The 57,671-nt window shown below is 64.1% G+C and carries 49 protein-coding genes (2 of these 49 running past the window's edge); 21 read left to right on the top strand and 28 right to left on the bottom strand.

Translation table 11 applies throughout. The features are described from left to right. From LVJ94_06535 to LVJ94_06510, 6 genes are all read right to left on the bottom strand, one after another. A protein-coding gene (locus tag LVJ94_06535) for an SDR family NAD(P)-dependent oxidoreductase (GenBank protein ID WXB06891.1) crosses the window boundary here: on the bottom strand, window positions 1–1,416 show its 5' end (the start). 15,159 nt of this gene lie to the left of the window's left edge; 1,416 of the gene's 16,575 nt are visible here — the first part of the coding sequence; its start codon is at window positions 1,414–1,416; the stop codon falls past the left edge of the window. Between the two features lie 111 nt (window positions 1,417–1,527). Then, a complete protein-coding gene (locus LVJ94_06530; protein ID WXB06890.1) occupies window positions 1,528–2,085 on the bottom strand; it encodes a hypothetical protein in 558 nt (185 codons plus the stop codon). A 98-nt stretch (window positions 2,086–2,183) separates the two neighbouring features. Beyond that, window positions 2,184–2,552 carry a hypothetical protein gene (locus LVJ94_06525; GenBank protein WXB06889.1) on the bottom strand — a complete coding sequence of 123 codons (369 nt, stop codon included), beginning with the start codon at window positions 2,550–2,552 and terminating at the stop codon, window positions 2,184–2,186. 668 nt (window positions 2,553–3,220) lie between these two features. Continuing rightward, the gene (locus LVJ94_06520) at window positions 3,221–4,429 is read right to left on the bottom strand and encodes an acyl-CoA dehydrogenase family protein (protein WXB06888.1); all 1,209 of its coding nucleotides are present in this window, start codon (window positions 4,427–4,429) and stop codon (window positions 3,221–3,223) included. 227 nt (window positions 4,430–4,656) lie between these two features. Then, window positions 4,657–5,403, bottom strand: coding sequence for a 4'-phosphopantetheinyl transferase superfamily protein (locus LVJ94_06515; GenBank protein ID WXB06887.1), 747 nt, complete (start codon window positions 5,401–5,403; stop codon window positions 4,657–4,659). Window positions 5,404–5,587: 184 nt separating this feature from the next. Continuing rightward, on the bottom strand, window positions 5,588–6,079 hold the full coding sequence (locus LVJ94_06510) for a hypothetical protein (GenBank protein WXB06886.1): 492 nt from the start codon (window positions 6,077–6,079) through the stop codon (window positions 5,588–5,590). A gap of 213 nt (window positions 6,080–6,292) precedes the next feature. Between LVJ94_06510 and LVJ94_06505 the strand changes: the two genes are divergently transcribed. Next, entirely contained in the window at window positions 6,293–6,724 is a 432-nt protein-coding gene (locus tag LVJ94_06505) for an AraC family transcriptional regulator (protein ID WXB06885.1), read from the top strand. Between the two features lie 180 nt (window positions 6,725–6,904). Here the strand turns inward: LVJ94_06505 and LVJ94_06500 are convergent, their stop codons facing one another. Continuing rightward, a complete protein-coding gene (locus LVJ94_06500; protein ID WXB06884.1) occupies window positions 6,905–7,858 on the bottom strand; it encodes a GlxA family transcriptional regulator in 954 nt (317 codons plus the stop codon). 92 nt (window positions 7,859–7,950) lie between these two features. On the opposite strand from LVJ94_06500, the gene LVJ94_06495 reads away from it, so the two are divergent. Beyond that, a complete protein-coding gene (locus tag LVJ94_06495) occupies window positions 7,951–8,757 on the top strand; it encodes an SDR family oxidoreductase (GenBank protein ID WXB06883.1) in 807 nt (268 codons plus the stop codon). Here LVJ94_06495 and LVJ94_06490 read toward each other — a convergent pair. From LVJ94_06490 to LVJ94_06480, 3 genes are read right to left on the bottom strand one after another with little or no spacing between them, the layout of a single operon-like run. Further along, a complete protein-coding gene (locus tag LVJ94_06490) occupies window positions 8,741–9,688 on the bottom strand; it encodes an MBL fold metallo-hydrolase (GenBank protein WXB06882.1) in 948 nt (315 codons plus the stop codon). The genes LVJ94_06495 and LVJ94_06490 overlap by 17 nt on opposite strands. 52 nt (window positions 9,689–9,740) lie before the next feature. After that, a complete protein-coding gene (locus LVJ94_06485; protein WXB06881.1) occupies window positions 9,741–10,412 on the bottom strand; it encodes a TetR/AcrR family transcriptional regulator in 672 nt (223 codons plus the stop codon). A gap of 4 nt (window positions 10,413–10,416) precedes the next feature. Continuing rightward, the gene (locus LVJ94_06480) at window positions 10,417–11,298 is read right to left on the bottom strand and encodes a VOC family protein (GenBank protein ID WXB06880.1); all 882 of its coding nucleotides are present in this window, start codon (window positions 11,296–11,298) and stop codon (window positions 10,417–10,419) included. A gap of 363 nt (window positions 11,299–11,661) precedes the next feature. Between LVJ94_06480 and LVJ94_06475 the strand changes: the two genes are divergently transcribed. Continuing rightward, window positions 11,662–12,603, top strand: coding sequence for a hypothetical protein (locus tag LVJ94_06475; GenBank protein ID WXB06879.1), 942 nt, complete (start codon window positions 11,662–11,664; stop codon window positions 12,601–12,603). A gap of 52 nt (window positions 12,604–12,655) precedes the next feature. Here LVJ94_06475 and LVJ94_06470 read toward each other — a convergent pair whose 3' ends face one another. Together LVJ94_06470 and LVJ94_06465 are read right to left on the bottom strand one after the other, a co-directional pair. Continuing rightward, entirely contained in the window at window positions 12,656–13,594 is a 939-nt protein-coding gene (locus LVJ94_06470; GenBank protein WXB06878.1) for an ester cyclase, read from the bottom strand. Window positions 13,595–13,846: 252 nt separating this feature from the next. After that, on the bottom strand, window positions 13,847–14,125 hold the full coding sequence (locus tag LVJ94_06465) for a hypothetical protein (protein WXB06877.1): 279 nt from the start codon (window positions 14,123–14,125) through the stop codon (window positions 13,847–13,849). A 416-nt stretch (window positions 14,126–14,541) separates the two neighbouring features. Here LVJ94_06465 and LVJ94_06460 point away from each other — a divergent pair, with 416 nt between their 5' ends. Further along, window positions 14,542–14,928, top strand: a complete 387-nt coding sequence (locus tag LVJ94_06460; GenBank protein ID WXB06876.1) for a hypothetical protein — start codon at window positions 14,542–14,544, stop codon at window positions 14,926–14,928. A gap of 12 nt (window positions 14,929–14,940) precedes the next feature. On the opposite strand, the gene LVJ94_06455 is transcribed toward LVJ94_06460, so the two are convergent. Continuing rightward, a complete protein-coding gene (locus LVJ94_06455) occupies window positions 14,941–15,456 on the bottom strand; it encodes a hypothetical protein (protein ID WXB06875.1) in 516 nt (171 codons plus the stop codon). Window positions 15,457–15,555: 99 nt separating this feature from the next. On the opposite strand from LVJ94_06455, the gene LVJ94_06450 reads away from it, so the two are divergent. Then, on the top strand, window positions 15,556–16,248 hold the full coding sequence (locus LVJ94_06450; protein ID WXB06874.1) for a TetR/AcrR family transcriptional regulator: 693 nt from the start codon (window positions 15,556–15,558) through the stop codon (window positions 16,246–16,248). Here LVJ94_06450 and LVJ94_06445 read toward each other — a convergent pair. Together LVJ94_06445 and LVJ94_06440 are read right to left on the bottom strand one after the other, a co-directional pair. Then, window positions 16,196–16,711, bottom strand: a complete 516-nt coding sequence (locus LVJ94_06445; protein ID WXB06873.1) for a formylmethanofuran dehydrogenase subunit E family protein — start codon at window positions 16,709–16,711, stop codon at window positions 16,196–16,198. The genes LVJ94_06450 and LVJ94_06445 overlap by 53 nt on opposite strands. Before the next feature lie 13 nt (window positions 16,712–16,724). Continuing rightward, on the bottom strand, window positions 16,725–17,759 hold the full coding sequence (locus LVJ94_06440) for a sigma-54 dependent transcriptional regulator (protein WXB06872.1): 1,035 nt from the start codon (window positions 17,757–17,759) through the stop codon (window positions 16,725–16,727). 136 nt (window positions 17,760–17,895) lie between these two features. Here LVJ94_06440 and dauA point away from each other — a divergent pair, with 136 nt between their 5' ends. Then, a complete protein-coding gene (dauA, locus tag LVJ94_06435; protein ID WXB06871.1) occupies window positions 17,896–19,653 on the top strand; it encodes a C4-dicarboxylic acid transporter DauA in 1,758 nt (585 codons plus the stop codon). Here the strand turns inward: dauA and LVJ94_06430 are convergent. After that, a complete protein-coding gene (locus tag LVJ94_06430; GenBank protein WXB06870.1) occupies window positions 19,650–21,128 on the bottom strand; it encodes a hypothetical protein in 1,479 nt (492 codons plus the stop codon). The two genes, dauA and LVJ94_06430, sit on opposite strands and share 4 nt — an antisense overlap. A gap of 122 nt (window positions 21,129–21,250) precedes the next feature. Then, on the bottom strand, window positions 21,251–21,727 hold the full coding sequence (locus LVJ94_06425) for a helix-turn-helix transcriptional regulator (protein WXB06869.1): 477 nt from the start codon (window positions 21,725–21,727) through the stop codon (window positions 21,251–21,253). A gap of 66 nt (window positions 21,728–21,793) precedes the next feature. Here LVJ94_06425 and LVJ94_06420 point away from each other — a divergent pair, with 66 nt between their 5' ends. Continuing rightward, window positions 21,794–24,037 carry a molybdopterin-dependent oxidoreductase gene (locus LVJ94_06420; GenBank protein ID WXB06868.1) on the top strand — a complete coding sequence of 748 codons (2,244 nt, stop codon included), beginning with the start codon at window positions 21,794–21,796 and terminating at the stop codon, window positions 24,035–24,037. A gap of 190 nt (window positions 24,038–24,227) precedes the next feature. Here the strand turns inward: LVJ94_06420 and LVJ94_06415 are convergent, their stop codons facing one another. The 3 genes from LVJ94_06415 to LVJ94_06405 form a co-directional block, all read right to left on the bottom strand. Continuing rightward, the gene (locus LVJ94_06415; protein ID WXB06867.1) at window positions 24,228–24,764 is read right to left on the bottom strand and encodes a hypothetical protein; all 537 of its coding nucleotides are present in this window, start codon (window positions 24,762–24,764) and stop codon (window positions 24,228–24,230) included. Between the two features lie 71 nt (window positions 24,765–24,835). Next, complete coding sequence (locus tag LVJ94_06410; protein ID WXB06866.1) at window positions 24,836–25,525, bottom strand: hypothetical protein; 690 nt, start codon at window positions 25,523–25,525, stop codon at window positions 24,836–24,838. Beyond that, window positions 25,522–26,043 carry an RNA polymerase sigma factor gene (locus LVJ94_06405; GenBank protein WXB06865.1) on the bottom strand — a complete coding sequence of 174 codons (522 nt, stop codon included), beginning with the start codon at window positions 26,041–26,043 and terminating at the stop codon, window positions 25,522–25,524. Before LVJ94_06405 ends, LVJ94_06410 begins: the two co-directional genes overlap by 4 nt. A gap of 207 nt (window positions 26,044–26,250) precedes the next feature. Here LVJ94_06405 and LVJ94_06400 point away from each other — a divergent pair, with 207 nt between their 5' ends. Next, window positions 26,251–27,369 (top strand): PLP-dependent transferase, encoded by a 1,119-nt coding sequence (locus LVJ94_06400; protein ID WXB06864.1) that lies wholly within the window; start codon window positions 26,251–26,253, stop codon window positions 27,367–27,369. A gap of 6 nt (window positions 27,370–27,375) precedes the next feature. Here LVJ94_06400 and LVJ94_06395 read toward each other — a convergent pair whose 3' ends face one another. Further along, window positions 27,376–27,990 (bottom strand): hypothetical protein, encoded by a 615-nt coding sequence (locus tag LVJ94_06395; protein ID WXB06863.1) that lies wholly within the window; start codon window positions 27,988–27,990, stop codon window positions 27,376–27,378. A gap of 334 nt (window positions 27,991–28,324) precedes the next feature. Here LVJ94_06395 and LVJ94_06390 point away from each other — a divergent pair, with 334 nt between their 5' ends. Together LVJ94_06390 and LVJ94_06385 are read left to right on the top strand one after the other, a co-directional pair. Beyond that, on the top strand, window positions 28,325–29,185 hold the full coding sequence (locus LVJ94_06390; protein ID WXB06862.1) for a S1 family peptidase: 861 nt from the start codon (window positions 28,325–28,327) through the stop codon (window positions 29,183–29,185). Window positions 29,186–29,363: 178 nt separating this feature from the next. Next, the gene (locus LVJ94_06385) at window positions 29,364–30,497 is read left to right on the top strand and encodes a hypothetical protein (protein WXB06861.1); all 1,134 of its coding nucleotides are present in this window, start codon (window positions 29,364–29,366) and stop codon (window positions 30,495–30,497) included. A 4-nt stretch (window positions 30,498–30,501) separates the two neighbouring features. Here the strand turns inward: LVJ94_06385 and LVJ94_06380 are convergent, their stop codons facing one another. After that, window positions 30,502–31,329 carry a methyltransferase domain-containing protein gene (locus LVJ94_06380; GenBank protein ID WXB06860.1) on the bottom strand — a complete coding sequence of 276 codons (828 nt, stop codon included), beginning with the start codon at window positions 31,327–31,329 and terminating at the stop codon, window positions 30,502–30,504. A 142-nt stretch (window positions 31,330–31,471) separates the two neighbouring features. Here LVJ94_06380 and LVJ94_06375 point away from each other — a divergent pair, with 142 nt between their 5' ends. After that, window positions 31,472–33,019: a BMP family ABC transporter substrate-binding protein gene (locus LVJ94_06375; protein ID WXB06859.1), complete on the top strand. Its 1,548-nt coding sequence runs from the start codon at window positions 31,472–31,474 to the stop codon at window positions 33,017–33,019. A gap of 5 nt (window positions 33,020–33,024) precedes the next feature. On the opposite strand, the gene LVJ94_06370 is transcribed toward LVJ94_06375, so the two are convergent. Both LVJ94_06370 and LVJ94_06365 read right to left on the bottom strand, forming a co-directional pair. Continuing rightward, window positions 33,025–34,848, bottom strand: coding sequence for a serine/threonine protein kinase (locus LVJ94_06370; GenBank protein WXB06858.1), 1,824 nt, complete (start codon window positions 34,846–34,848; stop codon window positions 33,025–33,027). 228 nt (window positions 34,849–35,076) lie between these two features. Further along, the gene (locus tag LVJ94_06365) at window positions 35,077–35,421 is read right to left on the bottom strand and encodes a hypothetical protein (GenBank protein WXB06857.1); all 345 of its coding nucleotides are present in this window, start codon (window positions 35,419–35,421) and stop codon (window positions 35,077–35,079) included. Window positions 35,422–35,722: 301 nt separating this feature from the next. On the opposite strand from LVJ94_06365, the gene LVJ94_06360 reads away from it, so the two are divergent. Continuing rightward, window positions 35,723–36,070: a hypothetical protein gene (locus LVJ94_06360; protein WXB06856.1), complete on the top strand. Its 348-nt coding sequence runs from the start codon at window positions 35,723–35,725 to the stop codon at window positions 36,068–36,070. A gap of 24 nt (window positions 36,071–36,094) precedes the next feature. On the opposite strand, the gene LVJ94_06355 is transcribed toward LVJ94_06360, so the two are convergent. Beyond that, window positions 36,095–36,427, bottom strand: a complete 333-nt coding sequence (locus tag LVJ94_06355; protein ID WXB06855.1) for a dienelactone hydrolase family protein — start codon at window positions 36,425–36,427, stop codon at window positions 36,095–36,097. Window positions 36,428–36,486: 59 nt separating this feature from the next. On the opposite strand from LVJ94_06355, the gene LVJ94_06350 reads away from it, so the two are divergent. Then, window positions 36,487–37,176, top strand: a complete 690-nt coding sequence (locus tag LVJ94_06350; protein ID WXB06854.1) for a hypothetical protein — start codon at window positions 36,487–36,489, stop codon at window positions 37,174–37,176. 17 nt (window positions 37,177–37,193) lie between these two features. On the opposite strand, the gene LVJ94_06345 is transcribed toward LVJ94_06350, so the two are convergent. Then, a complete protein-coding gene (locus tag LVJ94_06345; protein WXB06853.1) occupies window positions 37,194–37,664 on the bottom strand; it encodes a hypothetical protein in 471 nt (156 codons plus the stop codon). A 307-nt stretch (window positions 37,665–37,971) separates the two neighbouring features. Here LVJ94_06345 and LVJ94_06340 point away from each other — a divergent pair, with 307 nt between their 5' ends. Continuing rightward, on the top strand, window positions 37,972–38,847 hold the full coding sequence (locus LVJ94_06340; protein WXB06852.1) for an NAD(P)-binding domain-containing protein: 876 nt from the start codon (window positions 37,972–37,974) through the stop codon (window positions 38,845–38,847). Between the two features lie 15 nt (window positions 38,848–38,862). Here LVJ94_06340 and LVJ94_06335 read toward each other — a convergent pair whose 3' ends face one another. Further along, window positions 38,863–39,519 (bottom strand): tetratricopeptide repeat protein, encoded by a 657-nt coding sequence (locus LVJ94_06335; protein WXB06851.1) that lies wholly within the window; start codon window positions 39,517–39,519, stop codon window positions 38,863–38,865. 640 nt (window positions 39,520–40,159) lie between these two features. Between LVJ94_06335 and LVJ94_06330 the strand changes: the two genes are divergently transcribed. The 3 genes from LVJ94_06330 (at window position 40,160) to LVJ94_06320 (ending at window position 42,657) form a co-directional block, all read left to right on the top strand. Further along, on the top strand, window positions 40,160–40,834 hold the full coding sequence (locus tag LVJ94_06330; protein ID WXB06850.1) for a crotonase/enoyl-CoA hydratase family protein: 675 nt from the start codon (window positions 40,160–40,162) through the stop codon (window positions 40,832–40,834). A gap of 38 nt (window positions 40,835–40,872) precedes the next feature. Beyond that, a complete protein-coding gene (locus LVJ94_06325) occupies window positions 40,873–41,616 on the top strand; it encodes a TetR/AcrR family transcriptional regulator (protein ID WXB06849.1) in 744 nt (247 codons plus the stop codon). Window positions 41,617–41,955: 339 nt separating this feature from the next. After that, window positions 41,956–42,657, top strand: a complete 702-nt coding sequence (locus LVJ94_06320) for a hypothetical protein (GenBank protein ID WXB06848.1) — start codon at window positions 41,956–41,958, stop codon at window positions 42,655–42,657. Here the strand turns inward: LVJ94_06320 and LVJ94_06315 are convergent. Next, complete coding sequence (locus LVJ94_06315; protein ID WXB06847.1) at window positions 42,615–44,039, bottom strand: aminotransferase class V-fold PLP-dependent enzyme; 1,425 nt, start codon at window positions 44,037–44,039, stop codon at window positions 42,615–42,617. The genes LVJ94_06320 and LVJ94_06315 overlap by 43 nt on opposite strands. Window positions 44,040–44,415: 376 nt before the next feature. On the opposite strand from LVJ94_06315, the gene LVJ94_06310 reads away from it, so the two are divergent. From LVJ94_06310 to LVJ94_06295, 4 genes are all read left to right on the top strand, one after another. After that, complete coding sequence (locus LVJ94_06310; protein WXB06846.1) at window positions 44,416–46,650, top strand: glycoside hydrolase family 3 C-terminal domain-containing protein; 2,235 nt, start codon at window positions 44,416–44,418, stop codon at window positions 46,648–46,650. A gap of 207 nt (window positions 46,651–46,857) precedes the next feature. Beyond that, the gene (locus LVJ94_06305) at window positions 46,858–48,762 is read left to right on the top strand and encodes a pyrroloquinoline quinone-dependent dehydrogenase (GenBank protein ID WXB06845.1); all 1,905 of its coding nucleotides are present in this window, start codon (window positions 46,858–46,860) and stop codon (window positions 48,760–48,762) included. An 874-nt stretch (window positions 48,763–49,636) separates the two neighbouring features. Then, complete coding sequence (locus LVJ94_06300; GenBank protein ID WXB06844.1) at window positions 49,637–57,565, top strand: SDR family NAD(P)-dependent oxidoreductase; 7,929 nt, start codon at window positions 49,637–49,639, stop codon at window positions 57,563–57,565. Beyond that, window positions 57,558–57,671 carry the 5' end (the start) of an SDR family NAD(P)-dependent oxidoreductase gene (locus tag LVJ94_06295; GenBank protein ID WXB06843.1) on the top strand. 18,687 nt of this gene lie beyond the right edge of the window, so 114 of the gene's 18,801 nt are visible here — the first part of the coding sequence; it begins with the start codon at window positions 57,558–57,560; the stop codon falls past the right edge of the window. The genes LVJ94_06300 and LVJ94_06295 overlap by 8 nt, the downstream gene beginning before the upstream one ends.

Genomic DNA, 57,671 nt, shown 5'->3' with positions numbered 1-57,671 from the left:
GAGGGCCAGGGCCGTCTTCATCACCCCGAGGACGCCCGCCGCGGGCTCCAGGTGGCCAAAGTTCGACTTCGCCGACCCAATGCGCAGCGCCTGCTCGCGGCCCCCGGCGAAAACCGCGCCCAGGGCCTCGGCCTCGATCGGATCGCCCAGCAGGGTGCCCGTTCCGTGCGCCTCGACGTACCCCACCTCCTTGGGCTCCACGTTGGCGTCGCGCCATGCGTCGCGCACCACGTCGATCTGCGCGCGCGGATTGGGCGCCGTCAGGCCGTTCGAGGCCCCGTCGTTGTTGACCGCGCTGCCGCGAACCACGGCATAAATGCGATCTCCGGCGACCAGCGCATCGGACAATCGCTTCAACACGACCGCGCCGCAGCCTTCGCCGCGCACGTAGCCATTGGCGCCGGCGTCGAAGGCGCGGCACTGACCGTCCGGATTCATCGCGCCGAACTTGGTCATCGCCACCGTCGTGTGCGGGTGGAGCATCAAGCTGACGCCACCGGCGATGGCCATATCCGACTCACCTCGCCGGAGGCTCTGCACCGCCAAATGCAATGCGACCAGCGACGAGCTGCACGCCGTCGCAATCGACATCGTGGGTCCCTGCAATCCCAGCGTGTAGGCCACCCGTGCCGGAATGATCGAATTGTCCCAGCCCACGGCGGAGTGCGTCTTGATCGCGGCCGGATCGCTTCCCGCCAGCAGATGGTACTCCTGCCACATGGCGCCGAAAAACACGCCGGTTCGCGAGCCCGAGAGGCTCGGAAGCGGAATGCCCGCGTCCTCCAGGGCCGCGCAACACACCTCCAAGGAGAGGCGCTGCTGCGGATCCATTTGATTCGCCTCCGCAGGCGAAATGCGAAAATACTCGGCGTCGAAGCGAGCCACGTCGTCGAGGAAGCCGCCCCAACGCGTGCTCATCTTCCCCGGCGTGCGCGCGTCCGCGTCCAGCCATTCGCGAATGTTCCAGCGGTCCTGAGGCACTTCGCGGATCGCGTCCACGCCCGCGCAAAGCACCTCCCACAGACGCTCCGGCGTATCGGCCCCTCCCGGCAGGCGGCACCCCATGCCCACGATGGCCACGGGCTCACGGTTCTCCGAAAATGCGCGCAATGCCCGCTCCGGAGCGTCCTCCGTGAGAACGGCGCCGCCCGACCCCTCACTCAAATACCGAGATAGCGCCCGGATCGTGGCGTGCTGCCATACGACCCAGCTGGGCACCGGCCTCCCCAACCATCGCGACAACGATTCGACCAAGGACAGCGTGCGCGCCGAATCGAGGCCCAGGTCCCGCAAGGGCTGGTCCGCGCGGATCGATTCCGCGGGGACGGCGAGTAGCTTCGCGAGCTCGGCCCGGACGAACTTGTCGATGTCGATGAGGCGGTGAGATGAACTGGCGGAAGCGTTGTCGTGGCTCATGGATACACGTCGCCCTCGTCGGAAACGACGTCCCGATTGGTTCTTCGTTGGAGTGGATGGGATCGACCTATGGGCTAGACAGGCCGTCTCCGGTTACGTCATCGATCCGATTCACCGGCCGCTGCGTGCGGTGTCGAGCTTCCCGCGCGCATCGTCCCAAGAGGGCAATTCGTTGTTCGTCGGGCTGGACCAATGTGTCGTCTCCCAACCGTGCGTATGCGTGGTGGCCAGCGGCATCACCGCGCGATGGTCTTTGCCGATCACCCACGCCATCATCGACGCTTCGTCTTTCCAGATGGAGAGACTGCGGCCCGATCCGCAGTGCTTCGAGGTGCCGAACTTCGCCGCGAGCAATCCCGGATAGGTGAAGGAAATCTGAATCGACTCGATGGTCTTCTGCTGAATCACCGGACGGCCTTCGTCGGTGGGCCACCCGACGGTGGTCGCGACGACGAAGCCCGCGGGAAGCGGCTCCCTGAGCTTTCCCGTGTTGGCGTCGATCTGCACGCCGCTCCAGGGTAGGTCGTCGGCGATGTCCGACTCGTCGCACTTGGCGAGTTCGGCAATGGTCTTCTTCGGGGGCGTATTGTCATTGCTATCCGACGACGAGCAGCCAACGGCAATGGCCATCACTGCGCCCGACGCCAACACATAACCCAGACGTGTCATTTTACACTCCATCTCCAACCATCATTCGTGAATACCAAGCGAGCCGAGATCGACTGGAAAAATCAACCCCGGCTCTAGAAGCGAAATACGTAGCGAAGCTATTTGCTATCGGACACCGACACGAAATAGAGCTCGTCGAAGCGCCGGTTCAAACGAGGAGAATCGAAATTTCGACGCACTCCGTAGCTGCTCACGCTCATCCAGCTGGCGCTGCGGTGCGAACGAGAAAGCTCGACCACCCAGCGCTCCCGATCGTCGGGCATGCGCAGTGAGAAGTACGTGTACGAACCAGCGTCCAATACGTTCTCTACGCGGCCCGAGAAGGCCTCGCGGCGGAACTCGAAATCCGAATTGGCCAAGGGCGAACCGGAGGAGTCGACCTTCGAGCCGTGCCGACAACCAAAATACGCCGTGGCCGAAATGGCCACGAAAAGCGAGGCTACCAGCGCCTTCGTACCGCGACGCATGCGGCCCTTCGAGACCGAAGAGCGAACATCGTTGCGTTGGAGCAAAACGTCGTTCGTAGTCACTTTATCTCACTGTAGCGTTGCATGGGTTCTGGTCAAGGACGGTGCGTCAACAATCCGACGCATTGAACGAGAATGATTCCAACTCAATAATACCTAATATGAATCACCAATTCTCGACCAGGACACAACAACGTCCAGGTTCGAGCTCCCATTGAGCAAATGGCAATTTGCACAATGCGAGAATTAAGCAGGTACGCTAACCGGAGCGCGGTACGCGCGGCTGCTTTCGTGTCCATGATAGGACTCGCGGCCGCACTTCAAAGTCGCCCGCGTGGAGTACAAATTCGCTCCGCGAGGCAGGTGTTTCGGCTGGTTTTCAGCCCAGACGGAGGTAGCGCTCCGCAGGCGCGACCGCGAGTTGCCTAACTCTACTGCGGGAGGTTACATCCCAAACTCGAAAGGCTCGTGAATGCCGAAGAGCGGCAGCGTGACAATCGCGGCGGGGCCGCCGTCATGCGCACTTCGGCAGGCGAGGGTCGCCATGACTTTTGGCGACCATTGTATCGGGCAGCGGGCGAGGGCGCCGGCCCCGCCGGGATTGTTCCGCTGCCGCGGTTCGACTTGAACGAAGATCTCGATTGGAAACGCAACCTCCCGCTGTAAAGTTAACGATGGCGCCAGGGGGCATCGCCACCCCGGCTGCGGACGCCGGCATAGGCCTGATAGGCATATTCCGCGAGCGTCACCTGTTGGATCTGTGTGCTGCCCTCGATGATTTCCATGATCTTGGCATCACCGAGGTAACGCTGCAGGGGATAGTCCGCACTGCAGCCGTTCGCACCGTGAATCTGCAAGGCATCGGAGGCCGCACGAACCGCCGCCGTCGACGCGAAATACTTGGCCACCGACGCTGCCTCGAGGGCTCCGGGGTTCTTGGCATCCCGCAGCCGTCCGGCTTCGAGGCAGAGCAGCTTGGCCGCGCGAAAATCGGTAAAGATATTGGTAATCATGCGCCGGATCAACTGATGATCTTTGATGGGCGACCCAAATGTCTCGCGCTGGTTCGCATAGGCGATCGATGCCTCGAGACAGGCTTCGAGGATCCCCACGGATCCCCATGCGACGGTGTAGCGGCCCAGATCGAGCGCGGTCGAAGCTACTTGCGATACGCCCAAGCCTCGCCGGCCGAGTAGATTCTTCTCGGGGACTCGGCATCCGTCGAATCGAACGCTCGCAGTCATCGATGCGCGGATTCCAATGAGATCCGTAATCAGCTCGGTGCTCAGGCCGGGCGTTTCGCGTTCGACCAAGAAGGCGGTGGGGCCCTCCTCGGTTCGCCCGACGACGAGAAAGAGGGTGGCCGTTTCCCCGTAGGTAATCCACGACTTGTGGCCGTCGATGCGCCAATCGGATCCATCGGGGGAGATGCGGGTGGCGACACTCTTGGCGTCGCTGCCCGCGTTGGGCTCGGAAAGCGCGAGGGCGCCGATTCGCTCCCCGGTGGCGAGTTTGGGGAGCCACGTTTCTTTTTGAGCTCGGCTACCCCAGCGCGAGATGGCGTGGGCGACCATCGTGTGGACGGTGAGAAGGCTCCGGACGGACGAACAGGCGCGGCCGATGGTGCCCGCCAAGATGCCAAGTGTGATGGCATCGCGGCCGCCGCCGCCGAACTCCTTCGATATGGATAGGCCCAGAAGGCCCCGCTCGGCAAGGGTACGAACGAGCTCCGGGGGCGTGCGCTGCGCTCGGTGAAACTCGTCGGCAAACGGTGCGATGTGCTGATCGACGAATTCCTGGAACTCCGCCTGGGCGGCCGTGTGTTCGGGGGTCAGGTGCTCTGCTGCAGGTCGTTCCGGTGCAAGTCCCGTGTTCATTTAGTCAAGCATCCCTGATTTGGGTTTCCCGCAGTGTGCGGAGCAAATTTCGACGACAGCGCAAAGATTCCCAATCAATCATACGTAGCATCGATAATGCCCCCATCAAATCGAATTTGAAATGCATTCAAGTGAATCGACACTACGCCGGGGATGCGATGTCTCGTGTGTCTCATATCTTCTCAATCGATATTGGGAGGGGGCAACGGCGTAGAGATGTCGAAACGTCATACGGGCAGCACCATCGCCGTTCGGACGATGCCGCCACGGTCGTCGCCGGCGGCGCCATTCGTCGGGCCTATCTGGAGATCGAAGCGCCCCTCGAAGGAGCGGCCCAATACGAGCTTCGGGGTCAGCGTCTCCAGAAGGCGCACGGAGAACTGGCCTGAGGCGTCATCCGCGGACTCGACCGCGGCCGCGCGAAATCCGAAGTACCGACGAACTTGTGGGTACAGGCACTTGTACAGCGTCTCCTTCGCCGAAAAGATCACCGTGAGCGCCGTCGCTGGGCTCCAGTTCATGGCGCGCGCGAGCTCGGCCACTTCGTGAGGCGCAGCGACCTTGGGCAGCGTCATCAAGTTTGCGGCATTTTCTTCCGACATGACGACCTCCACATCGAGGCCGATCCCGAGCGCGTCGGTCGCGCGTGCCACTGCGGCGGACGCGAAGTCGTTCGTATGCGTGATAGCTCCGACGAATCCCTCCGGCCAGATGGGCTCGCGATGCGGGCCGACGGCAAGGGAGGCATCATCGAAAACGAGGTCGGTCGGTGCGTTTCCCATCAAGCTTTCGAGAGCCCGCCGTGCGCACTTACGACCCGCGCGAAATTCCACCTGACGCCGGCTGGGCGCCTTTTGAATCGATTCCGGTATCGGGATTTCCGAGAAGGACGACGGCACCTCGCGATCGAACGCGACGCTGTGATGCGCGACGAACGCGGGGAACAATGAACGACTCGAACCGGACACCACCATAACGAACTACAATTTTCACGACGAGCACCATCTCGATGCCGGCTCGTCCTCTCACAAACTATACGGGCAACGGTCGGAATGTACTGCCGGCGCCACCAAAAAATGCCGAATAAACATCGGGATTCCACGACAAATCGGCGTCCAGGACCTATCCGTGTCCAGGCCTGCGTCATAGGATCGTTTCTCATCCATGTTTGGCAGTGCGCCCATGACAGTACCGCATCGTTGCTCTTGTACGGCCTGAGCGGCAGTCGCCCAACTGGATGACACGGTGCAGCGACTCGTTAGCCGCGCGCGAGCAAAATGGCCCGTCCATCGACGTGGAGCACCTGCCCCCCGCCACCAATTTCCGCTTGTTGGCGGCGGGCTCCGAATAGAGGTCACCCGCGAGAACGACGCCCACGCCGCCCGGCGAGGGCAGCGCCCCCGTTTCGGAGAACATGCGCCAATCTTCCGCCAGCACCTCGCCCAGAAGGCCCACCGCACCGTCCTCCAACGCAAGCGGCGCTACCCCTTGCAAGTCGGATGTAAGGAGCAACCCATCCAGGTCGGCTGGCAGCGCATCGACGGAGGCGCGCAGCACCGGCAGCCTGCGGGTCTCCGTTCCTCCGCCCGATGCGGCCGCGAGGTACGTGATCTCGTGCAAGGGGCTCGACTCGAGGGAAAGGACGCGCATGGCGTCCAGTCTAGCGCACGACGAAGAAGCGCTTGCCTCCCTCGGGGTGCTCCCAGCTTTCGCGAATGGCCGTCCACGGTATCGTGGTGGTTGAAAAACGAAGCCGCCCGACGATTTCCCCATGTCCGATGGCAGCCGTCCCGCTTGATCGTCCGCCAAGGTCGTATCTACACCAGCGGCGCCGGCTTCGCGGGTGTCGACTTGGTGACCACGTTGCTGGTCGACCTGGGGTTCGCCAAGGAAGAGCGCATCGTGCGAAAACTCATGGCCCTTCCCCCGGTGCGCGAATTCCAGACTCCTTACGAAATAGCGGATCCTGTCGCAGTACCGTCTTTCGAAAAGAAATTGAACCAACTTTCCAAAGACCATCTGCGCCAAATCTCTCCGGCCTTCCTGGCCCGGCGCATGGGTATGTCGTCGCGCACCCTCTCACGACGATTCTGGGACGAACTCCGAACGACCCCAGGCAAATGGATTCAGCAAAAGCGCCTGGAGGTGGCCCGCTCGCTCCTGGAGGAGAGCAAATTGGATATCTCCCGAATTTGCCGCGAAGTAGGCTATCAAGACCTCGCCTCGTTCTCGCGTTTGTTCTCACGCACCGCAGGCATGACACCGGGCGAATATCGAAAGCACCTCAGAGGTTAGCTCCGCTTCGTCCAACATGGGCGAGCACAATTCTCGGATAGGAAGAAGGAAACCGCCAAGACGCCAAAGGCCGCCAAGATCGCCAACGGAAACGGCAATAAACCCAAAAGAAGGATTTATTGTTGGTTCCTCTGGCGATCCTGGCGACTCTCTTTTGGCGTCCTGGCAGCTTCTTCTTCTCTAATGCTCCCCCACGACCTCGCCGCGGGCGGTGCGGCGGATGGCTTGGGGCGGTTGGCCGTAGGCGCGGAGGAAGGCGCGGCGCATGTGTTCGCGGCCGGTGAAGCCGCTCTCGCGGGCGACCATGTCGATGGAATCTTGGCCGCGCTCCATCATGATGCGGGCGGCTTCCACGCGGAGGTCTTCGATGGCTTTGGCCGGTGGGCGGCCGGTTTCGGCGCGGAACGTGCGGCTGAATTGGCGCGGGCTGAGGTGGGCGACTTTGGCGAGCTGCTGGATGGATAGCGGCGTTCGCAGATTCTGCTTTGCGTACGTGAGCACGTTTTGAATGCGATCGGTTTTCGGTTCCAGGTCCAACAAGACGGAATGCTGCGATTGGCCGCCCGCACGGCGGTGGTAAACCACCAGCTTCTTGGCCACCAAGCGGGCCACCTCGGGCCCCAGATCTTCTTCCACCATTCCAAGTGCGAGGTCGATACCCGCCGTGGCGCCGGCCGACGTCCACACCGGGCCGTCGACGATGAAGATGCGATCTTCGTCCATCTTCACTTTGGGAAAGCGGGCCTGGAGATCGCGGGCGCCGTACCAATGCGTGGTCACCCGGCGCCCGTCGAGAATCCCCGCCTCGGCGAGGACGAAGGCGCCGGTGCAGATGGATGCGACCCGGCGGCACGTCTTCATGGCTTTGCGAAGGAAGGAAAGGACGGCGGGGGACGAAGGGACGTAATCTACCGCACCGCCGACGATGACGGTGTCGAACGAAGACGGTGTCCGAAAACGCTGCGTCTCGATGGATACGCCCATGGAGCTGCGAATGGGGCCACCGGGTTCCGAGAGAACGTGAACGTCATAGAACGGCGCCGGCGCCGAGACGTTCGCGAACTCGAACACCGCGAGCGCGGCGAAGCTCATGACCTGAAAGTCCGGGGCGACGAGGAATCCTAGGCGCTGCATGTCCGTCTCTCCATGTCCTAAACGGTCATATCTATGACATTTGCGACAGCGAAAGGCGACCCCACACTGTTCTTTGAAAGGGAAACGGACTCATGTCTACCAATGAAAAAGGGACGGCGCTCATCACGGGGGCATCATCGGGCATCGGGGCCATCTACGCGGATCGGCTCGCCCGGCGTGGCTACGATTTGCTCCTCGTGTCCCGCAACGAAGCGCGGCTGCACGCGGTGGCCGAGCGCATTTCGCGCGATACCGGTCGCTCGATCGGCGTCCTCGCGGCCAACCTGGCCGATCCGGCCGATAGCGGACGCATCGAGGCACAACTTCGCACCAATGCGGACATCACCATGCTGGTGAACAACGCCGGGGTCGGGGCGGCGGCGCCGCTCTTGAATGCCGACGTGAATGCCATGACCGGCATGATCGACATCAATGTCCACGCGCTCACCCGTTTGACGTACGCCGCGGTGCCCGGATTCGTGAAGCGTGGCAGGGGCACGATCATCAATGTGTCCTCCATCGTGGCCATCGCGCCGGAAGCGCTCAACGGCGTCTACGGCGGCAGCAAAGCCTTCGTGCTGGCCTTTAGCCAATCGCTGCGCCACGAACTCTCCGACAAGGGGGTTCGCGTCCAAGTCGTCCTCCCGGGTGCGACGGCGACGGACTTCTGGGACATTGCAGGCCAGCCGCTTTCGAAACTGCCCGAGCAGATCGTGATGTCGGCCGAGGACATGGTCGACGCCTCCCTCGCCGCGCTCGATCAGGGCGAGTTCGTCACCATTCCGTCCTTGCCCCATCCGGCAGATTGGGATGCCTTCGAAGCCGCACGCGCGGCGCTGCGCCCGAATCTGTCGCACAAGGCGCCGGCGGCGCGCTACGGAATCAAGACGACGGCGTAGCGGACATCGAAGAAACCGGGAGACTCGCCAGGGTGAAGTCGGCGCTCACCTTGCGAATCTCGTCGGGGAATGCCGCGAGGTTCACGTTGGTGGAAAAGCCAAAGGGGGCGCCCAGCGGACGAAAGAAATCGTCGAAGTGGCTCGGCACCACCACCTTGGGCTCGAGTCGTCCGAGGATGCGCGACCAATAGTCACGTGTAAACCGCCGCCCGGCAATGCCGGCGAGGAAAATGTCGACGGGGCGGCGGGGGATCTCGTCGTCGAGGAGGTTGGCGCTACCTTGATGGTAAAAGCTCGTGCCGCCAACCTCGATGCGGATCCCCCAGACTTGGCCGCACTTGTAGGCCGCCGGCGAAAGGGCATCGAGGTGCTCGCAGGTGAGCTCCCCATCGAACGGCACGCGATGCCCGAGGACGAGCTTCGAGTGCTCGCTGGGAACGAAGGTCACCGTGAACGGCCCGAGTTCGTAGCGCCGGTGCGGCTCCACGCGAACGGCCGATTCGCCGAGGCCGTGCAGCTCCATCAGCCGCACGAGCGACGCGGAGCCATAGGCGGACGCACCAAAATGTCGCGCAATGGCCGGTACATCCAGCGCGTGATCGAAGTGGCAGTGCCCCACGAGCACGCCGGCAACCTTGCCGGAGATGCCGCCGAGCAACCGCTCGAGCAGCGGCCGATCGGGCAAGGCGCGCTCACCACGCAATACCGCGCGCAGCGGCACGCGCGAGAGATACGGATCGATGAACAGCGTGTGCTGCTCGCAGCTCAATCGATATCCGGCGGTGCCCAGCCATTCCAACTCGAGCCCCGCGGGCAAGGGCAACGGCACCGCGGTGAGCTCGCGCAGCACCACGCCGTCGGCCCGCTCTCGCTGCGCGCGATGCGCGGCAAAGGATGCCAGGCTCGAGATGTGCTGGAGCAGTTCGAACACGGTACGACGAGGTTAGGTGGAATCACGGGACCTTGTCGATGAGGAAGGTCGCTCACGCCTTCTTGCGAGGCTTCTCCGAGCGCGCGCCCTTTGGGCCGGCGCCGTTCAGGAAGAGATCCACGGCCGCCTTGGCCAGCCCGCGAATCTCTGCGGGGGATACCTTTCGTCGTGCGTCGAACAGGAGCTTCATCTGCACGTCCGCCTTCAGCATGCCCAAAAACTGGGCAGCGGCCCGATCGCAGTCGGGAACGTCGATCTCGCCCGCCGCCTGCCACGCGCGCAGGTACTCGCCCACCAGCTTGTGCGACCGCTGAATGGGCCCTTCCAAGAGCATCAGCCCCAATTGAGGAAAGCGGCGCGTGTCATGGGCGACCGTGCGATAAAGTTCGATTTGAATGGGGGCGTAGATGCTGCCGAGGAACGCGACACCGAGCTTTTCCAGGGTGGAGCGAACCTCGCCGCGTTTCAAGTCGGCGGGCTGCCACGGCCACGGAAGCACCGACTCGCAGAGCAGCGCCATCACGGCCTCGAACAGCGCATATTTGTCGTTGAAGTGATTGTACAGCGTCCGCTTGGATACGTTGGCCTGCTCGGCGATGACGTCCATGCTGACGCCCTCGAAGCCGTATTCGAGAAACAGCCGCGTGGCCGCCTCCACCATGGCCTCTCGCTTCTTCTGGCTCGAGCTGCGGAGCGCCCGTTCCATCAGGACGACGTCCCCCATGCGACTACCGTGACCCAGCCATCAACTCGAGCGCCCGTGGCGTGGGGCCGCCGGTTCCCCAGACGTTGGCATTGGACGGGGTGCGCTCCCACTCCTTCGCGCTCCACGGCGTGCCAGGCGGAATCTGAATGAGCTCGGCGGTGTACTCCACCACGAAGCCCGCGGGGTCCTCGAAATAGTCGAACACATTGCCACCCGGCCCGTGCCGGCCGGGCCCCCAAATGGACTTTGCCCCGCGCTTGCCCGCGCGCGCTCCGGCGTGGAGGACGGAGCCCTGATCGTCCACCAGAAACGCCACATGGTTCAAGGACGCCTGCTCGCACTGGCTCAATCCGATGCAGTGGTGATCTTGATTGCAGCGCAGGAAAATGATCGCGTCCTTCTCGTACCAATCGGAGACGGAGAAGCCGAGGATGTCGACATAGAACCGAGCAGTATCGCGGGCGTTCGGAGAATTCAACACGACGTGGCTCATGCGCTCCGGTAGGTACTTGGCGATCGCCCCCGGGCCGGCCTCCTTCTGCGTCGCGCTAAGCTCCACGAGCTGCCCGTCCGGATCCTTGAAGAGCAGACCGTAATAGTCGCCGGGCCCCGGGAGCACGACGGGAGGGCTCACCACGGTAACGTCCGCGCGCTGCAAATCCTCGTACGCAACGTCGACCGCCTCCCGCGTGGCAAGCCCCAATCGCAACCGCCGGAGGCGGCGTTGCGGACCGGCGACCAATCCGAAGATCCACGGCTCGTCCCCTCGCCCGCGAAAGTACAGCGCGCCAGCCTCCTTCGTGGAAAGGGCCTCGAGACCCCAGGCGTCCTCGTAGAAAACCTTCGCCGCTGCCAGATTCGGGGCCTCGAGCAAAACCCCGCGCAGATGTGTCGTTGCAATCATGGTCCGTCGCCTCCAGAAATTACACTGATCAGTGTAGTTTACTTTTGGAACGCGGCGAGGAATGAACGCGAGCGAAACGTTCATCCCGAACTTGCTCGGCATAGCGGCACTGGAAAATGCCATCGATGCGCGCCTGCCCGTGCGACGGATCTCGGATGAAACCGACCGTTTTGGCATGGCTTCCTAAACGCCGCGCCCGCTCCACGACCGCGTCCGTGTGGTGAAATGAAACGAGAAAGTCCCCGGATCCCGATTTCTCACTCCGCGAGGAATTAACCGTCTCGCTCCTTGGTATACATGACGTATACGACTTCTTTGTCGTCGCGGGGCTTTGCGCCGCTTCGAGAAGGTGAGGAGACGGACATGGAGCGATCTTTCCGATGGGTGGCGTGTACCTTGGTCTTGGGAGCGGGTTTTGCGGCCGCCTGCGGTGAATCCTCGAGTGGCGGGCCATCCGCAAAGGATACCGATGGCGGAGGCGGCGTCGCCGACGCGGCGCCCAGCGAAGGCGGGAACACCGACGGAGGGGATCAAGGACCGTCCCCGAAATACGTGGGGCGCGTGCTCACGGACACGCGCTGGGAGCAGAGTGCGTCGTCAGGCCAGCGCAGCTACCGGACATTTTCATTCGCGGCATTTTACCGTTCGAACGAGACGGTGGAGGTGACGGCTTCCGACGAAGGTACGAAGGTCAGTCGCTGCAGGATGAGCGACCTTGGAGGTGGCTGCGCGGTCCGCACGTGCGACACCGAACGCTTCGATGCCGGGGTCGATGCCGGCATCGGGCCGATGCCCCACGCCGGAAACATCGCGATTGAAGCCAGTGACGAACTCAAGACGCAGCTCGAACCGACGAGAGATGGCAGGTACCGCGCATCGGATGACAATGGCATCCGATCGGAGGCCGAGAAGCTCGCGGTCGATGCCGTGGGGGGCGAGGTACCGGCGTTTCATACCGAATTGTTCGCTCCGCGCGAAGCCCTGGTAGCCAGGGAGTCGTTGGCATTGGGGACGATCGAGCGCAGCAAAGGCTTCGACCTCACGTGGTCCGGAGGAGCGAATTCGCAACTCGGTGTCAGTCTGGGCGACGTTACGTGCGAGTTCGACGGGAACACGAAGACGGCGCACGTGCCAAGCGAAGCCTTGGAAAGTCTCCAGAACGGCGCGACCTACGTTCTCTACGTTTACACGCAGAGAACGTCGCATGCCGTTGCAGGGGCCTGGGACGTTGCCGTCACCGCCCGCGCTGCCGCGCATTTTCCGGATAACCAGGACGTCTGCTACGTCGCGATGACCCTCCGATGATTCGAACGCCCGCGGATTCCGAATTTCTTCTTTCGAATCGAAGCGGCTTCCGTTACGCCTGCGCGAGCCCCATCCAGGCTGGCCCGTCGCTCGCGCCCGTGCGCGTCAGATGGGCCCGACCGAGTCGGAAGCGCCGCGGCGTCGTTTTGGTCCAGCGGCGGAACGTGCGGAAGAACGACCCCGGTTCGGTAAAGCCAAGTTGAAATGCGATTTCGCTCAACGGTCGGTCCGTCTCGGCCACGTACGAACACGCGAGTTCGCGCCGCACGCCGTCGACCTCCTGGCTGAAACTGCTCCCTACCTCCTGGAGTCGCCGCTGCAGGGTGCGCTGGCTCACGCCGAGTTGGCGCGCCACGCCGCTTACCGATAGCGTGCGGCTCGCCCCCTTCGTGAGCGTATCGCGAACGCATTCGCGAAGGTGTGCGATCAACCCGGACGGCAGTGGGGCGGCCGGTCGAAACAGGCCCGACAGTCGGTCGTTCACCAGACGCATGTCACTCTCGAGGCCCGACCGCTGTGCTTCGTGGAAGCGTTGCACGCCTTGCATCGCCAGGGCGAGCACGAACTCATTGCCAATCATGGCGAAATCGGGTGTGCCGGAAGCCGCAATGCGCGCCTGAAGGGCCGAGTAGCGCTCTCGTTCCTGGTTGGTCGAGCGCCATGTCTCGATGATTCTTCCATCGTGAAAACGTTTGACGAGCGTTTGGTCGATTTCGACACGCCAACCCGTTGGGGCGATTCCGAATAGATTCCCCGAGTGCGTACCACCAATCGTAAAGCGAACGGCCACGCGATCGCCGTCGTAGATCTCGTCGTGAATGTCGCAAGACAGATCCGGAAATGCCACTCGCAACGACGAGGCAATTCGTTTGAGCCCCGCCGGTCCCATCGACTGTGCATCCCGATGGTTGACGTATCGCGGGTGAACCACTTGGTCGAGTACCTCGATCCGCCCCTCGCTCCAAACCTCCCCCAAATAGCGAGCGATCACTCGACTATGGATCTTGCGTAGCAAACGAAGCCTCCTTACCGCCTCATCCTCACGGCTCGTCGCTTCGAATTTGAAACGTTCCACCCTTAAGTTCAAGCCATAATAGCGATCACATCCTACGGAATCCCGATCAGGGAAGCACCAAGACACACGGCCCGCGCGGATCACGCGACATTCGGGCTCCGTTTCGGCGCGTTTCCCCAGTCCGATGGGAAGGTGAGAATGACTATTTCACATCGGAACGACGAACTTTCATTCATCGCCCGGCGCGGCGCGAACCCCTTTGAGCACGGGGCGAGGAAGAAGGTGCCCCACGGAGCGCAACCCGTCGTCCCCATCGACGACCTCGGAGGCTTTGGTGGCCGTTGCGGCACGGATGAACCATGCATCCAGCTGCGAAGCGCTCGTGCAGGCGCGAATGCGCCGGCGAATCGTGTCGGGTATTGCGATGCCGCGCAGCTCGAGCAAGAGAAACACGTCGTGCACACGAGCCTCGGCCCATCCGTGCGCCCATCCATCTTGCCAAATCATATCGACACCCTCTCTCCTCACGCCCTCTTCACGCCTTCGCGCCTCGGACGATTTGGAAATGAGTGCGGCCACGCGGCCCGCCTTATGGCCTTTTCTTGTCCGACCCGTCGCTATTAATGCTGGCTATGGTCCAACCCGCAACGAGCGGCCATGCGACGCATTGTTTGTGAATTAATCAATATTCGCAGCCCGAAGGCTCGTGCTAGATTCTTCGACAGGCGTTGCGGGGAGCGATCGTTGCGATGGGGTCGCCATCTACGGCCATCGCGAGCGTGCTTGCGCAAATGCCTACTATTGAATCGTTTTCAAAGCGGGGCTAACGGTCGTTAGCACCGGTCTTTCTAGCGGGCTGACCACGTTTTAATGCCAACTTAACGGGGCCCGAGCCATTCGTTTGCGAACATGGTGGAGGGAAGATGCATGTCACCAATCGCCGCCCAACGGAATCGCTGCCCGTCATCGCGCTTCTCGTCGAGGAGGGACTCGCGCACGCGCGCGAACAACTTGCCATGTTGGCAGGCGCGTCCGCGAAGTATTCCGCGAAGTTCGAGACGGTGGAAGACGCCGCACTCGACCGCTTTGGTCGTTTTTTCGCGGACGAACTCGGCGTGCAAATGATCTACGAGGGATACGTCGTCCGTTGGTCACGCGAGCCGGCCAACGCGCACGAGCAACGCGAACTGGCCAGGCTGCGCCAGGTGCTTGCACATACGCGGGCAACCTTGGCCGAGGGCGAGTGGATGCTCGGAACGCTCAAAGAGCACATCGCCCGACGGAAGACGGCAGCCCCTCGTTCGTTTTAGTGGGTCATTCCTTTAGCGCCAAGCGCCGCGGAGCCCGAAAATAGGAGTCTTCGCCGTCGGCGTGGAGATCATGGGCGCGAGTTGCCATCGCGATGCCGTCTTCTTGGGCGCCCGTTCGAATCCCAAAAGCGTGGCGTCGAGCACCATGGCCAGCCCGGCACCCGCGCTCGCCCCGATGAGGCTACCCGCGAGGTTGTCTCCCGGCCCGACCAGCGTGGGAATGAGCGCGCCCACCCCCAAGCCCGCGAGGGGCCCGGCGATTCGGAAACCGAGGCTGAGAAAGCCCTTTCCGAGGCGCTCATGTGTCCAATGCACAATCGGCCCTCCGAACACGTACCCCATGATTCCGAGCCCCATGAGGACGACCACGGGCGCGCCCTCGGATGCCCCCGAATCGCCTTCGATCTTGGGAACGAACGCGAGGCCGCCGGCCGCCGATACCAGCGATGCCACGTCGACGATCACCGTTTGATACCCAATCCAGTGCCGACCTTCGTCTTCCGACGCATCGGCGCGAGTCGGTAACATCGCGAGGAGAGCCAGGGGCAGAATTCTAGCGTGCATTTTGCCGCACCTCCAATTAACATACACCAACGTATCCGAATTAATTTTCACATACACCAACGCATGTCAAATGATCCTTCACCGCGCCGGCGTGCCAAGGCGCGTCCTTACGCCAGCGCCACACGAACCCTCGCGAAGGAAGAAACCCGGGACGCCCTGATCGCGGCCGCGCTGGCGCTTTTCGCGGAAAAGGGGCTCGACGCGCCAACCATCGACGAGATCTGCTCGCGGGCGGGGTTCTCTCGGGGGGCCTTCTACGACCATTTCGGCACCCGCGACGCGCTCATGGTGGAGGCGATGAAGTCGCGACGGCGCGCCACGTTCGACGGCATTCTGGAGGCGCTCGGCGACTCGTTGAGCGTGCCGGGCCTGCTCGAGCTCCTGGGAAAGCTGGTCGCCGCCGGTTCATTTCCCCCGAAGGCTGGCGTGCGAAGCCCCGAGTTCTTGCAGGCATGTCGGCGCTCGCAGGAACTTCGAACTGCGCAGTTCGACCTTCTCGACGAAACGCGGACGCAGCTCGCGGGCGTCGTCCGTCGCGATCAACAATCCGGCGGCGTTCGGCCGGACGTGGATCCCGAGGCGCTGGGAGCACTGCTGATCCTTCTCGAAGCGGGCGTCGAGCTGATGGCCGATCTCGGCTGGCGTTACGATGTTCGCAACGTCTCGAATCTGGTGGCGCAGCTCGTCGCCGCCGAACGAAAGCCTATCCCCCCGAGTGCACCTCTTCGAAAACGTCCTCGTCGCGGAGGGTCATGACTTCCCGCCCCGCCTCGCGAAGCTTCTCGCGCGGAACATTCGAATAGCGCGACGCAAACCCTTTGGTGACCCGCAGCGTGATCGCCTGCCCCGTCGACTTGCGCCGGTAGGTCGTTCGCGTCTCGGGCGCGGGTGCGTCCGAAAGCGTGAGATTCAATTTGCCAAGGCTTGCGCCAGTGGCCGCGGCGGCGCCGTCGGCGATGCACGAATACTGCACCTCGTGGGGCGTGAAGTGCACGACCTCCACATCGAAGCTGCCTCGCTCGAGGCCGAGCTTCGTGCGTGCGTATTCCCCCATGCGGTATCCGGCGACCACCCAGGGACCTGCGCCACCATGAATGGTCGCCACCCGTTCGATGGCACCGTCGCCCGCGGGCGCAATCGGGGGATGGCTGGGGGGCGTGGAGGAGCTGCAGGCCACGAGGGCCAGGAGTGCCATCGAAAGAACGTGGGAGCGGGTCATCGGCTTCTCCGGATCAGTGCGATACGAATCGGGGGTGCCCGGCACGCGAGGCGTAACGCTGCATCGTCCGAATGCTGATACCAAGCCGGCGCGCCGCCCGCGAACGATTTCCTCCTTCGAGGTCGAGCGCGGCGCCCAAAATGCAATCGACGCTCTCCTCGAGCGACTGATCGAGCCGCACTTCGACGACGTCCGCACCGCATGCGCCATCCGCGGACGGCTTCGGTGCGACGGGAACGACATCGCGCAGGGGCGCCGGCAGATCGCGCACCCGAACCTGCCGTCCATCACGAAGCAGGCAGACGAGCTCCACGACGTTTCGAAGCTCCCTCACATTGCCCGGCCACGGGTAATGGCGGAGTGCGGCCATGGCGCTCCGTCCGAAGCGCGGCGGCTTCATGCCGTGCGCCGCCGAAATCGTCGACACGAATTGGCGGACGAGGACGGGGAGATCCGGCTGCCGGACCCGCAGCGGTGGAACGTCGAGGCTGATGCCCTGAATGCGATAGAAGAGATCGGCGCGAAAGCGCCCAGACTTCACCTCCTCGTCCAACGGGCGAAGCGTGGCCGTGACCAGGCGCACGTCGACGGCGATCTTCGTCGTTCCGCCGACGCGCATGAATTTGCGATTCTCCAAGAACCGCAACAGCTTCGCTTGAACGGCGATGGGCATCTCGCCAATCTCGTCCAGAAAGAGTGTTCCTCCGGCTGCCGCCTCCACCTTGCCCCGCGCGCGCTCCGTCGCGCCGGTGAAGGCGCCTTTCTCGTGCCCGAAGAGCTCACTCTCGAACAATGCTTCGGGGATCGCGGCGCAATTGATAGGAACGAAGGGCCCCGAACGTCGTTTGGAGAGCTCGTGAATGCGCCGGGCGAGCACCTCCTTGCCCGTTCCGCTCTCGCCGATGAACGTGACCATCACCTCTTTGTCCGCGATCTTGCGCACCACGCGGTCGAGCTCGCGCATGGACCGAGAGCGCAGGATCGGCTGAATGGCGGCATCGGGCTGGCGCTTCGTCCTTGGCATGCGAAAGAGTGTCGCTCCGGACATGCTTGCTGTCCAATGCTACGACAAAATGTCGTATCTTCCTCTCCGCGCAAGCCCACGGGCATCGCGTGGCGGAAATCCGCGAAAAACCGCTGATGGCATCTTGGTTGCTCCTTCGCAAGGTCCGTTTGGGACCCGAATGACCCTACCCGATTCGCCAGAGAGCCCGTTGCCCATCGGGGCCGCGGTTCGACGCGTGTTCTCCAAAGGATATCGACTCGCCGATCTCCGCGCGGACATCCTCGCCGGAACCGTCGTGGGCATCGTCGCGGTGCCGCTGTCGATGGCATTGGCCATCGCCGTCGGCGTTCCGCCCCAGCATGGTCTTTTCACGGCCATCGTGGCCGGCGCGGTCGTGGCCCTGCTCGGCGGGTGCAAATTCCAAGTCACGGGTCCCACCGCGGCGTTCGTCGTGATTCTGACGCCCATCGTGAGCAAACATGGACTCGCGGGTCTGCTCAGCGCCGGGCTCATGGCCGGGCTGATCCTCATCGCCATGGGCGTTGCGCGCTTGGGAAGTCTGATTCGATACATCCCACATCCGGTTACGACGGGATTCACGACCGGCATCGCGATGGTCATCGCCACCTTGCAACTCAAGGACGTCTTCGGCCTTCGCGTGGGGCCGATGCCCGATCACTACCTTGGAAAGATTGCGGTCCTCTGGAGTGCGCGTTCGACGGCCAACGCCCGCGAGCTCGGGGTGGCGGCCATCACATTGGCACTCCTTCTCCTGGTTCCTCGCGTGGTGAAGAAGATACCGGCACCCCTCATCGCCATGGGTGCGGTGTCGCTCGGCGTCGCGTTCCTGCATCGGGTGCATCCTGACTTCGCGGTGGCCACGATTGGGAGCCGCTTTCACTCCATCGTGGATGGGGTCGAGATCGCGGGCATTCCATCGACCCTCCCGTCGCCATCCTGGCCTTGGGGCGCGCAAGGCGTGAGCTTTGCTCTCGTGCAGGATCTCTTCCCGGCGGCCTTTGCCATCGCCATGCTCGGTGCCATCGAGTCGCTTCTCTCGGCGGTGGTCGCCGATGGAATGACGCATACGAAGCACGATCCCAATTCGGAGCTCGTGGCCGTGGGCATCGGCAACGTGCTCGCCCCCCTTTTCGGCGGCATTGCCGCGACGGGCGCGCTCGCGCGAACCGCCACGAACATTCGCACGGGGGCACGCTCCCCCTTTGCAGCGGTGACCCATGCGGCGGTCGTTCTTTTGGCCATGCGGGTGCTCGCCCCGTTCGTCGCGTATGTGCCCATGGCATCCCTTGCAGGGCTCTTGCTGCTCGTGGCCTGGAACATGTCCGAAATCCACGGCTTCCTCGGGGTGGTGAAGATTGCTCCGAAAAGCGATGTGTTCGTGCTGGTCACCTGCTTCGGATTGACGGTTTTCTTCGACATGGTCGTGGCCGTTTCCGTCGGCTTCGTCCTCGCCGCCATTTTGTTCATGCGGCGCATGTCGGAGCTCACCGAATCGCGTTTCGAGCTCGACGCCTCGCGCGACGGCGACGGCTCGGCGCCGCTCCCCGATGGGCTCATGGTGTACGAGATCAACGGCCCCCTCTTCTTTGGTGCTGCGCAAAAGGCCTTGGCGACACTTCGCACGACGCCCGGGGAAGTCTTTCGCGTCCTGGTGATTCGCCTCGAGCGGGTACCGGTCATCGACGCCACCGGGTTGGTGGCGCTCGAGAATGCCATTTCGACCATGCTGCGGGCGAAGAAGAAGGTCGTGCTGGCCGGACCGCTTCCCAAGCCACACCGCATCTTCGACAAAGCCCAATTGGAAGCCAAACACTCGGGGGGCCTTTTCATTCGCGCCAATGCCCGTGCGGCCATGGATCTGGCGGTGAGCCTCGCCGATGCGCCGCCTTCCTCGTCGAGAAAGAGCACGCATTAACTCCGCTCGATGCGGACGAGGCCCTTTTTGTTGACGACGATGGTCGCGTGCAATTCGCGCGAATCATGGGCGGCGGTGAGCTTGATGCGCGCGGGGAATCGATACACGCGTGGAGCGCTCAGCACGCGGACGCTGCGTTGCCCGGGATCCGGGAAGGCAATTGGTTTCACGTCGTCGTGGAGCCAGGCGAAGACGGGCGAAATGTCATAGCGAAAGATCTCCCGCACCGAGCCAACGCCGAGGTGCTTGGCCGCGGGGTGCACCTTGCCGTGGTGAACGAAGCGAATCAAGGTGAAACCCGAGGCGTCGGGACGCAGCACGCCTGTGCGACCTGCACCGTCCGCGCGATCGAACGACTCGCGCGCGCTCACCACGACGCGGTTCCGGCTGCGGTACCTTGCCACCCGCTGCGCATAGAAGCGGTGCACGCGCCCTTCGATCCAGGCGCGGCCGACCTCTTTGATCTTTTCGCGCGTGGCGTAGATGATTCCGGCGAACATCGCAATCAGCACGAAGCCCCAGGTCATGCGCGACGTGGAGTCCCCGTGCAAGAGAACCACTTGCCAGGCGAAGGCCCACATGCCCGCGAGGATGGCCACGAACGACGATACCCATCCGTGCATGCGTTCGTGCACCTGGTAGCCTTCGAAATCCAAAAAGAGCGCCTCCTGAAAATGCTTTTTGAGCAGGCTCGAACGCCCGACGTACCGCTCGAGCGCATCGGCCGTCCCCTCCTCGATATCGAGGTATCCGCGCTCTTTGCGGTGTTGCATCTCCCGGGCGAGCGCCTCGAAGACGCCCTCCTCGATGGGCCGAAGGGCGCGCTCCACGTCCCGGCGCGGGCGCATGGCATCGCGGGTGTCGCGCAGGGCTTCGGAGGCACCCGTCAGCATGTGGACCAGCTGCGTGCTCCAATATTCGTCGACCAGGGCGCACTCGCGCGCGAACACCGCGTCGTCTTCGACCTGCGGGTTGCCTTGCAACCGCGCCAACTCGGTGCGCGCGGGCTGGAGACGCTCGAGGGCCGAATCGAACCAAAGCCGCAGCGCCGGTCCCACACCCTCGGGGAGATCGTACCTTCCCCCGCAGCCGCCATGCCCGCTTCCCGCATGAGCCTTCGCCCGCTCGCAGTGCCGCGCAAAACCGACACTCGACCACGCGAGCCCGCAGGCCACCGACGCCGCATACCTTCGCAGTCCCTCGAGGGTTCGTTTCGCAGGCGGGGATGCGTCGTCCGGCGTTTCCAGGCGCACCAGCGATTGCAGATGCGCCCACGGCGCGTGGTGCACGACGGCATTGGCGGGGATCTCCAGTTCGACGGCGAGCTCGTAGCCGCCGACGTCGAGGGGGACCACGGCGGTCCACTCGAGCCGTGAGGCATCGTGGATGGTGAGATCAATCGACGCGGCGGCGACGAACACCTCGGGGCGCGCGACAGGGACCTGCTCTCGGAACGGGATGGCGGTCGACATCATGCTCGCGCGAAATGCCATTACCGTGCCGCACGGGCGTCACGGGAAAGGCACGGCCGAGGGTCACGGCGTCCATGCAAAATGCAGCATCGCCTTCCCGAGGCACGCCGCAAGCTGCCGACACGCTACTTGGCCGATGGGGACAGGTAATCGCGATAGCGCGCCAGCGTCTCCGCCGTGATGCCCGGACCGGGGCGTAGTTCCATATCGCGCCCGCGCAAGGGTTGCCCGTCCTCGCCGCAGATGCGAAGCGGTGGGATGGGCCGGCCCGTGCGGCGATCGTGGACCACGAGCGGCTCGTTGCCCGGGCCGAGCACCCAGCGATCGGCCCATTGACGAAGCGCGGTCAGCACCACGGCCAAATCTCTCCCCATGGGGGTGAGCGCATATTCGTAGTGGGTACCGTGCTCACCCACGTCGACCAGCTCGAAAACGCCGCGCTCGACCAGATGGGATAGCCGCTGCGCGAGGACGTTCTTCGAAATACCGAGGCTCTCCTGAAAGTCGCTGAAGCGGCGCATGCCCATGAAGGCGTCGCGCACGATCAGAAGAGTCCACCAGTCCCCGAGCACCTCCAGCGCTTGGGCGACTGAGCAGTTCATTCCATCGAAACGCGTTCGCATATCAAAATGGTTGCACGAAAGGACCAAATTGTCCACAGTCCGAAAATGGCCGCGACGACGGACTGGAAACCGACAGCGTGCATCTTGTGCGAGTGCAACTGCGGGCTCGAAGTCGAGCTGGGCGGTGAGGACGGGCGGCATCTCGTCCGTCTTCGCGGGGACAAACGGCACCCGGTCTCGCAAGGGTATGCTTGCGAGAAGGCACACCGGCTCGACCATTATCAGCATGGTCCCGATCGGCTCACCACGCCGCTGCGGCGCCGGCCAGATGGCACCTTCGAACCCATCGATTGGGATACCGCCATTCGAGAGGTGGCCGCGCGCCTGACCGCCGTGCGCGACACCTACGGCGGCGACACCATTTTTTATTACGGCGGCGGCGGCCAGGGAAATCACTTGCCGGGTGCCTATTCGCCCACCGTCCGCCGCGCGCTCGGCTCGCGCTGGCGCTCGAGCGCGCTCGCGCAAGAGAAGACCGGTGAGTTTTGGGTGAGCGATCGCATGCTCGGCACGTACACCCGTGCCGATTTCGAACATTGCGATGTCGCGCTTTTCCTGGGAAAAAACCCGTGGCACTCGCATTCGATCCCGCGTGCCCGCGTCACGCTGAAAGAGATATCGAAGGATCCCGCGCGTACACTCATCGTCATCGACCCACGACGCACGGAAACCGCGGAGCTGGCGGATATCCATTTGCAAGTTCGTCCGGGGCGCGACGCCTGGCTGCTGGCCGCCATGTTGCACGTCATCGTGGCGGAAGATCTGGTGAACCACGCGTTCCTCGATGCGCATGCGGTGGAGGTCGATGCCGCGGTGGAGGCGTTGCGCACGATTCCATTCGACGAATGCTGCAAGCACGCCGGCCTCGAGGAGGGACTCGTCCGCCGTGCCGCACGGATCATCGGCAGGGCGCGCGCGTTCGCCAGCTTCGAAGATCTCGGCGTGCAGATGAATCGGCAATCGACGTTGGTGAGCTACCTTCACCGGCTCTTGGTCGTCCTCACCGGCAGCATGGGCAGGCCAGGCACGCACTACGTGCCGACGACGCTCGTCCAATTCACGGGTGGCGCGGCCTCGCGTCGTTCGCCCGTCGTCGGAGCGCCCATCATCGCGGGTCTCGTACCGTGCAACGTGATCGCCGAGGAGATCCTCGCCGATCACCCCAAGCGCTACCGCGCCATGATCGTCGAAACCGCGAATCCCGCGCATTCCCTGGCGGACTCGAAGCGGTTTCGCGAAGCGCTGGCCGCGCTCGATACGGTGGTGGTCATCGACGTGGCGATGACCGAAACGGCCAAACACGCACACTACGTACTACCGGCCGCCACACAATTCGAAAAAGCCGAGGCGACGTTCTTCAATTTCGATTTCCCATCGAATGCGTTCCATTTGAGGCCGCGCCTGTTCGAGCGGCCGCCGGGGGTCCTGCCGGAGGCGGAAATCCACGCGCGCTTGGCGGAGGCTCTCGGGGTGGTGACCGAGGACATGCTCGCCCCGTTGCGCGAAGCGGCCGCACGCGGGCTCGTTCCTTATGCGGAAGCCCTGGCCGCGCGATTGTTCAGCGACCCCGCGTATCAATGGCTGGCGCCCGCGATCCTGTATCGGACGCTCGATTTGCCCGAAGACGTTCGCGAGGGCGCCGTTCTGTTGGCGCTCGCGCTCAAGAAGGCGTTCGAGAATCCCGCGCAGCTTGCGCGCGCGGGATTCGGCGGCACACCGATCGAAGCCGGCGTGGCGCTCTTTCAGGCGATGATGACGTCGCCGTCGGGCGTGGTCTTTGCCGTCGACGAATGGAGCGAGGTGCTCGGGCGCATCGGGACCAAAGACGGCAAGATCCACGTTTCCCTGCCGGATTTGCTCGAGGAGCTCGAGAAGTGCACCCGTTCCGGCCCGAACGATTACGACGAGCGCTTTCCCTTCGTGCTCTCGGCGGGCGAGCGGCGCTCGTTCACGGCGAACACGATCATCCGCGATCCGTCGTGGCGCAAGAAGGACGCGAGCGGTGCGCTCCGCATGAACCCGGAGGATGCGGCGGCCCTCGGCATCACGGACGGCGGCGTGGTGCGCCTGACCACGAAGCGCGGCAGCGTCATCGTCGCCACGGAGATTTCCGACGCGATGCAACGCGGTCACGTCTCACTGCCCAACGGGATGGGCTCGGGTCGCCACGGCGATGGACTCGTCGGCGGCGTAGCCCCCAACGAGCTCACGGCACTCGACGAGCGCGATCCATTCGCGGGAACGCCATGGCACAAACACGTGCCCGCGCGCATCGAACGGGCCGAATAGACCGATTCGTCCGGCTAGGACAAGGAGAAGATCGAGCCCGTGCCCGAAAACGAGCACGAGTACGAGTACGTACACGAGAACGTGCTCGTAACCGTTCTCGTGGTCGTGCACGGGCTCGTAACAGTTCCCGTGTTCGTGCTCGTAACCGGGCATGGGCACGGGCACGGGCACGGGGTCGATCCTCTGGATCTTAGGGCATGCCCTCGCTCTTGAGGACGCGCCGCGTGGGGCACGTCGAGGCTATCGACGCGATGACTCCGTCGATGCACGAGGCTTGCTCGTCGCACGAAGCGATATCCAGGCAGTGTTCGATGCGGGTTCGATAGGCGGGCTGGAATCTCGGGTACAAACACGCGCCGGTCGACCATTGGCCGTGGCAGGCTTGGGCCTTTGCCTCGCAAGCGGCGGTTTCCTTTTCGTTCTTCGCACGCCCCGCCCGGGACATGCATACCTCGTCGTCCGCCCGCTGGTCGCACTGCGTGTTGCCACGACAGTCCGCATAATCGAGCTGGAACTGCGGTTCGTACGCACAATCCATGTAGATGACCATTCGATCGCAATCCGAGAGCCCCTCGGCGTGCTCCTCGTGGCACGTGTGCTCGCGCATGGTGATCGAGGTACAAAGATCGCTGCCCGTGAGGTCCGCTTTCCGATCCGGGAGAACCTCCTCGTGGCCGCAGGCGCACATCGAGCCGAACAAAATGGTCGTCACGACAAGACACTTCATGAAAAACCCTACACGTTGAAACAGGTCTAAATTCTAAGGAAGCCCTGCTGCATATCGAAGCAGGAAAGACTTCAGGGACTCACGGCCTTGGGAAATACGAATTCGATGGCCCATGCATCGTTCGTTTGAAGGCGCTGTCGGACCGCCGAGCCGAGGGCTTCGTCCTCGAGACGGCTGCCGCTGAAGACGATGGCGATTCGCTCGTCGCCCGGCTCGGCGTCGGCGACCAGCGTGAATGGAAGGGGCGCGCTTCCGGAGGGGCACTCGCCGTCGAAGAGCCGTGACCACCCATCGCCAGACCGCGACGCGACGGCGACGTGCGTGAATCCCTCGCAGCCCGCATGAAGGGCAATCGCGTCACCCGGGTGAATGGATGAACGCCCATCCCAGATGCGCGAACCGCCTTCGCTGCGAATGAGGGCTTGCGCGCCGGGTGCGCCCTTGCTTGCCACGTACGAGCCCATGGATCCGTCGTCGCGCACCGAGTGCACGACCAGAAGGATGCCCGCGGCCAGGGCCACCACCCCTGCGGCCGCGGCGACGATGCTGCGAATGCGTGTGACGTTGCTCGTCTTCGCCTTCACCGTCCTGGCCGACGGCAACGCGGACAGCGAATCGTCCTCGAGCGCGGCCAGGTAGCCCGAGCAACGCGCGCACGTCGCGAGATGCTGCGCGAGATCCGGATCGCCGGTTTTGCCATTGGCAAAGTACACGTCGAGTGCAAACGTCGACACCTCGTGCCGAGAATCGGGATCCGTCATGATGCAAACTCCTTTCTCCACGACTCGGCGTGGACGTCGAATGCCTCCAGCAGACGCCGGACGGTGCGCTCCGAGACCTCGAGGACTTCAGCGGTCTCGGCATGGGAGAGACCGTCGACCCGACAGAGAATGGCGGCTTCGAGCTCCTCCCCCGGTACCCGCGCGTGGAGAGCCGTCATGATCTTTTTGGCCGCGATGGCCCGTTCCACGCCGACCCCGCATGGAACCCGCTCGGAAGCGTCTTCGCCGTCATGGTTGGCGACCGTGCGCCGGCGTTTGCGTAAGGCATCGATGGCCAGGCGTGTGCAGGTTCGATAAAGCCACCCCATGATGGGTCGCGCGTCGGCGTCAGGCGGAAGTTCGATTCCGGCAAAACCGGATTGCCAAAGGCGAAGAAAAGCGTCCTGAGCGACTTCCTCGGCCTCGGCCGACGAACCGAGAAGCCGTCGGCATTTTGCCCGCACCGGGGGTAGAAAGCGAACATAGGCCATGGGAAAAGACGTGGGCGAATCGGGCACGAAGCGAATCCTCACCCCCTAAGACGCCGCCTCCCGGCAAAACCGGACAAAAAAGATAGACGTCGGACCATCCGACTGTCCGTCTCCGGTCGCAACTCACCAAAGGACGCGAGTGGCCCGCGTACGGGATTGGAACAGGCCCTCCCACCGCGGGAAACCACCCGACGATTCCGGCGCCAGAATCGAAATCCCGAGTATCCTCCGGCCATGAGCAAGGAGCACTCGGCTGGGCGGCTGCATGCGGAAACGGTGTGCGTGAGCGCGGGACGCACGGAGAAGCGCCCGGGCGAACCGCTGAACGTACCGCTGGTGATGGCGTCGAACTTCCGCGCGGGGCACAAGGGCGAGTACGCGCGCGACGATGGAACGGCCACGTGGACTGCGCTGGAGGCCGCTGTTGGCGCGCTCGAGGGTGGGTCCGCACTCGCGTTCGCATCGGGCATGGGCGCCACCGCGGCCATCGCGGATCTCTGGCCGGCCGGCGGGCGCGTGGTGGTGCCCACCGATTCGTACATTGCCATGCGCGCGCTGTTCGAGGAGGCCGGACGCTGGGAGATCCGCACCGTCGATATCACGAACACGGAAGCGACCTTGGCCGCGGCCGAGGGCGCGGATTTGCTATGGCTCGAATCGCCGACCAATCCATTGCTCGACGTCGCGGACCTTCCCGCATTGTGCAAAGGCGCCCGGGCCGCGGGGGTGCGGGTGGCCGTCGACAATACGTTTGCCACTCCGCTCTTGCAGCGCCCGCTCGAAATGGGGGCGGACGTCGTGCTGCACAGTGCGACGAAGTTCATGGGTGGCCATTCGGACCTGCTGCTCGGGTTAACGGTGACCGCCGATCCCGATTTGTACAAACGCCTGCGAAGGCGCCGCGAGCTCACCGGCGCGACGCCCGGCGGTCTCGAGGTCTACCTCGCCCTGCGAGGGCTGCGAACCATGCCGGTGCGATTGCGGCAGGGCGAGAGCAATGCCGCGGTCCTCGCGCAGCGGCTCCACGAGCACGCCGAGGTATCGCGCGTGCGCTACCCCGGGCTGTCCACCGATCCGGGCCATCGACGCGCCGCCGCGCAAATGGACGGATTCGGCGCCGTGCTCTCCTTCGAAGTGCGCGGCGGCGGCCAACGCGCCGACGCCATTTGCGAAGCCGTCCGCGTGATCACCTCCGCCACGAGTCTCGGCGGCGTCGAGAGCACCATCGAACGGCGCGCCAAGTTGCCGCGCCAGGAGCACGTGCCCGACAGCCTTCTCCGCTTCAGCGTGGGCTGTGAGCACCTGGAAGATCTCTGGGCCGACCTGGCCTCCGCCCTCGCCGCAACGGCGTAACGCGATTTAGCACTTCCGACCGGCGTCGCAGCTGGGTAGGCCGTTTTCGCAGGTCGGCGGGTTGAGGCACGCGGAATTGCTCGGATCGCAGACGATGCCGCAGCCTGCGCCGGTGCATTTCGTATTTCCCATGCAGGATTGCGCCCCGCAACAGAGAATGTCGCATCCCGGGGCGCTGCACGTCATGGCATTTTTGCAGGCTTGAGGTCCGTCGCAGCGTATCTCGCAGTCCGTACATGCAATGGCGTCGCACGCGAATTGGCCTTTGCATCGTACGTTGCAAGCCACGCCCTCGGGGCAGATATCCCCACTGCACGGCGCCTCCTCGGAGCATTCGATCTTGCACACGCCGTCCTCGCACTCGCCGCGCTGGCAGCCCTGGCGGCATCGCTCGTCGGGCGTGGCATCCACGGCGGCATCGGCCACCGCCACGTCCTTCGCGGAGTCCAAAGCGACATCCTCGGAGCCAGCATCCGTGGGCACGTCCGTGGTGGCATCCACGGCAACGCCACCATCGACGTCGCTCATGACGAAGCCCCCCTCGGAAAGCTCGCACGCCGACGCCTGCAGCACCAGCAGGCCCACACCAACACCCCACACGACGGCTCGCCGGGTCCGCATACCTATGCAGTAACCTCGACCCTGGCCAGTGGCTCACCATTTCGCGCGCCGGGCCGCTCGAAAAACGGTGCGGCGCCAGGCTACCGACGAGCCGGTGCCGCGGGCCTCGTGATCGCGAGAAATCACGAAGTGTCGAATTCGAAGTTTGGAATGGCCGCGACATCGATTCCCTTCATGAGATTTCGATATTTCTGTTGACGCAATACGTCATTCAATATTTCACACCGAGGCCTCATAATTTGGCGGAGTCGTTGGCACTCACCGGCGGGCCATCGCATCGCGAAAGGTAAATATCAATATGAAGTTGTCGACCGTTCTCGCAACAGGTCTCTCGATGTCCATTCTCGTCGCGTGTACGTCGGCGGGGGATGCGGAAAGTGACGATACGGGTACCGCTGTCGCCCCCATCATTCATGGTTCGAATTCCGACGCGACCGAGGACGAAGCGGTCCTCATGCAAGTACGCGCCGATCTCGGTGTCTATGGCTGCACGGCGACCTTGCTCGCCCCGAACCTCGTTCTCACCGCACGTCACTGCGTCACGCAGCTCAACGACAGCGATCCAACGATCACGGATACGTGCGATCCACGGTTGTTGGGCGCGGATTTTCCCGCCGGAAACATGTCCTTCTTCGTTGGGCCGCGGCGACCCGGCATCTTCGCGAGGCCCGCGGCCAAAGGAAAGCAGATCTTCCACGACAAGTCGACCGAGGGACTCTGCGGTCACGATCTCGCGCTCGTTCTCCTCGACCGGGACATCCCGAATGCGAAGTTGGCCAGCGTTCGCCTGACCGATTCGACGCACGCCGGCGAGAAGATCACCGCCGTCGGCTGGGGCATGACGGAGAGAACGGACAGCCCGGACGTCCGGCAGCATCGCACGGGGATCGAGGTCGTCTCGGTCCAGCCGGGGTCGACCCCGGAACGTGGAACGGCCGCGGACTTCCAAGTTGGCGAATCGACATGCCACGGCGACAGCGGAGGCCCGGCGCTCAGCGAGACGACCCATGCGGTCATCGGCGTCGTGTCACGTGGCGACAATGGGTCGCCCGACCAAGAGCACGCGGTGCTTCACTGCATCGACAACGCCGGCGGCGGCGGCAAAACGTGGGGCGTTTATACGAAAACGAGTCCGTTCAAGGATGTGATTCTGCGCGCCGCCCGCGCTTCGGGTCACGACGTGAAATCCGAATAGCTTTTTTGCTCCCACGAGGTCTCTTTCCGACAAGGCGTCTCCGGAGAGCAGCCATTCACCGGACATGAGACCTCGATACCATGTTGCATTGGCAACTTGTACCTTCCTCTCGATCCCCGCGTGCAGCATTCCCCATCAAGAATCCGATGTAGCCTCCCGATCGGATGAAATCGTCGATGTGCCGCAGACGCCCGTGGAGCGGCAGGCCATCGGCAACTGTTGGCTTTACGCCGAAGCGGGCTGGGTCGAATCGATGCACCTTGCGGCGACGGGTGAGTCCTTCACCGCCTCGGAGTCCTACTGGACGTACTGGCATTGGTTCGATCAGATCACCCAAGACGACGCGACGGAAATTCAGACCGGTGGGTGGGAGCGCACGGCCCATCGGATCATCTCCGAGCGGGGCCTGGTTCGTCAGGCGGACTTCGTTCCCCGCGACAACGGCCCTGAAATGTCGCCGCAGCAGAAAGGGGCGCTCGATGCGGTGAACGCGGAACTCGTCTCCGGCCGCCTCTCCACGGCGAGCGCCCGAGCCGATCGCAAGCTCGTTCGGCGCGTTCTCGACAAAGCATGGGGCCTGCCCACGGCCACACGCTCGTGGCTCGATGCCGCGTTCGGCGCCGATGCGTCGCGCACGATCGACGACGGAGCCGGCATCGAGGGCACACCGATTCTGTCGCCCAGCGCATTTCAAGTGCGTTATACGGAGAGCACGACATCCTCGCGCCCCGGTGTTTTCAAGGATACGAACTTGTCGCAAGCCATTCGAGATTGGCACAGCGAGCAGTATCCGACGGGGGCAACGGGCCGGCGCAATTTCATGATTCGCGTGCAGCGGGCGTTGCACGATCGACAACCCGTCGTTCTATCGTGGGCGGTCGACTTCAACGCGCTGGAGCAGGGCACGAGCGAGCGGCGGGGCGCGTTCAATATGACGACCCTTCGCGCCAAGGGCCCGGGGCATCAGGGCGGGCACATGGTCGTGCTCGAGGATTATCAGGCCATGACGCAGAATTTCGGCTTGCTGCCCGCCGGCACGACGCTCGATCCGAGCCAAGCGGCGGACCGGGCCAAGCTCGACGCGGCGCTTTTGCCTTCGACCAGCGTGCAGTTTCTACGTGTGAAGAACTCGTGGGGCGCCGTGCGCGCCGACCGGTCCAGCGTGCCGGGGTTTCCCGGATATCACGATTTGTACATGGATTACTTGAACGGCCCCATTGCCTGGTGCCCGAATGCGGACGATCCGTCGCCCGCCACGTGCCGCGGACGTACTGTCCCGCTGTGGACGGCCATGATGCCGCCGGGCTACTGAGCTACTACGAATTTGCCCTCTCCGAATCGGGACGCCGGCCCGAGACCGAGACGAGAAGCCACGGCATGTAGATCGCTTCCGTCCGTGGCAAATTCTGATAAGCCATAATTTGCTTCAACGTCAAAACGCCCGTGCGTAGGAACCGTGGCAGGAACTGCTCGAAGCCGATGCTCCAGCTTTCCTCGATCCGGTCACCGATTCCAAACGTCACGGGCGTTGCGACCACCTGCAGGTCGACGATGCCGAGATTGGCCAATTTCGAGGGCAACCGGCGTATCCATCGACCGTCGAACCCCTGGGCCGCAAGGACGTCCAAGAAAGCGTGGTGAACGTCCGTCAGCTCGTCGCGCGCCCAATCGTCGCGCGGGAGGATGTACGCGTCCTCCACGAGGATGGCGCCGTCGGGTTTGAGCCACTGCACCGCGCGCTGCAGGATGGCGTCACGCTCCGGCAGGTGCGCGAGGACGAGCCGCGCGTGGATCAAATCGAACGTGCCCGCCGGAAAGTCGTCCTTCATCAGGTCGATACGCGCCACCTCGAGGTTGGGCACGCGCGAACCCCACGACTCGAGGTTGCCCGGCCCCGTGTCGGCGGTCATGTCGGCGGTCACGACGCGGCCGCGGGGGCAGCGCTCGGCCAGCCAATGCGATAGAGAACCGGTCCCCGCGCCGATTTCCAAACAATGCCACGGCGTCTGAATGGCGAGGCCCTCGATCAACGCCCGCGACGTGGGATCGGCCCACTTCTCCAAAGCCCGGAGGCGGGCCCGCTCGGTCGACGAATCGCCGTTCGCGATGCCTGCGCTGTACGCGTCCCGCAGCATTGGTTTCATTTGTCATTTTCAGATTGATATGCAAATCAATTTCGTTCAAATCGGCCGCCACGGCCATTGGATCGTCCCGATGCATCTTGCAGAGACGGCGACGTTCGTCGACCAATCGCTCGCTCTTCGCATCCTTCTCGGAGGCACAATCATGTTATCCAAACGCGCGTGGATTCTCGGGGTGGCCGCATTTTTGATCGGCTGCTCGTTCATCGTCGAAAGTGACATTCGCGGCTACGGCATCGGCTCGACGTGCACCACCAACGAGGACTGCCACGCAGGCCGATGCCACGAGCGTGTTTGCGTTGCGAGCTGCTCCGTCAATGCCGATTGTCCCGAGCCAACGAAATGCTTCGCGGGCGAATGCCACGTGCCACTCAAGGTTGCCGCACTGCACGTGGGATTCGTCACGGGCGGTGAGGGCTGGACATTGACGCATCACGAGGGACTCGATTACGCGAAGAAGCAACTGCCCTGGGTCACGGCCTACGAGGACGAAGGTGTATTCCCCAATCCGACCGATCCGGAGCACGGTCCCATTGCGCAAAAGATCGATTTTGCCGTGAAGGAGCGCGGGGTCGACGTCATTTTCTTGAATTCGTTCAGTCAGCGCGACGAGATGTTCGTCCGTGCCAAACGCTATCCGCACGTGAAATTCATCAATGTCCTCGGAAACAGGTCCGAGGGCAATGTCCTCTCGATCGGGAATAGGCTCGAGCAAGCGTGGTGGATCGCGGGGCGGGTGGCCGCCATGAAGACGAAGAAAAATCGTCTTGGATTCATCGCCTCGTACATTACGCCGGAGGTCGTGCGTTATGCATCGGCGTTCCTCCTCGGGGCGCGCGGCCTCAACCCCGCCATCAAGGTGGAAGTCCAATGGCTGGGCTTTTGGTCGGACTACCGCCAGCAGCCCCTCTCGACGTACGGAGGAAGACTCCGTCTCGACGATGGTCCCGTGTACCGGGAAGAGCTGCTGACGTACCGCCTCGTCGAGGCGGGGGCCGACGTCGTGGCGCACTCGGCGGACACGGGACGCTCGGTGCGGCTGATCGAGAGGCTGAACACAGCCAAAAAGGTCCCTTGGCAACTGTATTCGGTGAGCAATGACAATGAAAACGGTTGCAACCAGCTCGTGGGGGACACGCTCGGTGGCCCGCCGATGGCCACGTGTTTGGCCAGCTGTTATGGCCATTGGGGCCCCCTGTACGTCGAAGTCTTGAAAGACATTCACGCCCAACTCTTGGATACGACGAAGAACCGCCACGAAGGGATGACCGCCGACGAAACCAGTGCGACGGGATTTCGATTGAACCCCAGCGCCGGAATCGACGATACCGCGGTTCGCCCTTACCTGACCGAGATCGTGGAACGAGGGTGGCCCCATGTTTTCGACGGGCCTGAAGGCCAATCCTATGCAACGACGGGCCAGCGGGACCGCGATGGCGACGGGGTGTACGACGCGCGGCAGGTCTTTGGGGAAGATGGGGAGAGGATGACGCCCGAGGAGTACCAGAGAATGTGCTGGTTTCCGGAGGGGTTGATCGAAAAGCAGACTATCGACGACCCGTCGTCGCTCGATGTGGCGGCCCGCGTTCCAGACGCCGAGCGGGTGCGCTCGGACACCAAATTCCTGGGAGACGTTCTAGGCCCGCCGGGCGCACCTCGTGGGCAAGGGCTGCTCTGCTCGGAGAATCAGTGAAACGCTCACCGGCTCCAGGGATCGCTCGTATCGACGGGACGAACGACCTTGCGGCCCGCCGACGGCCCAGAGGACGGCGGCCCAGAGGACGGCGGCTCGGTGGACGCCGGGTTTGCGGCCGGCGCCAATGGTGAGGACGGTGAGGCGGGCGAAGATGGCCCCGCCGCCGGACGCGCGGGCACACCGCGGGGCGGTGGCGCGTGTGCAGGGCCCGCGGTCTCTTTGACGAGCCGAATCATGATGTCGCTATCCTTATCCATGGCGACGCGGACTCGCCGCGGGGCGTGCCCCTTCGCCTCGGCGAGAACCTCATGCGAGGTCGGCTCGGCCACGCCGTGATGAATCCACGGATTGTCGCGCAGGGGGACGCCGTCGACGACGAGCCGCGCATCCGGCGGTTCCGTGCGAACCACGATCACCACGTCTTGCCTGCGCGGCTCGCCGGCGGCGGGTACGTTGCCGCCGGGGCCCCGCGCCGCGGGACTCGCAGATTCCGCAGGTGCGACGGCCTCTTGCGAGGCTTGGGATCCAAGCGGCGCGCGGACGGCCACGAGCGCGGCCCCGAAGGCAAGAAGTACCACCGCGCCAACCCCGACCATCTTGGCGCGCCGCCTTGGTGCGAGGGCGGCACGCACGCTCTCCGCAGGGCCCTCGATGGCGATGTCCATATCGACCCCGCGAATGGAGAGCGACGCGCTCGAGGGTGGCGGGCACTCGTGCACCGACGTGGGCCAACGCGCAGCACTGTGCATCGTCATGGAGTCGCGGGAAAGCGCCACGAATTCCGCCGTCGACTCCGCGGACACCTTTCGAGTTTGCGCCTCGATGAGGCGTTGTCGCTCCGCGCGAAGCTGCGCAAACAGCTCCGTCATTTTGGCTCGAACATCGTGCGATGTGTACCGCTCGCCGCGGCTCGCGAGGAATGCCTCGATGTCGGCTTGGAGCTCCAAGGCATTCGCGTAGCGATCGTCCCGGCGGTGCGCCATCGCCTTTCTCACGATGGCGTCGAGCGGTGCGGGCACGCTGGGGCAAACGCTTCGCGGCAACGGGACCTGGTTGCCAACGACGGCGCTCACGATCTCGAGATCTGCGCGCCCTTTCCAGAGCGATTCTCCGACGGCCGCCTCCCACAACATGGCCCCAATGGCAAAAACGTCGCTGCGGCGATCGACCTTTTGCCCGAGCAAGTGCTCGGGGGACATGTAACGAACCTTTCCCTTGAAGGTTCCATATGCGGTTTCGATGGTCGACGCCGAGGTCTTCGCAATGCCGAAATCGAGTATTTTCACCGCCCCGTCGAAGGTCACGAAGACATTGGGCGGTGAGATGTCACGGTGCACGAGCTCGAGCGGCCGGCCGTCGAAATCCTTTGCCTCGTGCGCGTGGTGCAATCCGGTGAGCGCCTCGGAAAGAATGTGAAGATGCATTCCGCACGAAACTGACCGGTCGAGCTTTTTCGCGTGCCCGGTCACTTTGTGAAGCGGCTGTCCGTCCAGGTACTCCATGACGGTGACGTCCCGCTCGCCTTCCTGAATGACCTCGTAGGTCTGGACGATGTTCGGATGATTCAGGCGGGCGGCAAGGCGTGCCTCCTCGCGAAACATCTCCATCATCTCGGGGTCCTCGGCCACCGCCCCGTGAGGCACCTTCAAGACCACCAGTTTGTTGAAACCGAGGTGCCCTCGCATCATGGCGAGGTAGACGTGGGCCATACCTCCACGCCCCAACTCGGCGATGAATCGGTATTTTCCCGCCGCAGACAGGCCTTTCAGCCAATCGTTCTCGCGCCAGTCTCTTTCGCGCCGATCTCTTTCACGATCGATGGTCATGCGGACGCTACCGAGCAGGGAGCGGTATCATCGGAAAATGATCCAACGTTGTCAAATCCAATTCCAAATACCATTCACAGTTTTCGCGCGCGATTCGGGTACCGTTTTGGCACGGTTTCGGCAACGCGTCGCGTTGGTGGAGATATCAGTTCGAATACCATTTCGGAATGGTGTTTCCACGGAATTCACTCCGGCGGGTCGTCCAATCGGTCATGGGTGACGGGTTCGTTACAAGAAGTCGTCCGGGTTGATTTCCTCGGCGTCGGCCTCGGTCTGCGGAGGCTCGGGAGGCTGAGACGGCAGCGCAGCCGTCAGAAGGCCACGCACCTGCCGGAGTGCAGATTCCGCTCCGCGACTCGCCTCGATCGCAGGATGTCCAAGGCGATCCATGCCACCGGCGTCCAAAAGCAATTCCTTTCTCAGGCGCCCGGTAAGCTTTTTGACATCCTCCAGGAGATCCACCGTATCGAACAATAACTTACTCAAGATGCGCCCCCTCGGCGAGACCTTGGGATGCGCGGGACGCGGAGCTTGGAGCGGCCGCCCGGGCCACGGTTTCTTGATCGTTGCCATGCTTGCCCTATGGCCAGACTCTCACTACCAACATGAGTGTTTCGAGGTGAGCTCTTTTGGCAAAAAGACCAATGAACGTGCGCTCGCATCGCACACGACGCCAGCCATGCGCTCGGCAGGAAATGCGATCCTTCGTATTCGCCACAGCGTGCGACTCTCCGCCGTCCTCTGTCCTCCGTCACGTTGCGTTGCGTTGCGTTGCGCGTCGATTGATTTTTAAATTTGAATTTAGCGTGATCGAATGGACGGCATTCGGCCATATCATTCGGAAGAGCGCATAGCGCCAGGGAGGCCCCGCTTCATGGATCACGAGCCGCCGAGGACATTTGCCGTCATCACGTTTCTCATCAAGCAAAGTCTGCAAGATGCACGAAGACAGGTTCAGGTGCTGAGGCACCTGCAGGCAGGCCCCCTGCTGCCGGACGAGTCAACGTTGAGCCAGATCGGGCGATACCTCGACAATGAACACGCCGTTCATGCCATCCATCGCGAGCAAATCGATGAATGGTCTCGGGAACCCATCGAGGAGCATCACCATCACGAGCTCGCGCGGCTGCGCGACTTGCTGTCGCTCACGTACGCCACGCTGGCCGAAGGCTACCGGCTCCTCGAGAGCATGGGACGGCAAACGGAATCACCCTCCCCCTGAACCCGGTGGCTGAAGCCATTAGGTCTATCCGAGGTAACGACCAAACCAATCGAGGACTTTGGTCCAGGCCTTGGCGGCGGCATCGGCGTTGTAACGTGCCCCGGTATCGTTGAAGAAGGCGTGGTCGGCACCGTCGTAGGTCACAATCTCGTGCGGGAGGGCCGCTTGCTCGAGGGCGGCTTGGGCGGCCGGCCGCGAGGCGTTCACGCGCGTGTCGAGTGCGCCGTAAACGAGCAATCCGCGGTTCTCGTGAATCACGAGGACCGCACCGCGCGGCGTCGCCGCCGAGGCCCCCCCCCAGAGGCCATCCTTGGCCGACGAATGTCGTCTCCTCGAGACGAATCGGTGGTGCGCCACGACGTTCCACCTGCATTTCGTTCAAGCCCCGTCGGGCGCGCTCCGCTACGGCACATGGCATGACGGTTCCGCTTCCCTTGGTCATCGGCGGCTTCGTGGCCCTGGCGGTCGTCGCATGGCTGTTCTCGTCGTTCGTCTCCAAGGCGGCACGCGGGGTCGCCACGAAGCGGCTCGATCGAAGCGTTGGTGCCTCCTCGTACTCCGAGGCGGAGCTGCGCGCGCAGGCCCTCGGGCACGACGACTGGTTTGCGCCGCTCACGCGCTTGCTGGGCGATGAGCGCATCGTCGGCGTGGTCGAAGCAGGTTTCCCGAAGTCGGCGGCCGGCGCGGCGGTCCGCGGGCTGTTCAACTTCGTCGGGCAATTCGCGGGCGTCAAGGTGGTCGACAAGGACTGCGGTGTCTATTTGGCTTTGTCCGCGACGCACCTGCACTACATCGTATTCGAGCGGGGGCAGGTCGAAGAGCACGTTACCTGGCAACGAGCCCGCGTATCCGAAATAGCGATGCGCGAATCCCTCGAGGTCTCCGAGAAGAAATACGGAGCCCTCGTGGTATTCGACCGCGAACTCACCTTCGTCGCCGACCAACAGCGGTTCGTCATCCCCGTGGCATCCTTCATCAGCCGCGGACCTCGGACGCGTCCACCCTTCGGTCCCCCACGCGAAGCGCAACCCATGCTCCACGCCCTGTCCAAGGGATTCCTCCGCGAGTTCGAGTCGGCCCCCGCCCCGATGCAACGCTCATCTTGAATGAGATATACGAATGCTCACTCCACTCCAGCGACGACGTAGGAAACTCCTCCCCCGCAGGTGGTCCCCACGGGGCTCCTGACGACGACCTCCATGTCGACCCCGTCGACGCGCGCCCGACCGCCGCTCGAGAGATTCTGCCCGGTGCTTCCGAATGCCGTGTCTGCATCCGGACGAAAAATGGACTCGGGGCCGACGGTCAGTACAACGCCGTTGCCCTGACACATGAACGATCCGTTCGTGTAGACGACCACTTCGCGGTAGTTCCCAACGGGGATGATCGGGCTCGGGGTATTAGCCTTCGTCAACGCACCCTCCGCGAGCTTCTTGAACTTCGGCGCGACGGCATTGCAGCAGGCACCTCCCGGTGAATCGGCATGAGCATCCGGCACGAACGAGGTCTCCGAAGGTCCATTGGTCGATGACGTACAGTAGATGACGAAAGATCCGAGTATGGACGCGAGCACGATTTGAAGTTTGGGCTTCATGGCGAACTCGTACGACTGAACCGGGTCGGACCTTCCTGCCCGGAATTGGATTATCGCCCTTTCACGAGCACGCCTTCGAGGACTTCACGTCGACGTGCAGTGCGATCTGCCCATTCGCACTGCACCATAAGCCCTTCTTATTGGTTATAGGGTCGTTTCCGCTTCGTATTCCAGAATGGTGCTCGCCCGGGCGATCCGTCCGAACGTGTTCTTCGATCGTCCGAACGTGCGCGACGGCGGCGCGATGAAGCGCCATCTTTGGCTTTCACGAGAGCGCGTAGAGCTTCTCGAAAGCACGGAGATGACGATGAACGACAAGCGTAATCCAGTGACGGTGGTTGGCTTGGGACCGATGGGTCAGGCGATGGTCCGCGCATTCCTCGACAACGGGCACCGCACCACGGTTTGGAATCGCACGGCGCACAGGGCCGATGAGCTCGTTGCCAAAGGGGCCATCCGCGCGGCCACGATGGCGGAGGCCTTGGCCGCGAGCCAAGTGGTCATCCTTAGCCTGACCGACTACCAAGCGATGTACGATATTCTCGATGCGGCAGGCGATGCCCTCGCGGGTCGGGTCATCGTCAATCTGAGTTCGGACAATCCGGACAAGACGCGGAAGGCGGCCACTTGGCTGGCCAATCGCGGTGCGTCGCTCATCGCCGGAGGCGTGATGGTGCCGGCGCCCCTGGTGGGCCACGAAGCAGCCTACGTCTTTTATAGCGGTCCGCGCGCGGTCTTCGAAGCCCACCAGGCCACGTTGCGGATCCTCGGAAGGACCGATTACCTCGGCGAGGATCATGGCCTGTCGCAGCTCTATTACCAGGCCCAGCTCGATATCTTCCTGACGTCGTTGTCCGCGTTTCTGCACGCGGTGGCCCTCGTCGGCACGGCCGGCGTCCCCGCGAAATCGTTCTTGCCCTACGCGGTCGACAACTTCAATAGCATCTCCTCGTACTTGGCCGAAGCCTCCCGGCACGTGGACGAAGGTCGGCACCCGGGGGATCTCGCCAACGTGGCCATGATGGGCGCCACCGCCCGGCACATCGTCGAAGCCAGTGCGGACGCGGGGGTGGAGATCGGTCTGCCCAGCGCCGTGAAGGCCCACTACGATCGCGCGATGGCCGCCGGCCGCGGCAACGAGAGCTGGACGAGTCTGTTCGAAGTCATCCGAAGGCCGTCCTGACGCGCGCTCCCCGGTTCACGGCTCCAGCGAAGACTCGACCTGCAGTCGGGCACGCGCCTCGAGCGCATAAGGCGAATTGGGATGAACGAGCTGCAATCGCTGGAGGGTGCGGTACGCGTCCTTGATCCGCCCCAAGTTGGTCAAAGCCTGCGACTTGCCCCACATGGCCTCGGCGGCGAGATCCCCACGTGGGCTGTGGTTCAAATACCGATCGAAGTGCTCCAGCGCCGTGGCATGCATTCCCTGCCGCATGTACAAAAGAGCAAGTGCCATATCTGCCGCGCGCGATTCCGGCGTTCCTGGATGACGGTGCTGCAATAGTTCATAAAGCGCAATGGCCTTCGGAACGGCCCCTACCCTGCGCGCGCGGCCCGCGTCCAAAAAAAGCGCTGCGGATTCGTTCGTCGGCGGGGCCGACTTGAAACCCGCCCGCGATGGACGCTCGGTGGGGGCGACGGCCGTCGGCATCGCCTCCACGGCCGCCGGGTCCATTTCGGCGTAGGCCTCGCTCGTTTCCGCGGCGTCCGGTGCGCGATCGGTCGCGGACAGCTCCGTCTCCTCCGCGGTCGGCGCCGGCGCGGTGGGCGTATGCAGAAGGCGATGCGCCACGCCCGTCGCCACGAGGCTCGCGATGCACGCGACGATCGGCACGATGAGAGCGGCCCATTGCACCGATTCCGTCTCCGCCTTCGCTCTTGCGTCGCCCCCCACGGTCGTTCAAGGAACGCGTTTCCTCCGCCGCTGTCAAGCGGGTCCTCGGCGAAAGCCATCATGGGCGAGGCCGTCCTCGCGATGCAATCCTTCGTTGCCAGGCGACATCGCCGTTTCGCAACGCATCAGAGAGGGCAAATGTCCACCGCCCTGTCGAATCATGATGAGTCCATTCCGACCTCGGGGATCGCCCGCCGCGAAATTCCAGAATCCGTCCTGCGATGCCGCACCAACGACCCGTATCCCTATTTTGCTTGGCTGCGGCAACACGCCCCAGTGCATCGCGAGAGCAAACGCAACGGCCATTCCGTCGTTCACGTATCTCGCTATTTGGATATTCGCCCGCTGCTTTCCGATCGGCGCCTCAGCAAACGCCCCGAGTTGGCCCCCGGCTACGTTCCAGGACCTGCTTTTCGTCGATGCCCACCGCCATCGAAGAGCTGTTGCGTTACGACTCACCGGTGCGGGATGCCACCTTTCGCGTTGCCGTCGAGCCGATCGCCCTTCACGGGCAAATCATCGAGCCGGGCGAGATCGTAAGCCTGTTGATTGGCTCGGCCAACCGTGACGAGGAGGTCTTTCATGACCCATCAATGGGGACGTGGCGCGCGCGGTCAGCGCGGCCTTGGATCGTCTCGATGAGGATCCCGGGCTCGCCGTCGGTGTACTTACCGGGGCCGGCGGGCACTTCTGCGCGGGTATGGATCTCAAGGCCTTTTTGAAAGAGGGATTCCCCTTCATCGGCCATCGCGGGCTCGCGGGGGTGACGCGCGCGGAAATCGGTAAACCGATGATCGCCGCGGTGGAAGGCGCCGCCGTTGCGGGTGGCTGCGAGATTGCGCTGGCCTGCGATCTCATCGTCGCCGGCGAATCCGCGAAGTTCGGGCTTTCCGAGGTCGCGCGCGGTCTGGTGGCGAGCGAGGGCGGCGTGATCCGTCTGCCGCAGCGGGTGCCTTATCACATTGCCATGCAGATGCTCCTCACGGGCGATCCGCTGGACGCTCCGTCCGCCGCCCGCTTCGGTCTCGTCAACCACGTCGTCGCCGACGGCATGGCCCTTCCAGCCGCCCTCGCCCTCGCCGAGCGGGTCAGCCGAAACGCGCCACTGGCCATCGCCGCCGTCCGCCGCATCGTGCGTGAAGCCCGAGGCGCCACCGATCGCGATGCCTTCGTGATTCAGGACGCCATCGTCGCCCCGGTGGCGGAGTCGCAGGACGCGCGGGAAGGCGCGCGCGCCTTTGCCGAGAAGCGGCCGCCTTCGTGGAAGGGGCGGTAACCGGCGCGTCTCGAAATAGCGTATCGTCGAGGCTCAACGTGTCAACGAAGAGACGGGACACCTCCCTCGTAGCTCGACCGCAACGACGCGGAGACGCCGAGCGTTTGCCGCGAGGCCGCCACGGCCTCACACGCGAGGAGGTGAGCACCTCGCAGCGCACACGCTTGATGGATGCGATGGCCGAATTGGCGGCAGAGAAAGGCTACGCCAACGTCACCATCGGCGATCTCGTTGCCCGCGGCGGCCTGGCCAAGCGAACCTTTTACGACTACTTCCCCGACAAGGACGCATGTGCGCTCGCCGGGGCGGAGCACTTTGCCGAGAAGATCTTGGCGACCATCATCCGCCCCCACGACCGCGAGCTGGATCTGTACTCGCGTGTGCAGGCGTCGGTGAACCGGATGCTCGAAGTCTTTGCCCAGCACCCAACGTACTCGCGAACCTTTCTCGTCGAAATATGGGCCACCGGGCCCAAAGTGATTGCACGCCGCCTCGACGTCGATCGTCAGATCGCCCGCCTCCTGGTGGCCCTGAGTCAAGATGTCTCGGCCCATCGACCCGAAGCCCGTGCCATCGAGGAGGCGCACGCACTCGCCGTGGTCGGTGCGGTGAACGAAACGCTCTATCGGGTCGTCTTCCTCGAGGGCGCCGAGAACCTGCCGCGGCACGCCGACAAATTGATCCGCGTCGTGAGCGGACTGCTCATGGCACAAATGCCCACGACGCCGGACCGGCGCCCTCCGCGAAGCCGCCGCGGGCAGGACTCTGGGGCCAAGAAGTAGGATGGACTGCGCGCGAGCCCATCGCGCGGTGGACACCCATCGTTTCGGCGTATGGTCGGCGCTCCGACCGGATCCCGGGGAGCGCATGAACGCACACCAACGCAGTGCCACCATGTTCTAGGGAAAATCACGGCGCGCGGAGTGCGGGCAAAATCGTTCCAATCGATGGCCCCGCATGCATTGTGTTTTCGTGTGTGCGAGTGAGTCCGCACACGAACGGTGGGGGCATATTGCTTGCTGAAGAATTGCCCATTGATGCCTGGAGCCAACGCCCCGCGCACGCGACGCACGTCCCGCGTGCCCCGCATCTTGGGTCTGTTCGTATTGCTCGCTACGACGATGACCTCACGCCCCGCGCACGCCGAGCCGAACCGCGGTGAACGCACCTTCGATCTCGGTGGCCTCGTCGAGCAAAGCATCCGCTTCGTTCACGACAAGATGCACACGAGTGAGGCGGACTCGGGCCCTATCGCCGACGCTTGGCGTCTTTCCTCACTCGCGACGGCGGAAGCGCTCTTTCCCTCGCCGGATCCCACCTTTCGCGACCGCTTCGTTCGGCTCACAGCCTTCGAGGCGGTGCGAACCCCCCGGGGTGGGCACCACTTCGGTATCCCGCCCGCCGCGCTCCAGGCGCCGGAGTCGGCCGTTGGGAACGCCGTGCGACCGTCACTCCTCGCACGCGATTGGAATGGTGCGGTGTCGCTCTTCGGACGCGGCGCGCTGCTTACCGATTATTATCGCCTGACCCGATCGTGCCGCATTCTGGTCGGCCGCCTGAGCGTCGAGGTTGGCCCCTTCGTTCCGTTCGTTCACGTCGGTGCGGGCACATGGCGCTTCGACCCCGACTTGATGCCACTGTTTCCGCGCCAGCAGGCCCTTGCCGTGCAATTCAGCGCCGGATTCGCCGTGCACCTCAACAAGCGCGTGAGCCTCGCCTGGGAGGTCGACCATATGATGCTCTACGTCGAACCGCGCGAGCCGCACATGGGGTTCGATCCTCACATCGTTGCATCGTTCGCCGTATTGCAGATTGCGCGGTGAGCGCGCTCGATGGAGTCGAACGTGCGGTCCATATCGTGCGCGCTCGTCTGCCAGTTGGAGACGGAAATGCGCATGGCCGTGGAGCCTCGCCACGACGTGGGGCCTAGCCAACAGGTGCCTTCCTCCTGGACGCGGCGAATGACGGCGCGGGTGAATTCCCCGGCATCGACCTCCGGCGCGTTCGGGGGGTGAAAGCGAACGAGAACCTGGTTGAGCACCACGTCGTTCAACACCATGGCCCCCTCGAGGGTGCGAAGGCGCACCGCAAGATCCGCCGCGTGGGCACAGCAGCGGTCGACGAGAGCACTCACCCCCTGTCGGCCCAAGGAACGCAGGGCTGCATAGATGGGGAAGGCGCGCGCGCGCCGCGAAGACTCCGGGCCCCAATCCTGACCATCGCGTTCGCCCCCAACGGCCCCGACGAGGTACGCCGCCCGCGCATTTCGCAAGGCACGGGCGTGTGCCGCGGAATCGCGAATGACGGCGATACCGCAGTCGTAGGGCACGTTGAGCCATTTGTGGCCATCGACCGCCCAGGAATCGGCCTCGGCGCTGCCCGCGACGAGCGACCGCTTGCTGGAGCTCGCCGCGGCCCACAAGCCGAAAGCGCCGTCGACGTGAAGCCACGCATTTCGCGCGTGCGCGAGCTGCGCAATCTCCCCCAGCGGGTCGAATGCTCCGGTGTTGACGCACCCAGCCTGCGCGCACACGATGAGCGGGCCGGTGCACGAATTCAGTACCGTTCGCAGAGCATCGGCGCGCATGCGCCCCTGATCGTCGGCTTCGACGACCCGAATTTGCTCCTTGCCGATTCCGAGGAATCGCAGTGCCGTGTAGATGGTCGCGTGGGCTTCGGCGCCCATCACCGCCGTGATCCTGGGAGCTCCGGCTAGACCACGTTCTTCCACGTCCCAATCGAGCCGCCGCAGCACTTCATCGCGGCCCGCGGCCAACCCCGTGAAGTTGGCCATTTGCCCGCCCGTCACCAAGCCTACGCTGGCCGACGCGGGAAGGCCCAGGAGGTCGAGCAGCCACTCGGCGACGACCGTTTCGACGACGGACGCCGCCGGTGATGCCAGATAAAGCGCCGCATTCTGATCCCAGGCCGACGTGAGCCAATCCGCCGCCAGCGCGGCTGGCAGCGACCCGCCAATGACGAAACCGAAATACCGCGGCCCCGCGCTGGCAACGAGCCCAGCATCGACGTTGCGGGCGAGCTCTCGCACGATCTCCGCGGGGTCTTCCCCCGTGTTCGGCAACGATCCGCCCAACCGCTCGCGGAGCGCACTGGCCGCAACGGGCCGCGCAACCGGCCTGTCCGCCACCAGATCGAGATACCGCGTGGCAACGTCGAGCGCTGCCTGCAAAGCCGCTTTGTGCATGCGGCCACTATAGGATGCGCATTCGTGGGAAAAAGACACAGTCCGCGTTGATTCGTGCAGAACAGTTTCGAGGAGCGAGCGCCGGAATCCCTGCACCGAACATTTCACACGCATTCACCCGTTTCTCTGTCCCGTAAACGTGCCCATGCCCGCGCCCGTGCCCGATCTTCTTCTAATTTCGGGGACGGGCAGGCGCACGGGCACGGGGGCTCCCTTGATGCTCTTTCCGGACGAATTGGCGGAATCGGCAACATGACGTCCGAATCACCACTACGAGGCTCGCGCAACTTATCCGACCAATACTCGGGTTCATTTAACTGCCTGTCGAGATGAATACCTTCTTGCGGAAGAAGGGGTGCGACCTTATGGAGGAAACATGAATCGCATGTATTTCCGTCACACCGTCGTCGCACTCGCGTGCAGCGCCATCGTCTCCCCCGCGTGCACGAGCGACAACGATGGATCGAATGCGCCAGACGATCCCGACTCGATGGCCGATCGCCGAGCGGCGTCGCTCGTTGCACGAATGACGACGGATGAGAAAGTGGCGTTCGTGCACGGAACGGGAATGCCCGTCGCGGAATATGGGACGTTTCCTCCCGAGGCATTGCACGGCTCGAGCTACATACCTGGCATTCCCCGGCTAGGCATTCCGCAGGTCACCGGTGCGGATGCGGCTTGTGGAGTCAATGTCAAAGACGCGAAGGCCACGGCGTTGCCAGCGCCCATCGCGCTGGCCGCAAGTTGGGATCTGGATCTGGCCCAGGAATACGGTAAGCGCATTGCCATCGAGCTGCGCACGCTCGGATACACCGAGAGCCTCGGCGGCGCCCTCAATCTGGCGCGCGAACCGCGAAGCGGCCGCACCTACGAATGCATGGGCGAAGATCCGGTCTTGAGCGGTGGAATGCTTGCTGCGCGCACGGTCGCCACGCAAGCGCAGAAGGTCATCGCCACCGTCAAGCATTATGCCATGAATGACCAAGAGGCGAACCGTATGACCTCCGACTCGCAGGTCGACGAACGCACCATGCGGGAGACGGAGCTGCTGGCATTTGAAATCGCGGTAAAAGAGGGACAGCCCGGAAGCGTGATGTGCGCGTACAACAAAGTGAACGGCACGTACGCCTGTGAGAATCCATATCTTTTGACGGAGGTGCTCAAGAAGGAGTGGGGCTTCCGCGGCGTCGTTCAATCCGATTGGGGCGCAACCCACAGCACGGCGTCGGCGGCCCTTGCCGGCCTCGACGAGGAACAACCGGGGGCCTCCAACGAGGCGAGTACGGACCCGCTCTTCAAGGTATTCGGTTCCCACTTCAATTCGAAACTACGGGAAGCGGTCGACAATGGCTCCGTGCCCATGTCCCGGCTCGACGAAATGGTTCAGCGCAAGCTGCGCACCCTCGCGCGCGTCGGCGTCATGGATTCGCCACCGCTTCCCTCGGGCCCTATCGACCAAGACGCGGGCAATGCGGCGGCCCTCACCGTGGCCCGCCAATCCGCCGTGCTTTTGAAGAATACGTCGGCCGCGCTTCCGTTGGCCGCCAACCTTTCATCCATCGCTGTGATCGGCGGCCACGCCGATGTGGGCGTCCTTTCCGGCGGAGGCGCGGGGGGCGTTCCGCCCGTCGATGGCAATGCCGTCACCGGCTGCCAGGAGCCCCCGGGCCCGGTGTTCCCTCCCCATTGCGCAACCTGGTACAAATCCGCGCCGCTCGCGGCGATCAAGGCCAAGGCACCGGGTGCAAACCTCACCTTCCTCGATGGGAACGATTCCACGGCCGCGGCCGAAGCCGCCGCCAAAGCGGAGGTGGCCATCGTCTTCGCGACGCAATGGGAAAGCGAAGGAAGTGATCTCCCCAGCCTCGCCCTGCCGGACCAACACGCCGATCCGTACAATCAACGGTACGATCAAAACGCGCTCATCGAAGCCGTTGCCGCGAAGGCCAAACGCTTGGTCGTGGTGTTGCAAACGGGCAGCCCCATCGTGATGCCGTGGCTCGATCGCGCCCATGCCGTGCTCGAAGTTTGGTATCCCGGCGTTCGCGGCGGCCAAGCCATCGCCGATTTGCTGTTCGGCGACAGCAACCCTTCGGGAAAGCTGCCCATCTCGTTTCCGAAACAGGATGCCGACCTGCCGCAACCGGTCATCTCCTCGACGGATCTCAACGTCAAATATAGCGAGGGACTGCTCATCGGCTATCGCTGGTACGATGCCAAGCAGCTCGAGCCGCTCTTCCCCTTCGGCCACGGCTTGTCCTACACGACATTCTCCTATTCGAACTTCGACGCCGTCGTCGATGCGAAGGAAAACGTGACCCTCACCCTCACCGTCACCAACGACGGCACGCGCGCGGGCGCCGAGGTTGCGCAGGTGTATGCTCAATTGCCCGCCGGAGTGGGTGAACCACCGAATCGTTTGGTGGGTTGGAAGAAGGTGTTCTTGGAGCCGGGGCAGGCGCAAACCGTCCAGGTGACCGTCCCCGCCGTGCGGCTTGCCACGTGGGACCCATCGGCGCACACCTGGAAGGTGAACCACGGCGACTACACGTTCGTTGCCGGAACCTCGTCCCGCGATCGGCGTGCTCTGATGAAGACGATACGTCGCTGACTTGGAGCGGGCCCCAAATAGATAGGACGACGACGTTCGACCGATAGTCAGTGGCCACCGGCCGCACGTCGTCCTCCCCATTCATCGCATTGGTCCTTCGTCACCCATTTGCCGTTGGCGTTTGCCATTGATTCGCGTCATCCCTTGATGACCAAAATGGCAATACGAATTTTAACCTATACGGGTTTCGCAGGCCTGGCCTGCCTGATGTCCACCGGTTGGAGCTGCAAAGACACATCCGACAAGGCTGCCGCCGAATGGCCCGCATATGGCCGCGATCCCGGTGGCGCACGGCATTCTCCGCTTGCGCAAATCACGCGGGACAACGTCGCCGGACTCGCTGTCGCGTGGACGTATCGCACCGGCGATGTGCCGGGGGCCGGGGAATCCAAGGCCAACACCTTTCAGGCGACACCCATTTATCTCGACGGCACGCTGTACGTCAGCAGCGGCTACAATCGGGTGTTTGCGCTCGACCCCGATACGGGGGCTCCGCGATGGATCTTCGATCCGAAGGTCGACACGAACGTCCCGGGCCGCTACCTCGTCTCCCGCGGGGTCAGCGCGTGGCACGATGGAAAGGACGACAAAGACGGCGACTCCGCGTGCCGGCGGCGTCTTTTCGTCACGACCACGGATGCGCGGCTGATGGCCATCGACGCGGGAACCGGCCAGCCGTGCGATGGCTTCGGGGCGGGCGGGACGGTGGATCTGAAGGAAGGGATCCCCGGGGCCGCGTCCGGGATTTACAGTGTGTCGTCGCCGCCGGCGGTCGTCGGCCACGTCGTGGTCGTGGGCTCGTCCATTGCCGACAACGTCGCGGTCGACGTTCCCCCGGGCACGGTGCGCGGGTTCGATGCGCGCACGGGAGCGCGGCTCTGGGCGTGGGATCCCATTCCGCGCAGCCCTGCCGATCCGGGGTACGAAGCCTGGGCTCCCGAAGATGCCGCACGCACACGGGCCGCCAATGTTTGGAGCGTGATGACGGCGGACCCGGAGCGCGATCTCGTGTTTTTGCCGACGAGCTCCCCTTCCCCCGATTATTATGGCGGTTTGCGCAAAGGCCCGGGACCGCACGCCAACTCGGTGGTGGCGCTGCGCGCATCGACGGGAAAGCTCGTGTGGGCCTTTCAGGCCATTCATCACGATTTGTGGGACTACGATGTACCGGCATCGCCGGCGCTCACGCGCATCCGGCGCAACGGCCAATCGATCGACGCCGTGGCGGTGGCGACGAAGGCAGGAAACTTGTTCTTTCTGGATCGCGATACGGGCAACCCGCTCTGGCCCATCGAGGAACGCCCCGTCCCGCCGAGTGATGTTCCCGGCGAAGACGCCCATCCGACGCAGCCCTTTCCATTGATCACGCCGAACCTCGTTGGGGATACCACGCTTCGCCCGGAGGATGCCTGGGGCGTCACCGATGCCGAGCGCGACGCTTGCCGTGAAATGATCGCCGGTGCGCGCTCCGAGGGCATCTTCACCCCGCCGAGTCTGCGCGGTTCGGTCGAGTATCCCGGATCGCTCGGTGGCATCAACTGGGGAGGAGTGGCCATCGACGAAGGGCGCGGCCTGCTGTTCACGAGTGTCAACCGCTTCGGCAACGTCGTCAGGTTGATCCCGCGCTCGGAGCCGAACGCTCCGCTGCCGGGAGAGGTCATCCAAGAGCAGCTCGGAACACCTTATAAAGTGGGGCGGCGTTTGCTGTCGCATCCCACGACGCGACTACCGTGCACCAAGCCGCCGTGGGGCCAATTGGTGGCCGTGGACGTCGCCACGGGCACCATCCGATGGGAGGTCCCCGTCGGCCGCTTCCCGGGCACCGAGCAACTCCCCGGCTCCGAGACGTGGGGCTCCTTCACCCTGGGCGGCCCCATCGTCACCGACGGCGGCCTCGCCTTCATCGGCGCCACGCAAGACGATAGCATCCGCGCCTTCGACACCGACAGCGGCCGCGAATTGTGGAAGCACGCACTTCCGGCGGGCGGACAAGCCACACCGATGACCTATCGATCCCCCAAAGGTCGACAATTCGTGGTCATCGCCGCGGGCGGAAGCATTGGCCTGGGGCGCCCCGCCGCCGATCACTTGGTCGCGTTCGCGCTGCCCTGAAACTCCATCGTCATGGATGCGCCGCATTCATGACTAAAAGCGATTCCTATCTATCATTGCGCAAATAGATATACACACCGTCATTCGCCATTCGGAGAACGACGACGTCATGGATTGCTCGGAGTTTTTCGTACGAGAAGCGCCAACGTGGCGCTCTCCCGCTTGGCCAGTTTCGTCCGGTCCGAACCGCTAGGATGGATGGAAGGTCACGTTGAAGGAAGTCATTGCGTTCACGCGTGATCCAATACCGATGCCACGGCGCGCGCTTCGCATGGTCGAGTGGGAACGGGAGCGCCATTGCACCAGCGCCGCAGGACGCCAGGATTTGGGCAACTCGAATTTGCGCAATTAAATCGATCGAAGATGTCCGTTCATCACGCGACAATGCAGACGATCGACATCGTAATACGATATCTATCGTGATATGTGAGTGGAGCATCCCGTCCACTCCACGGCCGGTGAGTGGACGGATTGCTCCACGAAAAAACCACGACATGAAACGCATTGACCGGAGCATCCATCACGCTATACCGCCCGTGGTAACCGATGGACAGTTACTGATATAAATGTCGACACCAACTTGCCATTACCAACAATCGCAGTCCATTCCGGGAACCTATAGATTTAATATTTGGCTGAGGCGAGCGTGACCGAACACGTCACCGGCCATTCGTTTGGCATTTCGAACTACGCGGCCGATAAATGACATTTACGGGGCGTTGATTCGAAATCGCGTGGCAGATCAACGACCCTCGTATTAGACTGCGGCCAGCAGCGCGCACATTGGGGCGGCACCTTCTTTTTCTCGCGTTTCCGAACGCTGGGCGGGTGACAGATCATGAAACCATCGAATCCCTCTTCGTCTGCGACGAACGTGACAGATTTGTCTGCATGGCTGCGTGAAGACATCGCGCACTCGCTGGGGGTGCGCGCGGGCACCATCGATATGGCGGTGCGATTCCGCGAGCTCGGGCTCGAGTCGGGGCAGATCACCGCCCTCATTTCGCGGCTCTCGCAGCGAATCGGCCGGCCGCTCTCCCCCACCGTGGCCTGGCAGCACCCGACCCCCGGCGCGCTCTCGCGGTATGCTGCGGCGCTCTCGGCCAATGCCGATGCGCCACCGGTCATGTCCGGCACGCCCAGCGGGACGAGCGCCTCGCTCGCAGGGACGAACGGGCCCTCCGTGGAGCCAGTGGCCATCGTCGGGATCGCCTGCCGCTTGCCGGGCGGTGTGCGCTCGCCGGAGGAATTCTGGTCCCTGCTCTGCGACAAGCGGCACGGAATCCGTGAGGTGCCCGCCGAACGGTGGAACGTCGATGCGTACTTCGACGAAGATCCCTCCACCCCCGGGAAGATGAGCACCCGATGGGGAGGCTTTCTCGAGACCGTCGATGCGTTCGACGCCGCGTTTTTCGGCATTTCGGCGCGCGAGGCGCAGCAGATGGATCCGCAGCAGCGCCTCTTTCTCGAACTGGCCTGGCAGGCGTTCGAGGACGCGGGGATCGATCCTTTGACCGTGCGTGGCCTGCCCGTGGGCGTCTTCGCGGGGGCCATGTGGAGCGACTATGCGAAACTCACCCATGGCGATGCGCGGGCGTTGGATACGCACAGTGCCACGGGGCAGGATACGTCGATCATCTCGGCGCGTGTGAGCTACCTCCTCGGCCTGGAAGGACCAAGCCTCACGGTCAACACCGCGTGCTCCTCCTCGTTGGTGGCCATCCACCTTGCCTGCCAGAGTTTGCGTGTCGGGGAGACAACGATGTCAATCGCGGGCGGAGTGCATGTCATCGCTTCGCCCGAGAGCACCGTGGCCATGACCAAGTTCGGCGCGATGAACCCCCATGGGCAATGCCGCGCATTCGACGGCGGGGCCAACGGATACGTCCGCAGCGAGGGCGGCGGGGTCGTGGTCTTGAAGCGACTAAGCCGCGCCATGGCCGATGGGGACCGCATTTACGCGGTCATCCGGGGCACCGCCGCCAACAACGATGGCTTCTCGAATGGCCTGACCGCCCCTAATCCGCAGGCGCAAGAATCCATGCTGCGGGCCGCGCATGCGTCGGCTTCCGTGGATCCGGGTTCGATTCACTACGTCGAAACGCACGGCCCGGGGACCATCCTCGGTGACCCCATCGAAGCGGGCGCACTCGGCACGGTCTTCGGCCCCAATCATTCGGCGGAACGGCCATTGCGCATTGGATCCGTCAAAACGAACCTCGGACACTTGGAGGCCGCCGCCGGCGTGGCCGGCTTGGTGAAGGTGGCGCTCTCCCTTCATCATGGTGCACTACCGGGCAATCTTCACTTCGAAAAGCCCAATCCGCATATCGCGTTCGACGCGCTGAACCTGAAAGTTCAGACGGAGCTCGAGCCCTGGCCGCATGCCGGAGAAACGCCGCGGGCGGGGATCAGTTCGTTCGGCTTTGGCGGCACCAATTGCCACGCCGTGCTCGAGGCGGCGCCTTCGAGCCGGAGGCTCTTTCTCGGTTTGGCGGCGAACAGCGCGGCGGAGCTTCGCGAACGGGCGCTCGCGGCCTTGGACGCGGCCTTCACCTTGCGCACGTTCGACGATGCGGCCGCCCTCTGCCGAACGGCCTCGCAGGCAACGAGGGAGCTCCCGGCGGCCACGTACCGCGCGGCGGTCACCGGCAGCGACGTCGGGGAGCTCGTGCGGGGTCTTTCGGACCTGCTCGCGGGCGGGCTTCGGGCGCAAGGCCCGGTGGAGAGTCGTCCTCGTATCGTGCTCGTGTGTCCGGGCCATGGCTCGCAGTGGCTCGGAATGGGCCGCGCGCTGCTGCTGCACGAGCCGTCATTTCGCAACGCCGTCGAGGCGTGCGATCGGCATGCCTCGGCGCTCCTTGGTTGGTCCATCGTGGAGGAGTTGTTCGCCGACGAGGCGCACTCCCGCCTCGAGGACGCGGTCGTCGTTCAAGTTTTGCTCTTTGCCGTGCAACTCGGCCTGGGCGCGCTATGGCGCGCGTGGGGCGTCGAGCCCGATGCCGTGGTCGGCCACAGCATGGGGGAAATCACCGCCGCCTGCCTGGCGGGTGTTCTCGACGTCGAGGAGGGCCTGCGCGTCGTCGTCGCACGAAGCCGGGTCGTCGCCGAACATGCCTTGGGCCAGGGAGCCATGCTCGCTGTGTCCTTGCCGGAGGACGAAGTTCGTTTTCTCACGGATGACGTCGATGGAGATGGCCTGGTGGTTGCAGCCATCAATAGCCCGCGCTCGACCGTGCTCTCGGGATCCCTGCCCGCCATCGAACGCGCACGCACGGAGTTGGCTGCGCGCGGCGCGAAATGCCATCGCGTGAACATCGATTATGCGTCCCATAGCCCCCAAATGGATCCTTTGCTCGAACGGCTGCGGTCGGACGTAAAAGGGATATCGCCGAAGCCGGCCAAACCGGCGATGCGTGGGACGGCCTGGGATGCGTGGCTGACCGGCCCGGAGTGCGGACCGGATTACTGGGCGGCCAATTTGCGCAATCCCGTGCGCTTCCAGGCCGCCATCGAGGCGCTGGCGGAGGGGGGCCCAGCGGTATTCATCGAGTTGAGCCCGCACGCGGTGCTGACCAAGTCGATCGAGGAGACGCTGCGCGCGAAGAATGCCCGCAGGACCAGCGCGCACGTGCTTCCGTCGTGTTTTCGCCACGAGGACGAGCGGGGTACCATGATCGAGAGCCTTGCAGCGCTCTTTCGGTTGGGGGTCGATCCGAGGTGGATGCCGGCGGACGAGGAAACCTCGGGCCATCGAGTGGTCCCCATCTCGGCCAAGACGGAGGAGGCGCTGCGCGCGCAGGCAGCCCGGCTTCACACGCACCTCGAGGCGCATCCCGAGTTCGCGCTCACCGACATCGCGCATTCCCTGGCAACCACGCGCGCGCGCTTCGAGCGGCGGGCGGCCGTCGTCGTGCACCATCGCGCCGATCTGCTCGGCGCGCTCGCGTCCCTGCGCGATGGCGCGGTCGATCGCCGAATCGTGACCGGACGAAAGAAGGGGGACGGCAAGGTCGCCTTCGTGTTCCCGGGCCAAGGCTCGCAATGGCCCGGGATGGCCCGTGCGCTGCTCGCGTCGTCCTCCGAGTTCCGCGCGCGGCTCGAGGCGTGCGAGCGCGCGCTGGCTCCGCACGTCGATTGGTCGCTGCTCGCCGTGTTGCGAGGCGATGCGGGAGCGCCCTCCCTCGAACGGGTCGACGTCGTCCAGCCGGCGCTCTTCGCCATGATGGTTTCCCTCGCGGCCCTTTGGAAATCGCTGGGCGTGCAGCCCGATGCGGTCATCGGGCATAGCCAGGGCGAGATTGCCGCCGCCTGCGTCGCCGGTGCCCTGGACCTCGACGACGCGGCGAGGATCGTCGCCCTTCGCAGCAAGGCCCTGCTTCGCCTCGCCGGGCAAGGGGCCATGGCCTCCGTGGAGCTCGATGCCGGCGCGGTGTCGCGCCACATCGCATCCTACGGCGAGCGCCTCTGCGTGGCCGCCATCAACGGCCCCCGCTCCACCGTCGTCTCAGGCGAGCCCGAGGCCATCGACGCCTTCGTCGCCGAAATGTCCGCGGCCGAAGTCTTCGCCCGCAAAGTGCGGGTGGACATCGCATCGCACTCGCCGCGCATGGATGCGATTCGCGAGCAGCTGCACCACGATCTCGACGGCCTGCGCCCGCGCGATGGGCGCGTTCCTTTGTATTCGACCGTGGAGGCCACCGCCGTCGGCGGCGCCGAGCTCGATGCCGCGTATTGGTTTCGCAACGTGCGGCAGCCGGTGCGCTTCGCGGAGGGGGTCGACGCGCTTCTCGCCGATGGATTCGGCTTTTTCATCGAGGTGAGTCCTCATCCGGTTCTCGCCCTTGCCGTGCAATCGGCGCTGGAGGCCGCGGGGAGCGAAGGGGCCGTCGTTCCCTCGCTGCGACGCGATGAAGGCGATCTCGCGCGGCTCCTGTCGTCCGCCGGCGAGCTTCACGTCGCCGGGCTCGAGCTCGATTGGAAGGCGCTTTTTCCCGGGGCGCGAAGGGTCGCCCTGCCCACGTACCCCTTTCAAGCGCAGCGCTTCTGGGTCGAGGCCACCGCGCCGCGGGGTTCGGCGACGTCCGCACGAACGCGCCCATTTCGCATGTCGGCCCTTCCCGACGTCGTCTTTTCGGAGCGCGAGTTGTCGCTGAGCGAGCTCCCCTGGCTCCGCGACCATCAGGTCGAAGCTGCGTGCGTTTTGCCCGGTGCGGCGTCCATCGACATGGCGTTGGCCACCGCCAAAGCGGCCTTCGCCTCGGGCGAGATCGCACTGGAGGACATCGAGCTCAAAGAGGCACTCGTGTTCTCCGAGGAGCGGGCGCTCGTTCAAATCGCGTGGCGCGAAGACGGCTCCGCCTCGTGGCGCTTTCATCTCTCACGCGGCGTGGCAGGCGCCGACGGAGAGACCTCGTGGCAAGAGCTCGTTTCGGGTCGCGCCCGTTCAAGCCTTCGCCCCCAGGGTGCGCCACCTTCCCTCGAGATCGCCAAAGCGCGATGCACGGATGCACGCGGGGTCGACGCGTTCTACGCGACGCTGTCGCGCATGGGCCTGAAGTACGGCCCCGCATTCCGCGGCGTTCGCGGGCTGTTCGGCCAACCCGGCGGCCCGCGCGCACTCGGACGCATCGAGCTGCCCGCGCCCGCCACGCAGGCCGCCGCCTACGTCATCCACCCGGCGCTCCTCGACGCGTGCATCCACGTGGCGTTCGCCGCGGCCGACTGCACCCCCGACGATGGGCCGATGGTCCCCGTTTTCGTCGAGCAGGTTCGACTGAGCAAGACGGCGTCGTGCACCCGCGTGTGGTGCGAGGCCGACGTCGCGCGCGATACCGAAGGAGATCTCGTTGCGCACCTGACACTATGGGACGATGATGGCGCGCCCGTCGGGGAGGTCCGTGGACTGCGCCTGGCACGCCTCGAACGCGGCGCACGGCGCGACGAGGAACCTCTGGCCGATGCATGGCTCGGCGTCGCGTGGGAGGAGCGCGAGCCGTGGTTCGGGACCACGGACGCCATCCCCACCGGCCAGCGCTGGGTGATCTTCGCCGGTGCAGGCGATGCCGGACGCCGTATCGCGGCGGAGATGAACGCGCGCGGCGTGAAGGTCGAAATCGTCGATGCGTCCCTGACGCGCCATCGCACGGCCATTGCACCCCTGTTCGACCGGACGCTGCACGGCGTGATGTTCCTCGGCGGGCTCGATGCCCCGTCGGGATGGATGGGCGCGCTGCACGTCGTGCAGGAGCTTGCATCGCGAACATCGCGATTTCCACCGCGCCTGGTGATGGTCTGCCATCGTTCGCAATCGCCGCGCGGCAGCGGCGGTGTGCGCCCCGAGCAGGCTTTGCTCTGGGGGCTCGGTGGATCGGTGCGCTCCGAGCACCCGTCGCTGCGGCCCCTTCGTGTCGACCTGGGCGATCTCGAAGATGGCACCGAGCTGCGGGCCCTGGCCTCTTTGGCCCTCAGCGACACGGACGAAGACCAGGTGGCGCTGCGGGGTAACGCGGTGTTCGTGGCCCGTTTGCAACGCCAAACGCTGCCCGAAGCCGCCCGCCAGCGCATCGAGCCGGCGGGAGACCGCTCCTACCGTCTCGCGATCGGCAGCGCCGGCACCTCGGCGCAAACGGACACGCTGCGCCTGGCCCCGTTCCCGCGAACGCCCCCCGACCCCGGCGAGGTCGAGATCGCCGTGGAGACCGCGGGGCTCAATTTTCTCGACGTGCTCTCGGCGTTGGGCGAAATCCCCGGTGCGGGGCTCGGCTGCGAGTGTGCGGGCCGCATCGCTCGGGTGGGCAACGGTGTTTCGGCATTTCACGTGGGCGACCGCGTGCTCGCGCTGGGGATGAATGCATTCGCGACGCACGTCACCGCGCCGGAGGCCTTGGTCTTTCCGGTACCGGAGGGAATGTCCTTCGAGCAAGCAGCCACCTTGCCCATCGTGCACTTGACCGCGTATTACGCACTTCACCACGTCGCGCGTTTGAAAGCGACGGACCGCGTGCTCGTGCACTCGGCCACGGGCGGCGTGGGGTTGGCGGCCTTGGAGTGGGCGCGCCATGTGGGTGCGACGGTCATCGCCACCGCAGGCACCGAGGAAAAACGGGCATGGCTTCGCGAAAAAGGGATTCGATTCGTCTCCGACTCGCACTCCGACCAATTCGTGGAGGACGTGCATCGCTGGACCAACGGCGAGGGTGTCGACGTCGTGCTCAATTCGCTTTCCAGTCCGTACTTGGAAAAGAGCTTCGGGCTCTTGCGCGAGGGTGGCCGCTTCGTCGAGCTGGGAAAACGGGATTACCTCGCCAACCGGGGCATCGGATTGAAGCCATTCTTGAAAGGGTTGTCCTTCACCTTGGTGGACGTCGCCACCATGCTGAAGCGCGAGCCCGAGCTCGTGCGGTCCGTATTTCTCGAGGTCCTGGAGCACGTGCGCCGGGGCACGCTCACGCCGCTCGTCCACCGGACGATGGGGCTTTCGCGGGCGCAGGACGCCTTTTGGGAAATGGGCCGCGGCAAACACATTGGCAAATTCGTATTTCGCGTCCGCGAGCACGAGCCACCGTCCATTACCGTCCCCATCGATTCCAATGCGGCATGGGTCAAGCACGACGCGACGTATCTCGTGACGGGCGGTCTGGGCGGACTTGGCCTGTCGCTCGCGGGTTGGATGACCGAGCAACACGCTGGCCACCTGGTGCTCATGGGCCGCCAAGGCATCACGCGGGACGAACAGCGGCAGGCGGTGGAGGCGATGCGGGCGCACGGCACCCGCGTGACCGTGGTGCCGGGAGACGTCGCCGATCGTGCGGTGCTCGCGGCGGCGCTGGACGCGGTTCCGGCGGAGTATCCGCTCAAGGGCGTCGTGCATGCTGCGGGACTTCTCGATGATGGGCTGCTGGTGGACCAATCCGTGGAGCGCTTCGAGCGAGTACTCGCCCCGAAGGTGCTCGGAGCGCAGGCCCTGCACGAGCTCACGCGACACCACGACCTGGACTTTTTCGCGCTCTACAGCTCGATCACGACGCTGCTCGGAAGCCCGGGACAGGGAAATTACACGGCCGCCAATGCATTTCTCGATGCCCTTGCCCACCACCGAAGGAGCCTTGGCTTGCCAGCCGTGTCGATCGCCTGGGGGGCTTTCTCCGAGGTGGGCCTGGCGGCGAGGGACGAGCAGCGCGGGGCACGGCTAGCCGGACGCGGAATGGACCTGCTCACGCCGAAAGACGGGAATACCCTCTTTGCCCGATCGGTATTGGCCGAGGTTCCTCATATCGCCGTCTGTCCGCTGGACGTGCACCAATGGGTCGAGTTCTACCCCGAGGCCGCGGGCTGGCCGTACCTCGGGACGCTCCTTGCCGAAGCACCGCGCACGTCCGATCGCCAGCGCGACGTGGATTGGCTGCAAAACCTGCGCAACGCGCCAGTGGCCGAGGCGCGGCGCGAGCTGACGGCGCACGTGCTCGAGCAGATCGGGCGCGTGCTGCGCGCGGACCCAACCCATCTGGATCCTGCGACACCTTTCAAGGCGCTGGGGATCGATAGCCTGATGGGCATCGAACTTCGCAATCGATTGGAGGTGAGCATCGGCCAGGCTCTCCCCTCCACGGTGGTATGGACGTACCCGACGGCGCGTGCCCTGACGGATTTGCTGGTCGAACGGCTGTGCGGTGGGGGCGAACAAGGGAAATCGACCCGAAAGCGGAATGAGCCGGTCGCGGTGCCGTGGCCGGAAATCCCAGTGGCGGACGATGCGCTGCTCAAAGAATTGACGGAGCTGGAGGAGGTTCTCGGTGGCTAATCGAAATGGTAGTTCCCCCGTCGATGCCCAACGCATCCTCTTCGCGCTTCGAACCGCGAAGAGCCGTGTCGAAGAATTGGAATCGCGGTTGCGCGAGCCCATCGCC

This window comes from Sorangiineae bacterium MSr11367, from assembly GCA_037157805.1.
GTDB classification, from domain to species: domain Bacteria; phylum Myxococcota_A; class Polyangia; order Polyangiales; family Polyangiaceae; genus Pendulispora; species Pendulispora rubella.
The sequence above is the reverse complement of the archived record's forward strand: the minus strand, read 5'-3'. Positions and strand labels throughout refer to the sequence as shown.

Excerpts from the sequence above, each read along its gene's own strand:
- LVJ94_06530 (WXB06890.1), bottom strand. The coding sequence starts at position 2,085 with ATGACACGTCTGGGTTATGTGTTGGCGTCGGGCGCAGTGATGGCCATT.
- LVJ94_06525 (WXB06889.1), bottom strand. The coding sequence starts at position 2,552 with ATGCGTCGCGGTACGAAGGCGCTGGTAGCCTCGCTTTTCGTGGCCATT.
- LVJ94_06520 (WXB06888.1), bottom strand. The coding sequence starts at position 4,429 with ATGAACACGGGACTTGCACCGGAACGACCTGCAGCAGAGCACCTGACC.
- LVJ94_06515 (WXB06887.1), bottom strand. The coding sequence starts at position 5,403 with ATGGTGGTGTCCGGTTCGAGTCGTTCATTGTTCCCCGCGTTCGTCGCG.
- LVJ94_06510 (WXB06886.1), bottom strand. The coding sequence starts at position 6,079 with ATGCGCGTCCTTTCCCTCGAGTCGAGCCCCTTGCACGAGATCACGTAC.
- LVJ94_06500 (WXB06884.1), bottom strand. The coding sequence starts at position 7,858 with ATGCAGCGCCTAGGATTCCTCGTCGCCCCGGACTTTCAGGTCATGAGC.
- LVJ94_06495 (WXB06883.1), top strand. The coding sequence starts at position 7,951 with ATGTCTACCAATGAAAAAGGGACGGCGCTCATCACGGGGGCATCATCG.
- LVJ94_06485 (WXB06881.1), bottom strand. The coding sequence starts at position 10,412 with ATGGGGGACGTCGTCCTGATGGAACGGGCGCTCCGCAGCTCGAGCCAG.
- LVJ94_06480 (WXB06880.1), bottom strand. The coding sequence starts at position 11,298 with ATGATTGCAACGACACATCTGCGCGGGGTTTTGCTCGAGGCCCCGAAT.
- LVJ94_06475 (WXB06879.1), top strand. The coding sequence starts at position 11,662 with ATGGAGCGATCTTTCCGATGGGTGGCGTGTACCTTGGTCTTGGGAGCG.
- LVJ94_06465 (WXB06877.1), bottom strand. The coding sequence starts at position 14,125 with ATGATTTGGCAAGATGGATGGGCGCACGGATGGGCCGAGGCTCGTGTG.
- LVJ94_06460 (WXB06876.1), top strand. The coding sequence starts at position 14,542 with ATGCATGTCACCAATCGCCGCCCAACGGAATCGCTGCCCGTCATCGCG.
- LVJ94_06455 (WXB06875.1), bottom strand. The coding sequence starts at position 15,456 with ATGTTACCGACTCGCGCCGATGCGTCGGAAGACGAAGGTCGGCACTGG.
- LVJ94_06450 (WXB06874.1), top strand. The coding sequence starts at position 15,556 with ATGTCAAATGATCCTTCACCGCGCCGGCGTGCCAAGGCGCGTCCTTAC.
- LVJ94_06445 (WXB06873.1), bottom strand. The coding sequence starts at position 16,711 with ATGACCCGCTCCCACGTTCTTTCGATGGCACTCCTGGCCCTCGTGGCC.
- LVJ94_06440 (WXB06872.1), bottom strand. The coding sequence starts at position 17,759 with ATGTCCGGAGCGACACTCTTTCGCATGCCAAGGACGAAGCGCCAGCCC.
- dauA (WXB06871.1), top strand. The coding sequence starts at position 17,896 with ATGACCCTACCCGATTCGCCAGAGAGCCCGTTGCCCATCGGGGCCGCG.
- LVJ94_06430 (WXB06870.1), bottom strand. The coding sequence starts at position 21,128 with ATGATGTCGACCGCCATCCCGTTCCGAGAGCAGGTCCCTGTCGCGCGC.
- LVJ94_06425 (WXB06869.1), bottom strand. The coding sequence starts at position 21,727 with ATGAACTGCTCAGTCGCCCAAGCGCTGGAGGTGCTCGGGGACTGGTGG.
- LVJ94_06420 (WXB06868.1), top strand. The coding sequence starts at position 21,794 with ATGGCCGCGACGACGGACTGGAAACCGACAGCGTGCATCTTGTGCGAG.
- LVJ94_06415 (WXB06867.1), bottom strand. The coding sequence starts at position 24,764 with ATGAAGTGTCTTGTCGTGACGACCATTTTGTTCGGCTCGATGTGCGCC.
- LVJ94_06410 (WXB06866.1), bottom strand. The coding sequence starts at position 25,525 with ATGACGGATCCCGATTCTCGGCACGAGGTGTCGACGTTTGCACTCGAC.
- LVJ94_06400 (WXB06864.1), top strand. The coding sequence starts at position 26,251 with ATGAGCAAGGAGCACTCGGCTGGGCGGCTGCATGCGGAAACGGTGTGC.
- LVJ94_06395 (WXB06863.1), bottom strand. The coding sequence starts at position 27,990 with ATGCGGACCCGGCGAGCCGTCGTGTGGGGTGTTGGTGTGGGCCTGCTG.
- LVJ94_06390 (WXB06862.1), top strand. The coding sequence starts at position 28,325 with ATGTCCATTCTCGTCGCGTGTACGTCGGCGGGGGATGCGGAAAGTGAC.
- LVJ94_06380 (WXB06860.1), bottom strand. The coding sequence starts at position 31,329 with ATGAAACCAATGCTGCGGGACGCGTACAGCGCAGGCATCGCGAACGGC.
- LVJ94_06375 (WXB06859.1), top strand. The coding sequence starts at position 31,472 with ATGTTATCCAAACGCGCGTGGATTCTCGGGGTGGCCGCATTTTTGATC.
- LVJ94_06370 (WXB06858.1), bottom strand. The coding sequence starts at position 34,848 with ATGACCATCGATCGTGAAAGAGATCGGCGCGAAAGAGACTGGCGCGAG.
- LVJ94_06365 (WXB06857.1), bottom strand. The coding sequence starts at position 35,421 with ATGGCAACGATCAAGAAACCGTGGCCCGGGCGGCCGCTCCAAGCTCCG.
- LVJ94_06360 (WXB06856.1), top strand. The coding sequence starts at position 35,723 with ATGGATCACGAGCCGCCGAGGACATTTGCCGTCATCACGTTTCTCATC.
- LVJ94_06350 (WXB06854.1), top strand. The coding sequence starts at position 36,487 with ATGACGGTTCCGCTTCCCTTGGTCATCGGCGGCTTCGTGGCCCTGGCG.
- LVJ94_06345 (WXB06853.1), bottom strand. The coding sequence starts at position 37,664 with ATGAAGCCCAAACTTCAAATCGTGCTCGCGTCCATACTCGGATCTTTC.
- LVJ94_06340 (WXB06852.1), top strand. The coding sequence starts at position 37,972 with ATGAACGACAAGCGTAATCCAGTGACGGTGGTTGGCTTGGGACCGATG.
- LVJ94_06320 (WXB06848.1), top strand. The coding sequence starts at position 41,956 with ATGACCTCACGCCCCGCGCACGCCGAGCCGAACCGCGGTGAACGCACC.
- LVJ94_06315 (WXB06847.1), bottom strand. The coding sequence starts at position 44,039 with ATGCACAAAGCGGCTTTGCAGGCAGCGCTCGACGTTGCCACGCGGTAT.
- LVJ94_06310 (WXB06846.1), top strand. The coding sequence starts at position 44,416 with ATGAATCGCATGTATTTCCGTCACACCGTCGTCGCACTCGCGTGCAGC.
- LVJ94_06305 (WXB06845.1), top strand. The coding sequence starts at position 46,858 with ATGTCCACCGGTTGGAGCTGCAAAGACACATCCGACAAGGCTGCCGCC.